We start from the raw sequence: 57,671 nt of genomic DNA on the forward strand, positions 1-57,671 counted from the left end.
TGGGAGTACACCTCATCTCATTGGTTTCGTTTGGTCACTTAATCAATTCGAGATTTAGGGAGGTACTCCTTTTTCTGTACATTAGAAAGCTAGATCTAGCAAGGCTTTAGATTTATGAAATTGATTCGATTTATTAATTCATAAATATATTTAGGGGTAGTATTCCCAAACATCGGATCAATTTCATTCTCCCAATCTTTAATGTAGACATAGATAAAGTCATCTTGATTGAATGTCTCTTCAAATATTGATATTACTCTTTTGTTAACTTGTTTAATTCTTCGATTTGAACCATTTCTGAACGGTTCACCTAGTTCGAATCTAATATGTAATTCTCTATTAAAGTTTGAAAAATCATGTCCAACATAATTAATGATTTCTTTTATCATTTGATCACCTATTTTCTCTATTAGTTCTTGTGATCTTTCGTCTAACGTTCTTGCATTAACGAACCTGCGCACAGCAGGTTGTCACATGGATCTACTGCACTGCCAAACACATCACCAGTGACCGAGGAGCGCATGCGACGATGCGTTAATGCTGTGTTATGTGACGTAATCGCTTCCTGCTCATTGCTTTCAAACCATCGCTTTTTGAACCTACTTCTCGGTCAAAAGCCTGCGCGATCACTGGTTTTTAATCGGCTTCTCTGCTAAAAGCCTTCTCAACCATTTGGTTTAATCTGCTTCGCTGCTAAAAGCCTTCTCAACCATCCGGTTTTTAATCTACTACGCTGCCAAAAGCCTTCTCAACCATCCGGTTTTTAATCTACTTCTCTGTCAAAAGCCTTCTCAACCATTTGGTTTAATCTGCTTCGCTGCCAAAAGCCTTCTCAACCATTCGGTTTTAATCTACTTCTCTGTCAAGAGCCTACTTAACATTCGTTTTTCGATTATGTCACATAACGTTCTTGCATTAACGAACCTGCGCATAGCAGGTTGTCACATGAATAACCTTCTCTGCCAAATACATCGCCAGTGACCAAGGAGCGAATGCGACGCAGCGCTAATGCTGTGTTATAGGATGGAGCCGACTTCTTCGAACTACTTCCTCAATATTCTTTGATAACTTCTTTTATTGTCTTCTTTGTTTGACTATCCCATATAAAACTTAATTCAAATGTTCCCTGTCTAAAGAACAATGGAAATCTTCTTCTAAACCAATCTTGCACAGGTATTTCATCAATTTTCCCGATATCTACCCACTCTAATTCTCCTTCAGGGGGGTCATCCAATAATTCACCTTCAAATTCTGTAGCCAAATAATTAAATACCATATACCTTAATCCAGTATTCGGTTCACAAAATTCATCAAGACCTTTATATTCAATCTTTTTTATGATTAATCCAGTCTCTTCCTTTACTTCTCTTATTGCTCCTTCAACTATACTTTCAGGAAAATCCACCTTTCCTCCAGGTGCAATATACCCTGGAAATCCTAAATGATCTGGCCGATTAATTAACAGTACTTTCCCTTCAGCTTCTACCATCACCATGGTATATAATATATGTTCAATGAATTTGTTCATCTGAATATCACAACTTTCATTTTTATGTTAATTTTTCGGCTCTTTCCTATAACGTTCTCGTATTAGCGAACCTGCGCATAGCAGGTTGTCACATGAATTCACTTCTCTGTCGAAAGCATCACCAGTGACCAAGGAGCGAATGCGACGATGCGCTAATGCAAGTGTTAGGTGAAGCAGTTGCTTCTTGCCTTTGCCTACATAAAAACTACTGAATGTTGCCATGCCCTCTTATATGTTTTTATGTTTAATTTCCTTTTGAAAATCTCTTAATCTTCTTTTAATCTTGTTTTTAACCTATTCCGTTTTTAGTTGGATCTCCAACTGGTGCGTCTCTTGGTGAAAGTAAGAAGGGTAACCTTCAGGTTTTATTTTGGGTTTTAACTTGGATTTTAACTTGGGTTTTAACTAATCTATTCAATTGTCTTTAACAAATTTTTTTCAACTGTTTCACCTAACGTTCTTGCATTAACGAACCTGCGCACAGCAGGTTGTCACATGAATCTACTTCTCTGAAACATCACCAGTGACCGCGGAGCGAATGCGACGTAGCGCTAATGCTGTGTTATCTGAAGGTACAGGCATACTAGAAATACTTACAAATTATGCTTCTCATTTACTGCATTTATAAATTTTCTTCTTATTTCTTGTATTCTATTTTCAACTTCTTGTTTGGATAATTTATAAATCCTATTATCACCAAAATTAATGTTTGGGTTGTCTCTATTTACTAACATAGTATATTCCCATGATTCTTCTGGATTTATATAGCTATCTTATTGATTATTTCTCTTATTGGCATTCTTTGAATCTTTGAGACATCATATGGTCCTTCATATTCATCAGATTCATTCGGCTTTCTAACAAATTGTTTACATCGTTCTTCACATGCACCAAATTCTCTAAAATTCAATTGTGCTTCTCGTAACGAGACTTTATTTGCTCCACCAGCATAATCCGGATCATTATACTGAACACCATCATCTTCCCAGAAACATATTTCACAAATGTCATAAGTCCCTGGTGGTTGTTCCGTTAAAGATTTAAATCCGCAACAAGGACATGCATAACTCATTTTGACCTCCAAGATATTTTTTTCTGTACTTTCAGATAACGTTCCTGCATTAGCGAACCCGAAAGGCTTAAGTGGAGCGTATGCGGAACGGGTCGTAGACTTAGCCTTGCAGGGTTGGCACGTGAATCAGCTTCTCTGCCAACTTCTTCACCGTGACCGAGGAGCTTGTGACGATGCGTTAATGCTGTGTTAGGTGATGTATCAGCCATCTTCGGATATACTAAAATAAAGATCCTATATATCCCCCTAGTATTAAGGTAATACCTGTCCATAATAATCCTATCAACCAATTATCTTTAATCATTTCTGCAATACCTTGTGGGCTTATTCCATATATATCATAAAATTTAGAGTTGGTCTTCAAAGATCCACTAGCTGTTCTTTCCAATATTGTTTGTAAGCAATCGACTTTCCTTAACGTCGATTGGTGTAGCTTGACGTATTCCTTATCATCAAACGCTTTTGCTTCAGCAGCTCCAGCTAACATATCCTTATCTGTAATACTATTAAGTTCTATCAGTTTTTGAAATCTTGGGTGTCCTATATATCTCAATCCAAATATATCTACGAGATATCTTGATAGATCTACTTTCTTTTCGTCACTAATTTGTTCTGGCACACCTCCGAGTACAGAATACCTATGTTCAATTGCTTCAAACCCATAGTTTATGTCTCTCATATTCCAATGAATCCAATCAAAGGATTTATGATTCTTTACAAAATTATAGAAATCAGTCAACATCTCTTTCTCAAGTAGATTGTATTCCATCTCAATTTCTTCGAAAGGGACATTTTGCAATTCTGCTACCTTATGTATAGAGAATGATTTAGTCTGGCCAGTCGCCAAGTATCTGACAGCTATTGAGGTAATTCTTGGTGTTCTACCATTGGGGATATTATAAAAACTTTCACATGAATAATGGATTACAAGAGCATGTGATGCATTGTCTACCATTGAAATAATCTTTTCAAGGGCTTTTTTTCGTCTTTTTGCTTTATTAAGTGTAGCCATACACCTACTCCTTATATTAGTTTCTTTTTATTAGTACTCGCTGATATTTCACCTAACTCCCTAATTGCTGTTGTTCATAAAATCTCCTACAGGAGGTAGGATTAACGTACGGTTGCGGTAATTGGCAGCGTGGCGGTGGGATTTACGTCGTTATGACGTTGTAGATCTGCTCCGTGCTTCACGTCCCGCGATGCATTCGCTTTAGCTACATGCGCCGAATGGCTTGTCACTTTTACCTGCCTACCGCTTCAACATACTCCATCCTGCTCCGGCCCCGTTCCCGCTCCTACCTTACCTTCCCCCAGTAACATCACAGCTCCCACCAACTGCCGCATCACCATAGACCACAGACGCACGCTCATCTTACATATCGAGCGGGCTTTTAATCCTGCGAATCTCCTTTGTGCTTACATGCGTATAGCGCTGTGTTGTCTTTGCACTTTGATGGCCGAGGAGCTCTTGGATATACCGGATATCGATCCCGCTCTCTAGCAGATGTGTTGCAAATGAATGTCGCAGAGCGTGAATACTTGCATCTTTATGTACATCTGCAATAAGCAATGCTCTTTCGAATATTTTTTGTGCGGTTCGCTCACTCATATGCTTATGGTGATGTTGACCTGGGAACAGCCAGGTTTGGGGCATTTCTTCGGCGATATATTCCTCTAGCACCTGCCAAGCAGCATCGGACAACAAGGTTTGACGATCCTTCTTACCTTTACCCTGTTTGACAATGAGAAGTCCTCTTTCCTGATCTATATGCTCTATTTTTAGCCTTACAACTTCTCCTACTCTTAGTCCTGCAGTATAAGTCATATATAGCAGTGCACGATGCTTTAGATTTGGTAGTGCGTTTAATATACGCTTTACTTCCTCTAAGGAAAGCACGCTTGGAAGCTTTTGTTCTTTTTTCATTCGAATGTACGGCTGATCGTTCTTCTCTTTTAACACCTTTATGAAGTAAAATTTAGTGGCGCTTATGCACTGGTTTATGTAGGAGGAGGAACACTTTTTCTCAGCTAAATGCAAGGTGTAGCTTGAAATATACTTTCCGCTCCAACGATATTGCTTCTCTTTTACATACTGACTGTACAATTCCAGATGATTAACATACACGCGGATCGTTTTGCGACTGTACCCTCGCATCAGCAAAGCATCAACCATTCGCTTACGTTCCTCATCGTCCCATTCCGTCATAGCTGGCTTTGATTGCTCATCATCGCTCGGTTTAGAGCTCGGGCTCATCCTCTCGTTGATTGCATCCATCAGCTCAGTGAATCCCTGAAGCTCGCTTAGCTCCATTCGCAGTCCCTCATCAAGCTTCAGCTCGGACATATTCTGCTGCATATACGAAATTACACTTATCGTATACGGTACGATCCAGCATCTATGCTGAGGCATCCATTTACGTCCCGGAATAAGACGAACTTTTTCTAATCTCTCATTTGTAAATGGAAAGGTTAATGCGAGCCATTGATCATCAAACTTTCTTAACGTAAAAGACATGGAATGACCTCCTTATTATACCTTACTTTTCCAGTTATGTAATATAAAAAAGGGCTTACAGGAACAAGTCATTCTTGTTCTTGCAAGCCCGATGCTTTCGGTCTGAAACGATTAAATTAGTATATCTACTTTCCCTCTATCATACCTATGCTAGCGAATCTATTTTCATTTACCACATGCCTCATTTAGCAGATCTAGTATACTTCTTAGTCATGTACAACCTCTGTTCCAGCTATAAAATCATGAATGGAACGCTTATCCTCCCGAACGCCGACCATAACTGCGCTCACAATGACTGCAATGCCGCACGTTAAGCCGTACACCAGCCCAGCAATAATATTTCGCTTAATCATCGTCCATAGCGTAGGCGGCATAAAGTCGTCAATTTTTCGAATTCGAATACCACATATGCGCTTGCCAATCGTATAGCCGTTCCAAAATACAGGAACCAGCAACGAGTACAACGCTGACAATATATCAGTCCATACATCACGGTTAGTGTCACCACTAATAATCAGTGATAAAACATACAACGGTACTCCGATAATAATTCCATCCAGCAACGCAGCACCGAGTCTAATCCAGAAACCCGCTTCACGCTCCAATTGCAGCCTCTCCTTCTTCCGTCGATTATTTACGTGCCGCATTTACCTCGATTAACAGCATAATCAATTTATTCCAATTATAGTATATGTCCACCTGTATGAATAGCTACAAATTATTCATATGACCACTAGTATGAATAGATGCGAATAATTCAAACTTAGCTGCTAATCGTTCATTTCTTTTTTCCAGTTCATTAACGTTTGTTCATGACTATTGATCATTACATCAACCCATCGCCTCATCTCATACAACTGATTGTTGGCAGAGGGCTTGCTCTCAACAGCTTGGATACCTTGTTCAACAATTCGCTTTAAATTGGTGAATCCTTTAATTCTAATTTGGATAGCACGCTCCCATATCGATTCACAAACGACATAATAATCCGTCCGCTCACCGGCTACTGTTGTTCTCTCTAACAGCCCACTCGACGTCAGCAGTCTTACATTCGTCGAAACGCTCCCTCGGCTAATTTTCAAATGCGTTGCCATTTGCTCTGCGGATAAGGGCTGGTCAGAAACCAGCATTAACCCTAAAATTCTTCCACCAATTCTCGGTATCCCATAGTCCTCGTAATACATACCTAGCTTATCGATAAATGAGCTTTTATCCTTATCAAGCTCGAATGGTTGATCGTTCATTTGTAGATTGCTCCTCTCTAGCTATTTCTTAAAAATCGAATAAGTGCAACGTTAAATGCGGATGGATTATCCTGATTAGAGCAATGACTCGCCTGAGGGAGCTCAATGCAAGTACAATAAGGCTCACTAGCAGCCCACGCTGGGGCGATTTTTTTAATGTTTCCTGTCTCGTCACGGTCACCATAAACAAGCAGTATCGGCTTATTGATTAGATAGCCCTCTTCGTAATGCAAGCATGCAGCTGTTGCTAAAAATATTTTGGTGAAATCCCGTTTACCAATGCGTTGAAAGGACTCTCTTAAATACTGCTGCACATCAGCCTTTAGCGCACTTGCTTTTACACTCGCTTCAACTAACATCTTCCATGGGAACATACGGGTTAATAACGGAGTAATACTTAGGTAAAATGCCTCTAGCCTAGTCAATTTCATCGTATTACAGGTGCAGTCAATTAACACCAGTTTCTCTACCTTATCTGGGTAGTAAAAAGTAAATTCTTGTGCAGTATTTCCACCCATAGACTGGCCGATTAGTGTCGCTTTTTCGATTCGCTCGATATTCATTATCTCCGCTAAATCTTCCATAATCATGTTTATGCTGAAATTGTCCCCCATTGGGCGCGAAAGCCCATGTCCTCTTGCGTCCCACAGCAGGACGTTAAAATCTTGGCTTACCGTATCCATTTGCTCACGAAACATGGCATGATCCGCTCCTGCACCATGTAGAAATATTAGCCACGGGTAATCCCCACGATTTGAAACCCAGTAGTGAATAGTACAGCCCTCTCGTGTAAGTATCCTTTGCTCAAGCAACATCATCATCCCACACCTCCTTCGGAGTTTCATTTTAATAATTTCAGTATACACTAAAATAGGTGAAACTAACTACTTATCTCCTTTACTAGAAGGCGAATAATATGGATTTACTTATTTACTTTTCTGCTTTTCTGCTTTTTACTTTTCTCCTTTTTTGCTTTTTTGCTTATTCCTTTTTAAATAGGCTGTTTTCGTAAGCATTGTTGTTTATATGATTACAATTCACAAGGAAATCGGTATATAATGTATATAGATTTAGTTTACTGTTGTCTTGGAGGAGGTAGTTATGAGTTTACTTAATATCTCTTTTGTAATACTGATAGTCATAGGATTACTACTGTTTGTTTATGGGCTACAGAAAAATTCCCAATTATCTATGTTTTTCGGTGGAGTGGCTTTTTTGTCTCCTATATTTTACTTTATTGGATGGACTTCTTTTTTGCCTCTTATTGCCCCAATTGCACTGGTAATTTCATACTTTGGCAAGAAAAAGATAAATCTCACTTAAATAGACCCGAAAGGGTCTATTTTTATATACTTCTAAGTATTTTGACAGTTGCATAATTTGATTTCTGTGTTGCTGGAATAATATTTGCTCTACTCGTTTATCAAATGCTCAGCGTCGATTTCTTCGGCTTTAACACGCCCTGTTCCTGCTTTATTGCCATTTCTATCTTGTGCTACTACAACAGCAATTTTAAGGTTAGAGATGCCTTTTGTTGTCTTTTTTACCAGCCTTTTTGGCTCTTCTATGTGTGATTCCACGACGATCTTTTAAGGACTCACGAAAGAAGTCTCGTCACTTTCTACGATTACTTACTTTAGAGCATATCAAAAACACCGCCGTCACTGAAATTCTCAGTAACGGCGGTGTTATCGTGCTCCTATGTATAGATCTGAGTTAGATTTGCAGACTGCTTAGTTCTGCTATTGATCGACGGTCCATCTGCTTTCTGCTTAGTTCTGCTATAAATCCACGATCAATCTGCTTTTGCTTAGTTCTACTATAGATCGACGGTCCATCTGCTTTCTGCTTCGTTCTGCTATAGATCTACGGTCAATCTGCTTTTGCTTAGTTCTGCTATAGACCCACGGTCAATCTGCTTACCACTTGTAACTCTTCTCTCGTTACTGCTTTAATCTGCTTCCCTACTTAATACTTAAAATTCACTTCACAAGTAACTTATCCTGCGTCATTTACATGTGCGAATGGTAAGCTTATCATCGCTCAGCGTAAATTGAATATGCTCCCATACAAGCTCTATGAAGCGCTCTGGCTCATAAATATCCCACGTATTCATATTCAGTGCATCATCAAAGCTTAGCACATAGTCAGCTGGAAATCTCGATACCTCACTAGCTGTTCCTTTGCAGAACCAATATGCGATAAGCTTCTCCCACGCCTTGCGATCCTCATTGTATGGACTATCAGCTTCGCTTGCGGAAATCGTCGAGCCATCCTCTGCACGCTGATGGCTAGCTACTGCTTTACCTACAGCCCCTTCCGCTAAATGCAGCCGCTCAGCTAATGCCGCCAGCTCCTTCACTTCCGCTTCAACTACTAGGTCTACCGAGCCTTGAGCCCAGACCAACGCATAGCCAAGCTCATTCATATAAATATCACTTTTCCCAACAGCAGGACGTTTTTTTATGCCAAGCTCCTCTGCTAGAGTGACGATTGCTCATCTGTAAGCTGTCCCAAGGAGTAGACACCGATCTCATCCGGCATCTCGCCATACTCTCTAATATAGCCAACGCTCCGAACCTGCCCCTGCTTTGCTTTGCGGTCACGCATGAGGACAAGCATAAGCTTCATCGTCATCATTTTTCTTTCCAGCTGCTCCATTGGCTCCATATCCGTGCCATCCACTCCTCTTTTGTTTGTCATAAATGATCATATTGTAGCACGGATGATCTATTGTCGTAACCAGTGGATTCATTCGCTACTTCATTCGCAACATATTAATACATTGCATATTAATACCCTTGCACGTATTTGGGAGGGGGAGCTTTACAATGCCCAACTTGTTTGAGGAGCTTCATAATGTTCGCTTGCTTGAATAGCTCATAATGTTCAGCTTATTTGATTAGCTCATAATGCCCCATCTGTTCGATTACCTTCATAATTTCCAACTTGCTTGATCAGCTTCATAATGTTCAGCTTATTTGATTAGCTCATAATGCCCCATCTTTTCGATTACCTTCATAATTTCCAGCCTGCTTGATTCGCTCATAATGCCCCGCTTATTTGATCAACTTCATAATGCCCGCTCGTTTAATCAGCTATATAATGCCCAGTCTGCTTAAGAAGCTTCTGCTGCTGCTCTGCACGCTGTACCCTATCCGCATAATCCTCTGCAATCTGGTAGCTCAGGCCCCTCATTTGTAGCATCGTGCGCAGCTCCTCCACATTATGCACCATCCCCTCGCCAACACTGACGATTGCGCCATATTGCTCATAGTGATGCGTATCACTTCCTGCAACAACTGGCAGCTCCAGCAACTGAGCGAGCTGCTGGACACGCTGCTCCATATCCAGCCCGTATTTATAGAGATCACGTCCATTAAGATCAAATGCATCGAGCTCGCGCAGCAGCTCATGAGCAATATGGGAAAGTGGGTTTTCCTCACGGAACGGATGCGCACCAATACACACACAATGAAGCGAGTGCGCTTGCTTCAACAGCTGAGCCAGCCCTATAAACCGACTACGGTCGCGGTGCGGCTCTAAATGCTCACTTAACCTGCGAATCGCCATTAATTCTCCAATGACAACAATATGTCCGCCCTCTGCCACATCAACTTCAATCCCCGGCAATATAATGAGTCCCTTATACGTAAAATGTCCATTCTCGTATGTCGCAAGCTGCTCCAGTTGATCGTAAATATCCTCAAATTGCAGCGTGTTAAAATGCTCCGTTAATGCGATAACATCCAAATGCTGCGATGCATGTGTGAGCATATCCTTCAAATAATCCCGCGACAGCTCGCTTTGCTTGCTCCATTTACAATGTGTATGTAGATCAATTCTCATCCTTCCGCCTCCCCTATTCGCACACATGGTGTGTACTGTTCTTCGTACTGTTCTTCGTACTGTTCTTCGTAATGATCTTCGTAGCGTTATGCCGTATTACCTTCTATTATATTGAAAAAATTTTTTCATTTGAACTATTTTGAAAATAATTAACGCAAACTCAATATCCCGATAACAAATCGCTAACAATTCCCCTCTATTCTTAAAGCATCAAGTGAACACAGTCACCTTAGCGAACTTCAAATTTAAGGAGGAATCGTTATGCGTTTATCAGCTACAAATCAACGATGGGAGCTCACCTCTCAGCAAAAGCTAATGATTTTTATTTTATCTATGTCGTTGTATGGCATCTCCAACATGATTACTGAGCTATTACCCGAAATTAGAATTGGACCAGTTGAGCTAAAGGTAGAGTACTTTATTTTTATCCCGCTGCTGTTTGCTATCCTTTTCAATCCATTGTATGCCGCACTCGGCGCGTCAGTTGGTGAGCTTGTTTTCGGAGAGCTGCTGCTTGGGCAATTTGGCGGCATAAGTGAGCTAGAGAAGTTCATTCAGTTCTCACTGGCGATTTTTGTGGCTGGCATGCTCGTAACTAATCCGCGCAGTAAGCGACAGCTAGCATTTGCAGCGTATGTGGCCATTGGTATTGACCAATTGCTCGGCACGATTGTTGACATTGCGAAGGTCTACATTGGAATTGAGGATCTTGAAGCCGTGCCAGGTTTGCCTGAAAGCATACTAGCCATCGAGGGCTTCTCATTCCTCAACGCTATGATCGTCTCTGGTACATTGTTTTCCTTACTGCCTACTCTATATCTCGTGCCGCGTTTATATGGAAAAGTCGAGCCCCTGCTCGGTATGAAGCCACGAGATGGCCGAGCGAAGAGCTCTATCACTGAATTTGTAACTCCGCGCTTTATCATTATTGCGATTATGCTTGCTGCTATTGCCGCTGCTGCAGAGTTTTTGGCGGAGTCTGATATTGAGCTTTTCTCCTGGGAATGGGAAGCAGACTGGGGCAGTAGTGCGCTATGGATTAGCCTAGGGGTAGCACTCGTTTTGCTAGTAACAGTCTCCTTGATCATTCGCTCGCGCAAAAAGCAACAGCCTAAAGGAGAGCATTTATGATGACTATGGCTCAAGCACAAGCAGGTGCACAGGCTATACACGCAAAAACATACGCAACCGATATGGAGGTAAATGCCAGAGTTGATAAGCAGGCCGATGCTATTGCCAGTATGGCTGACAGTCAGCAAGCCAACGTGCTAGCTACTACAGACACGGTTGTACAGGTAAGCGCACATTCAGGTACTCATCATGCCGCTGACGAGCAGGCCATTATCGAAGTGCGCAATGTATCCTTTTGCTACCCAGGAGCTGAGGTCAATACTTTACAGGATGTGAGCCTCCGCATAACCCGCGGTGATTTTGTTGCGGTGATCGGCAGTAATGGCAGCGGTAAATCAACGCTATGCAAATGTCTCAACGGGCTCATTCCGACCTATTACAGTGGAGATTTTGAGGGCAAGGTGCTTGTAAATGGCATCGACACATCAAGCACAACGATTGCTCAGCTGTCTAAGCATGTCGCTTATGTGTTTCAGGATTTTGAGAATCAGCTCGTGCGTCCTACGGTGTTCGATGAGCTATGCTTTGCCCCGCTCAACTTTGGCTATGAGAACTATAAAGAGCGTGCGCAGCAGGCACTGCGCATGCTAGATATCGAGGAGCTATCCAAGCAGTGGATCTGGCAGCTAAGCGGTGGGCAGAAGCATATGGTCGCACTTGCGGCAGCTCTTGCCCTTGATCCAGAGGTGATTATCGTCGACGAGCCGGTCGCTCAGCTAGATCCCGCGCATGCGAGGCTGATCTATGAGAAGCTCGCTATGTTAAATGACACCTATCATAAAACAATTATCGTTATCGAGCATCATACCGAATATATCGCAGACTTCTGCAAGAACGTTATTTTGCTTGATCAAGGTGGCCGTGTGCGATGGAGTAAGCCAGTAGATGCTGCGTTGTCCGCAATAGAGGAGCTGCAGGAGCTTCATATTCAGCCACCACAGGTAACACAAGCGATGGCTGCACTCCAGCTTCGCGATCCAGCAACTCAGCTGTACCCCGTGACAATCGAACATGCAGCTCAGCTATTGCAGCCGCTGCCCGGCCAGCAACTAATTCAACCAGAGCATAACGCTTCAAGCCCGCCGGAGCCATTAAATATAGACAATAGCTCCGACTCAAGCGATCGTAAAGCACTTGTCATTATCGACCATGCAACAAGCGGCTATCAGAGCATGAACAAGCAGCATACTGCAACGCTTCGTGACATCAATCTCACGATATACGAAGGAGATCGTATCGCGCTTGTCGGCAACAATGGCGCTGGTAAGTCGACGCTGCTACGCCTTATCGCGGGTATACGCAAGCCGTGGTCAGGCAGCGTAAACGTGTGCGGCAACGATACCCGAAGCACAACACCCGAGCAGCTGTCCGATGCGGTATCTTTCATATTTCAAAATCCAGAGGAAATGTTTATTGCAGATCATATTCGCGAGGATATTGAGTTTTTCTTGAAGGCTCGAAAGCAAGAGCGGATCGAACCCTTCATCAATCACATCATAGATACCTTCAATCTGTCAGAGCTTCAGCAGCGTGATGGGCGCTTGCTCAGCGGAGGGCAGCAGCGAAGAGCTACACTGGCCATCGGGCTTGCGATGAAGCCAACCGTGATGCTGCTTGATGAACCGACAGCGAGCCTTGACATCGTTAGTCGCCGCGAAATGACAAAGCTATTCGACGAGCTGCATGAACAGGTGCAGGCTATCGTTGTTGCTACGCATGATATGCAGCTCGTTGCAGACTGGGCAACGCGAGTAATCGTCATGCATAACGGCGAAATATTGCTTGATGGTCGCAGCGAGGAAGTGTTTCAGCAGCCTCATTTACTAGAGCTGGCTGCACTTATTCCACCGCAAATCGTCCAGCTTGGTCATAGATTACAATGGCAGCAGCCAGCACTGAGCGTAGAGCAATTCGTCAAGCGCATGAAGCAGCTTACACTTCTTACATCAGCCGGCCCTTCGCCCACACGATAGCTATTACGTTTAGAACGGGAGGTACGTTATGGAGATTACTAATCCAGTACATAAGCCAGGCTTCTGGGAAAAAATTAGCGTGGAGCGCATTAAGGTTGAGCTGCTTCGTACCGCCTACGGGCAGTCGATGACCTTTTTATCGCGCTTCGATCCGCGTATACTTATGGCATGGTACGCTTTTTTCGCCATCACGCCATGGTTTATTCATAATAAGGTTATTTTACTCGGCTTTCTTATTGCCATCGCCATACTCACCTATACCTCAAAGCCTAGCCTGCTTGTGCTGCTTGTGCTTGCGATTGGCTTGATTTCTGATGCAGCCTATATGCTCGTTGTTTCGTTAATGTTTGGAGGAGGCCTCGCCGCGGCGTGGGCATTAAGTACACTAACGCTTAAGCTGCTCGTCATCACCCTTGCCAGCATTGCTGTATTCACAAGCATGGACCCTGAGCGATTGAGTGACGGGCTGCTAAGCTTAGGCATGCCAGCACAATTCAGCTTTGGGGTTGCTTACGGCTTCCGTATGCTGCCGATTTTAATCGAGGAGTACAACAACATTCTTTATTCCTATCGGCTTCGCGGAAAATCTCCTCAGAAAAAAAGCCTGCGCATGCTAATTTATAGCTTCAAGCTATCCGTTATCGCCTTCTATCCCCTAATCCTTAATACAGCGAAACGGACTCGAACAACGGTGGAAGCGCTCGAAATTAAAGGCTTCACCTATGCAATGCACGATCCGAAGGTAAAAAAGCTAAAGCTGTCATATTTGAAAATTACCTTAAAGGATCTAGCTTTTCTTGCCGTATCAGCGTTCTATATTACCGTCGTTTTTTATCTCGGCAGCATGCTAGAGCTTTAGTTTAATCTTTGATTGAATGATTCTTTCTACTATTTTGCTCAGAGAAAGGAGCAGTGCATCCTATGAATATTGATTTGCATTGCCATATTAAGCTGTCTAAGAAGCAGAATTTTTCATTAAACTATTTTCAGCAAAGCATTGCCGAGGCGACAGAGGCAGGACTAGATGCCATTGCGATGACGGAGCATTTCAATACGAACCATTACTATGACATTTATGAGCAGTTGAACGAGCACTATCCTTATACGAAGCAGCATTATTACGATATAAATGGCTTCAAGGTTTTCCCTGGTATGGAGGTTGACGTTACAGGCGGCGGACATATATTGGTCGTTGGTGAGCGAGACAGCATACTTATGCTTCGCCATATGCTTTCGCCTCATGAAGAGAAGCATAAGTTCGTAGAATTCGAGCAGCTGCTAGATTGGTGCGATGAGCTTAGTCTTATTCGGTTCGGTGCGCATCCATTCCGCACCAGTAATCCGCTAATTAGCCACTCAAGCGAGCTGCTGCAGCGACTGCATGCCTTTGATATGAATGGCAAGGATCTGTATACGTATGGGGAGGCAATGATCGAGCGAGTGGAGCAGCTTGCTGAGCACATCGGCATTCCCATTATTGCAGGAAGTGATACCCATCACCCGCTGCAGTTTGGCGCGATCTATAATCAATTCCCTGATCCGATCAATTGCCCACGCGAGCTGCTAAAAGCCATTCAACAGAGGCAGCATGCGATTCACATTGCAGCGGATCTAACACATCGCGTAAAGTCGGCTAGCTTAGTGAAGAAGCTGCTCAAGGAGCGTGGGCCTGTCGAGGCTGCCTTCCTCTAGTTGCCGACGCACCGCTGAACATTGCTGCCATGAGCAATAGCGTGTCGGGTGATGTCCATGCGTGACTGCGAGGCACCGGCATATGCAGCAGCGAAGCACTGCCACGCGCAGCTACATACTACTATTGCCAAGCGCGCTATGCACAGCTACAATGAGTTCAACGTCTAACAGGAAGTGATGAATTATGTCTTCAGTGCAATTTCAATTTAATATTCCGATTGAACAGATGTCCAAGAGCCAGCAAAAAATTGCTGACTTCATCGTTAAGCATGCTGAACGCATTCCGTTTTATACCGAGGAAAATATCGCTTTAGGGGCAGGTGTAAGCATCTCAACGGTATCCCGCTTCTGGCAAGCAATCGGCTACGATAACTTAAAGGCCTTCAAGAAGCAGCTTCAGGATGCACAGCTTTCACTTACACCCCCAGCAGTCAAGATACAGCAAGTGCTTGATCAGGCTGATTCCAATATTACCAATCTCGCCTTTCAAATGTTTGACGCTGCTGCTGCCCATCTCTCTGAAACGAAGGGAAGGCTGCTTGCCGATCAATATAATCTAGCAGTGAGCACGTTGACCAGTGCACGGCATATCTATGTGCATGCTCCAGGATCTGCGGCTTGCCTAGGACAGCTGCTGCAATTCCGTCTTAATCGTATTGGCATATTCGTGCAGCTTTTAGCTGAGAGCGGCCATTCCTTGCATGAGAAGCTCGTGCATGCAGGAGGTGAGGATGTCGTGCTCTGCTTTGGCTTTGTCCGCACATCACCAGAGCTTTCCGTCATTCTCGAACAGTCGCAGCAGGCTGGCTATCGTACCATCCTCATTACCGATCTGCTCGTTGCTGAGATGATCGACCAAAGCGACATTGTGCTTCATGTCGATCGTGGAGAGCGAGAAGCTTTTCATTCACTCGTTGCACCGATGGTGCTGGTGGATAGTCTCTCAATCTCGATTACAGGAGAGCACGGCGAAGAGGCGATGCATAAGCTGCAGCAGCTACATCAGCTGCGTAAGCAGTACAGCTCGATACTCCCAAAATAAAATATCCACATTATCCATCGATGCTATGAAGTTCAGCCTAGTACGTTATATTGTTACGCCTAGGCTAGACTCTATATCTATTACTATATCTACAACCAATGCTATATCTACATATGTACCTACAAAAGCTCCTATCCAACCACGACAGTGAATGATGTGGCTTAGGAGCTTATCTCTCTTAATATTCCCCCCTATATCTCCCTAAGGTTATCACTCAGCACGGCTGAACAATGATAATCAGGTATTTAACCCCTTTAACTTTTTATCTTTGTGCACACCTATCCACAGAATCGGTATACGTTTTATTACGAAGCAATCATCGCCATCCACAGCTTCCAACAAATATCTCCTCGATCCGCAATACACTCTAACAATTTTACATATTATTTTTTCAAGATTCGACGAGTTTCCCCATAATTATATGGAGTTATCCACTAGATGTGGATATGTTGTGCACAAATTAACACAATTTATTGATATTTGTATACATATCTTGTGATATCCACATGTGCATAATCAATATGTCACAATGTATCTTTTCTTCGTTCCAGCTGCCATGCTTCGTCTGCCAACTTGGCGATTTTTAGCTTACCAATTCACTTACTGTCAGTCAAACTAGACTACTCTATTTTTATCTGTGACAACACAATATTGTATGATTATTATGATTTTGGCTTCATCTAATCAGAATCGCTGTAACAGCGACAACAATAACACGACGGCTATAACAAGCAACAAAAAAGCACTCCAGCTGAGACAAGCAACATAGCTGGAGTGCGGTAGATTAATCTATAGAAGTTATAGCAGTAGATCAAGCAATGTGTGACATGAAACGATAAGTGTAAATAATCCGAATGATTTATTAGCCACGCCATTTAGCTAAGGCTAGCAAAAGTCATCATCATAGCAAGTTCGAACATGTACACCACCTGCTACAGTCCGAGCTTCTGTCCTTTCTCAAGACGAACGATCTGCTTCTCGCCTTCATCAGCCAGTTCACGGAATTGGCTGATCGTATCACGCATTTTTGGCAGCGCATCCTGCTTGTAGGTGCTAATAGACTCAAGTGCAGACAATACATCCGAGAACGCACTTTTCAGCGTATCCACTGAAATACTCGCCTCTAGCGACTGCTTATGAATCGCTGCTCCTTGCTCCTTCAGCATTCTCGATGTACCGCTGATCAGATTATTCGTCGTTTCATTGAGCAGCTCAATCTTTTTCAGTACAATCTGCTGATTGTATAGCGCACTAGCAACAGTAACCGCGATTTTCAGTGCTGATACGGTAACATTACGTGCACGATCGACACCACGTATAAGCTCCTTATTGTTGCGAATGACGACCTCCATCGCCATAATGCCCTGCTGGTTCACGACCAGCATCTGCTGAAGATCCATCACACGCTGGCGCAGTGGAAACAGCACTTCCTCGGTAATAAAGCGAACCTTATCCTCCGATTCCCCACGCTCTTTTGCAAGCTCAATTTGACTTTCAATTTCCGTGTCCATCAACACGCCAAGTTGAATTTCCTTTTGCAGCTTTTTCGTTAGCTCGCGCAAGGTTTGCTGCTCAAGCTCAAGCGTCGTATTGTCATTACGCAGCACAACCTTACCTTTATCTAGCGATCCAATAATATCAGAGATCACAACATCGGCCTTTTGATATTTAGCAAAATAGTTGCGCATCGGATTGAATAGCTTTCCAAGAAAGCCGGTTTTAGCGAAATCAACCGCGCTCGGATCGAGATCCTTGAGCTGCATATGCAGCTCAGTTAACCCCTTCGCAACCTGACCGCCCTCATCCCCTGACTTGGCTAGACGGCCTACCGATACCTGCAGCATATTATTTTTCTCAGATGACGCACGCATCGTTGATAAACCAAACTTATCGATCGATTGTAGAATCTCGCTTCGCTCATCATACGATTCTACATCAAGTCCGATAATGGTGCTGACATTATTTTTAGCGAGCTCTTTAAGCTGTGTAACCTCTTCCGGCTCTGGCTTAATTTCCTCTTCAATCACCGCTTTAATTACCTCTGGCTCTGCAACTTCCATACTGAATGACATGCAATCTCCTCCTTCATTTCAATAGCTATATGATCTGAAACGTCTGCATCGTCATGCTGCACAAGCTTCCATTACTTCTTTTACAAGCAAGCTAGCAAGCTACATTTGTACGTTAAGCAGGTTACTAATTTTGTACACGACATCATCCGTATCTGCATTAATGCTCGCTGCTTCGTTAATACTCGATATTTCATGAAGCGCATCAATATTCGCGTTATAGCCTATCGTATAGATCGGTATTTTGTACGCCTCGACTAGCCTCTTAATTTCCTTTAATGAGTGACCCTCATTCGTCTCGCCATCACTTAATACGAAAATGAGCGGCTTCACATTCGCATCTAGAGCCATTTCATCCTGCAGCATTTTAATCGCAACAGCGATGCCGTCAAATGTTGCTGTTCCCCCACCTGCCTGCAGGCTTTCCACCGCACCTACAAACATGGATTGCTGATTCGTATCATATGCAGCTAGCGGAAGATTGATCTCCACATTGCTAGAATACGAGACAAGACCAATGCTATTGTCACGTCCGAGATATTTTTGTCCGCTGAGCAGAGACTCCTTCAATCGATGAAGCGGCTCGCCATCCATGCTTCCCGATACGTCAGCGACAAAGACTGCTGCAACGGGCTTATTCGCATTTTTCTTTTCCTTCCACAGACGCTGAGCTGACGTTAGGACTGCGCCGTCTACTGTACCAAGCTCGGCTTGATAGTCATTCAACCCATTAAATCCTTTCTTACTTGCCGCCTCTTGATATTTGTCCTGCACGACAAAGTCTCCAAATGCCTCAATGATGTCTAGCTTTTCCCGAGACAGATCGCCTAGCGCATATAACGGACTGTCATGTCTCACTCCAAAAGGAGTAAATTCATAGCCTGCCTTAAAATCTGTTGCATTGACAAAGGTTTGATATTCAAGAACGAAAGCATCCAGCATGCCCGTTTTCGCAGCTTCACGCATTTGAAGCGTCGTTGAAGCGATGAATGGAACATTCGCCTGGAATCGTTCGAAGCCGCTTACTGCAGCTGAACTTAGCATGTCGCTGGAATCAAAATTTTGTAGAGCCGTAACAAGGAAATTAAGACCTGTCGAGCTTGCAAATGGGTCGGTATACCCCATCGACAGCACATTATCCGCGATTGCATCCGTAATCGTCTTTACATTGATGTCGCCATACTTCTCAACGAGCTCATCATGCTTCGTTTTCGTCGTTACAACACCTGTAACATTACCAACTAGACGATCATTGACCAGCGTCGTCTTCACGCCTGATGCTTTAACCATCTCACCCCACAGCTCATTAGATGGAGTAAAGGCGTCCGGTACATATTTTCCCGAGCGAATATAGTCGGTGGCAGTACCTGATGCGATATTGCGAATTTTTACAGAAACCTGCTTGCCGTTTACTTCTATGCCGCTTTTGTTGAACTCCTCCGCTACCTCATTCAGCCAGCCATCGACGCCTGTTCCTGATTTTTCAGTCGATGAGAAGATCTCAACAAAGGTTGACGTTGAAGGCTCTACGGAGATCGAAAACTTCTCGATATCTGGAAGTGTATCAATTAAGGAAACAGGGTCTAGGTCGACCTGCCCTTTAATCGGAGCGGCGTTCGTTACGCTGATGTTTTTAATCATTTTCTCCAGGCTTTTATTTGCCTCATCAATGGTTACTTCTTTTTCCGTCTTCCCCATGTTCGTCGTTAGGCTTACTCCGATATAAACGATAATAAATACCGCGACTACAATACTAATTAACGTAATAAACTTTTTCTTCACCCTATCTCTCCCCTTTACTGCTTGTAGTATTTCGTTTGCTTGATGAGCTGGTCGATCTCCTGCATGCACGGCATATCGTCAAGCTCGCGATAATCTGTAGTACCAAGTCGTGTCGTTTCTAGCATAAGCTGATCTAGCTTAATCAAAATTTCTTCATTCGAGCTAATGTAGCCGAGCACATAATCTGTATATTCCTTGCGCAGCTGCTGCTTTTGCTGCGTAACGCGCGGAGATAGCATCCGCTGCATACGCTGATCCCCAGCAGACAGACCCGACAGCTCGCTGCCTCTCAGCTTGCTAATTAAACCTTTTATATTGTTATTGAACAGCTGCTCTACGGCGGATATGACACCTAAAAATCGACTATAGCTTAGTTCACTAGGCTGAAACCGTTGGCTTAATAGATCAAGCAGCGCCAGCTTTTTTTGCTTCATACGGTGAAGCTGATCGAGCGCATGCTGGACCTCCATGCTAAACAGCTTATGCTGTCGATATTGCACCAACGCTTGCTGCGCGTCCTGCTCAACAGCCTCTGTCTCCCGCAGCAAAATTTTATTATCTGGCTGCTTGAATACAAATCGATAGCTTGCATAAATAACGAGGATACCGCTTAAAATAAGCAATGTAAGTGCTGCCGATTTTTCTAATGGCGAATCACTCGTTAGATCGACACCAAGAAAACCTGGCGATAGGACAATGATATTCACGACTATAACTGCTATAAGTAAGCCTATTAGCTTAAGCTGCCTCATCACGCTAACCTCCCCCCGAATTGCTGCAACTCTAAATAGTTTACCATATAAATAATGGCAATTTATTATAAATTTGCTATCGTTACTCGTTTATTCATTAGATACGAACTTTTACCAGTCACGTTTCATCATATGAGCAAATTCATGTTTGTATTATTAAAAGGACAGCAATAATGGACAGCATTTACAGGAGCTCCCTCGTTCGATATGATGAGCCTAGTAGAACATCTAGCAAATTATCCAACCTATAGTTCATAGATTATGAATAGAGAAGAGGAAGGCGAATGAGCGTAACCATTAAACAGATCATCGATACCTTACCAAGCTCTCCGGTTGAGCTTGAAAGCACTGTAGATCAGCTGCTATATGGGAATGAAAATGACGAGGTAAGCGAAATTGCTGTTACATTTATGGCTAATCAAGAGGTGCTGGAGCAGGCCGTCCAGCTCGGAATTAGGTTCATTATTTCACATGAGGGGTTATACTACAGTCATCATCAAGCCTACCCGCTGCCGGCGGATAGCGACATTTTGTATGAGCGAGAGCAGTTTATTAAGAAGCATGGTCTAGCGATCTATCGCTATCACGATCATTGCCATCGCCACCAGCCCGATCTGATTACACGTGGCTTAGTGAATAAGCTGGACTGGCAGAAGCATATTTCACTGGAGACTGCAGTTGCAACGATCGTTCAGCTGCCCCCTACCCCGCTGCAAGCGATAATTACTGCCGTTAAGGATAAGCTTCAGCTGCCATACATACGCTTCAGAGGAGAGCAGAGCAAGCCGTGCAGGAACATCGGTGTGCTCGTAGGCTATCGCGGAAACGGAGCATCGCTCATACCATTAATTGCGAAGCATCAGCTTGATGCTGTTATTATCGGTGAGGGCATGGAATGGGAGGCGCCGGAATATATTCGAGATGCAGCCGCTCTGGGCAGTCCTTGTGGGATCATCGTGTTAGGGCATGCAGAAAGCGAGCTGCCTGGGATAGATTTAATTGGAGAAATGCTGCAGCAGGCACTGCCACAGCTACAAGTACACCATCTGAAGGCGCAGCCAATCTACACCATTGGATAGCACGCATAACTACACTGGATGAAGACATAATAAGGACGTACTCCAATTCATCAATCATATTGCTTTATTAAAGGAGCGTTGTCCCATGCGTAGATCCAATAACAAGTTGCCGTCTAAATCAGTAGATGCAGATTTTCACACATCAAAACTAAACCGCGTCGTTGATACGGAGAATGAATTTGCAGCAGAGTTTGGAGAAAGTCTATACGGTAGCCAAGCTCGCGAGGCTTTTGAGCAAGAGCAGCTCAGAAAGAAACATGCAAAAAATAAGCAACAATAACACAAAACATCGCCATGCTTTTGATCGCATGGCGATGTTTTGTAATCATATTAGACGAAGATGAGTTCTGCTTACATGACCTACTGGGTGCATTTATCCTTACTTTACCGCTACGCTTTTTAAGCCCTTAAGATAACGATTCGATACAAAGCATTTCTGACCATTAATCATAATAATCTCACGCTTCGCAATATCCACCTCGGCGATATTGTCCTTATTGACGACAAAGGAGTTGTGGCAGCGGTAAAACCGTGAATCCATGCTTAATACATCCTTTAGCTTATAGTAAAACTCTACCTGACGATTTACGGTATGCAGAATGAGCTTATGCGGCTGCAGTGCCGTCTCAAAAAACAATATATCATTATAATCAACACTAATCATTTTTTCGCCAGACTTCACTTGAAACAGCTTGCGGTTTTTGTATGTATTCTTTACATATCGCTGATAAGCGGTATCCACACATTCAATGACACGATTCTGTATATCCGTATATTGATCCTTCGAGATATAATCCATCGCCTCTACCTTGTAGGTAAACGTCAAATACGTTAGCTCCGAGTGTGTCGTTACAAATACGATAGAGCCTTGATTATCGTATTCGCGGATCTCTGCTGCGATTAATATCCCGTTCTTATCTTCTTTAAGATCCACATCCAAAAAGTATAAGCCAACCACATTGTTTGCTTTTACATAGTCTAAAATTTCCTTTGAATGTGCTGTTGAAATCGTAATTTCTGCGTCTAAGTTTTCTATTAGGATGTAATCTGAGATGTACTTTGTTAGCTGACGACGCTGTTCATCGTTATCTTCACAAATAAAAATCTCAAGCATGTTACTAAATCCTCCTAATCCGCTATATCCAAAACCTGAGTAAATTTTCCATGCAAAATTTGAGTATCCATCGTGACATTGTTGCAGCTTGCAACCATTTCACGCAGGTTGTTAAGTCCTAAGCCGCGATTTTCACCTTTCGTTGAAAAACCCTTCTCGTAGATTTTATGAAGCTCTGGCGTTGACGGTCGGCTACTGTTCGACACAACGATAATATTGGAGCCCCCACGCTTTATTAGAGCGACATGCACAAAGGGCTTCTCGCAATGAATAGCCTCTTCAATCGCATTGTCTAATATAATACCGACACAACGGCATAAATTGACAGGGTCCATATTAATCTGTTCTACTGGCTCAACAACCTCAACGTTCGCATCGATATTTAGCTCCTGAGCTTTTATAATTTTTGAGGAAATAATCCCCTTCAACTCTTGAATCTTCAAATTATGAAGTGAACCAAGCTTGTAAGCGTTGGACTTCATATTCATACTGATCGGCATAATGTTGTTATTAAAATACTGCTCCAGCTCTTCAATGTTCTTCGCTCTTATATATTCAGACATCGATAGCAGTATATTGATATAGTCATGGCGAAACTTCTGCATATTCGTATACATTTGTTCCAAGTTTTCCGTATACTCGGTCAGCCGTTCATATTGAATTTGCTGATTGCGCATATTCGTTTCCTTCACAATCATTCTTGTGAGCAGGAAGCATACACCGATTAATATGCTAAAGTAAAAAATAAACAGCACACTGTTTGCTCGAATGTTCTCATCTGAAAAACCTGATTGTTTACCTATTAAAATATTAATATAGAAAATAACGAGGGTAACGATACTTAATATAGCAAACAGCATACTGTAGCTGCGCATGAAGCTATCCTGCTTTAAGAAGTTTGCCAAAAAGTATGAAACGATGAAGCTTAATAGAAGTGTAACTATACAGATAATGATGTTAATCATTGATATATATGAATCGGATTGTAAATAGTCAATGGATGGTTGTTTTATCATCAAAAATACGGCTCTGACAATATAATCACTAATTACTAGGTTTATTACTGCGACTACGGGAACGACGATACTTGGAAACAATTTCTTTCGAAAGAAGCCAAGCGATACGACCCAGATTAAGAGCATAATAAACACACCAATGATGCCCTGCCACAAAAATAATGGATAACCTAAAATGATCGAGCCGATAAGTAATGAAATTAGTAGTTTTTTACTCATTTCATATTGGAACAATATGTATATCGATATGATTAGTGTTATGGTTTGCAAACTAATATTAATGAAAACAGACATAAGAGAACCTCTAATCTTTTCTATTATTTGCAATGTTGAGTATATTTTCTATCTTTACTATATTATAACACACTCTATAATAAACGTTGATTGTTAATAGAGTATTAATCTTCATAAACAAATAGACTTTTCCTCGTCAGATGTGCTCTAACAAGGAAAAGTCTATTATATACATTTGAATAAAACTATTCGAGTAAGATTATTTGGATTGCTTCAGTAGCTCCGTAGGGATTTTTGGCTCGTGGGACCAGAATAGACAAGCGCTTTCCAATGCTTGCTCGCCGCTTTTCTTAGCGACATCCCCCATGAATTTTGAAGCCATTCCTCTCATACCGTTAAGCAGACCTTGATTCTGTTTCATATTGTTCATAATTTTTAACACTCCTTTTTAATAATTTATATGTGAGTGGTAGGATCATGACAATTTGAATCGCCACGCCCAACATAAGAAGACTCCTAATGAATGGATCTGGGTACAGGAAGGCAACTCCTGTGACCACAGCGCACGCCACTATCGACTTCATTCGAAGTGAGCGTCTTCTCTCGGCTCCGATAATCGGCGACTTGTCCGTATCAGCCGGTGCATACAAATAAAGTAGAGTGATAAACAATAGTCCACATCCGATAACCATCAATCTAGTAAACGGAAGGTACTGAGATAGAATAGGTGTGCCGATAAATAAGATTATACTCACGATACTGCATACCGTGCTAGAGTTAGCATGCAACCCATAGGCATATCTTCTTACTACCGCATAAGCGACATGAAGAATTAACGTCTGAAGAAAAAGTCCTAGCAAGATGGCTAAACCGTAAACAATGAGTCCTTTCGACACGTTGGTTAAGATTGTCTCAATGCCTAGCTTCATCTTCAAGTAGTCGATGTGATCACCTTGGCGCTCCTTGTTCAACCAGAGAGCCATGCGACTCGCAAGCGATTCTATGATCCCTATACGCTGTACGCTTTCTTCCTGCATGTGCTTCACCTCTCTATGTCTTTATTATACATACCAGGACGAGCTATGCATCAAATTGTCTTAATATTGCGTTTATTCATCATAACTGTATCATTTTCCCTATTTTTTATGACATTCATGTCAAAAAATGCGATGATTCGTTATGACGCACAGTTTGTCAGTAGCTGCTGACGCAGTGTGTTCATTACATTGTACAGATGAATATAGTATTGCTTGATTTGTTCTCTGCAGTAATGCTCGGGACTATATTCGAACCTTACAGTTGTCCCAGCTTGTCCACATCTAATCCGTATAAATAGCTCGTATGGGCCATATTGATCGGCAGGTACTTCTACCAATCGCTGACAGAGCACCTCCTCATAGCTGTACACGATTGAGTAGTCATTGCGCTTACTAATGGTCGTAAATTCGCCTTCCTTACGTTTTTGATGCTGCAATTGCAAGGTCATTAAGCGACTTCTCATCACACCAAGGCCCTGAACTACCTCACCATTCATATAATAGAAGCAGCCAACTTCATCGAAATTCCTTAGCGTAGAGCGCCAATTATCGATCATCCCGTATAGCTCACCTTCTGAGTCATAGCCGAGCATTTGCTCGACAATAAGCTGGTAAACGACCGACGCCTCCACATTGTACCGTTTCTTGATCTGCTCGATCACCATCATTTGATCACTTGACAGCTCATACGAAGCTGTAATAATCCTCATGCCAGGCTCCTGAATAAGAGGGAACTGGACCGGATCTTGACGCTTTTGCCTGAAATTAGAGGAAATGATCTCCATATTGCGTACTAAACGATAGGAAGACAAATTCCCTGAAGGAAGCTGATACCCACTTCTTAATGCTCTAAAAAGCGTATCCTCAAAGCACTTCACTCCATAATGGTCCACACATATGCTATGAAACTCTAGATACATATAACGCTTGTCATCATACTCCAAAAACTTAATGCGCCAAGGATAGCCCTCTAACAACGGCACACTCGTTTCCTCCGTTATAATATACATCTCCGGCTGCATGCCGATATCCACGATAGGGATATCCCAATCATTTAAAGAGGGGAGCTGCACGATGTATTGCTCATAGCGCTGCAGCTTGCGCTCATACTTGAACTGGACCTGCAGCATAGCATGACTGCTTATTGTGCGATACAACGCCATGCTAAGCTGACTATAGCTCATAGTCGCTGGCAGCTCATACAAATAAGGCTTGCGATAAATAGATCGTCCGCTGCTTCGAAGAATGCTCGTTTGCATCCTCGTTAATTCTGTCGCAAAATCTTCAGGGTCATTTGATTGATATCGACTGTAAAACAGCAAATGAATTCTCCTTCCTGTTTCTTCCTCTCAGCAATACCTCCCTGATGCATTCCTATAATCTCTCAGTTCTCGTTCTACATAGTAGCAGTAATATTAAGCCTGCACATAGCAACAAACTAACCATATAACCGAGCAGCTGCTCTATATGTCTGCCTGGATCATCGAAAATGATTGATATCACCTCTGTCAGCCAGTAGGTTGGTACAATGCTCGCCATCGAATTGAAGATAAACGGCAGCTCGATACTAGCTCCAATCAACCCACATATAAGAAACAGCGCGCAACCGATTATCGTTAATATTAACCCTTTACCATTGTCTGAACGAGCTCGATTCTTGGCAATCAGTCCAACCCCAGCCGTAATAATAATTAACAAACAGTAAGCACTGAACAATATTAAATAGTCCATGAAGGCTAGTTCTAATTTTGACGGTAGTAGTCGTTCTACTGCCAGCACCATTGCCAGAAGCTGTAACATACTGATAACTAAAAAGACCAGTACCTTCTGACCATAAAAGCTAAGCTTGCTTAACGTACTAAGGAATATTCGCTGTGCAGTCTTATGCTGCTTATCACTGTAAAACATCATCGTGCTTATAAGCGCTAATATCGTGAGAATACCGATCATACCGCTCATCATGCTAGAGAATTGTTCAACCTGATTAGGCTCATACAGTTTCGCTAGTAAAAGTGCTAGCAGCACAGGCAGCATCACCATGCCAGCAAGAACCAATTTACGCTTGACCAAACGTCTCGCATACAACTCAAACACATACATGTGCCAACTTTCCCTTTCTTAACGGATTTTTCAGAGTATGTCTCGATATTCATTCATCACTTTATTATCTATCATCGATTCAATCGTTCCTTCAGCAGATAATATACCATCCTTCAAAATGCCAATATGCGTACACAGCTGCTTGATTTCTTCCATGTTCTGCGAAAGATATACAATTGTCATCCCCAAATCATGCAGCTGCCTCACTATTTCTATTATAAATGAAACCGCTTTCTTATCAATATGTTCCGTTAACGAATCCATAATGACAACGTCAGGCATATGCACAATGCCACAAGCAATATTTAATCGTTGAAGCTGCTCATCTGACAGCTTGGCCGAGACTAGCCTGCGTTCCTCCCATAGACCCACCAGCTGCAAGGCTTGTTCTACTTGCTGCTTTAGCCGCTCGCCCCGGTACTGATATAGCTTGCCGAATAACATCACGTTCTCATATACCGATACATCATATATTAATGCCTTTTGCTGCGGCACATATCCTACTCTTCGATTCGTGCTAGAGTTGAGACGCTCGTTGAACCACGTTATCGTGCCCTGCTCAGGTTTTTCTAACCCAAGCATCACCTTGGCTAACGTCGTCTTTCCCGAACAAGCAGCTCCGTATAAACCATAAATGCTCTGATCCTCAATCATCAATTCTACTTTTTTTAATATAAGCTGCTTGTGATCATAGCCGAAGTTGATGGACTCCCCTCTAAAAACTGTACGTACCACTCGTATTCCTCCTAATTTGCTACAACCTATCCGAAAGCTAGTGTAGCACGATGTACGTCTCAGTAACTCAACCTATCCTAAATGAGCGCTACAATGTAATAACTGTAAAATAAATATGTCACTCATGATCATAATACTGCCATATCCCCTCATGCAGAGCTTATGACGAATACGTCCTCTCTCAAGAAAAAACGGTCTTTTACTCGGAGTAAAAGACCGTTTTTTGTAAATGCTGCATCGAAGCTATGATATGCTGAAGCTCATTTTCCCCCATATCGCCAAGTCGCTTCCCAAGCTCTTGCTTCATATGCTCGAATGCCTCGGCCATATACTTTTCCCCTAGCTCTGACAATCGAATATATTGCTTTCTGCGATCCGTAGGGTCGTCGAATCTTTCGCACAGCCCTTTTTCCGTCAGCTTTCGCAGCTCACGGCTTGTATTGGGCATGGAAATGCCTTTACACTCGCTAATTTGACTCGGTGTTAACGGCTGGTCGATCGCAATAAACTCCATGATCTCATATTGCAAGGCAGTTAAGCCATGCAGAGGCATTGTTTTCGTCATGTCATAATGCACTTGATGTACGGCCGCTATAAAAGAAACGGTTTGCTGAAATAGCTTGTCTCTCTCATCCATGCTCTCACCTCATAATATTATCAAAAGATAATTATCTATTGACAACTAATAATCGTCATGCTAATTTATTATCAAATGATAACAAAGAAGGTGGAAAATGAAAACCCTCATTATCTTCACCCATCCCAATCATCAAAGCTTAAGCTATGCATTTCTGCAGCAGACGCTGCAAGGGCTAAAGGATAATCGTGTCGAGCATGAGCTTCAGGTGCTCGATCTGTACGCTGAATCATTTGATCCAAGGCTCGTGTTTAATGAGCACCAGCGAAGAAGGGATATGCATAAAGATCCTAGACTAGAGAAGTATCGCCAGCAGCTGCTATGGGCCGAAAAAATTATACTCATCTATCCGATCTGGTGGGGTCGTCCTCCTGCCATGCTGCTTGGCTACATTGATCAAATGTTCGCCTCGAATTTTGCCTATAAGGACGATGGGAAGCTGCTGCCAGAAGGTCTACTGAAAGGAAAATCCGTCGTCTGCATATCGTCGATGAAGGGACCGACGCTATACCCTCTGTTTTGGCTAAATAATGCCCACAAGGTGCTAATGAAAAAAGCGCTGTTTCAATATGTTGGGATCAGAAGGGTGAAATTCTTCGAATTCGGTGGAATGGAGAAGAAGAACGGCAAGCAAGAAAAGCAGCTGAGAAGAGTGTATCAATACTTCAAGACACTCGAAGCTTAATATGCTTATACAACTCGTGTCTTATCGTATTGTTTATCAACACTAAAAACCAACCCTTACGCTGAAGGGTTGGTTTTTAAGACTGGGAAACCTATATTAAGCTTTGCGCTGTTGCTTTTTGCTTCCAAAACATAGATATAAACAAGCCCACAATGAGTAGAATGACAGCCATATAATACGGATAATCTACATCAATATCGAATAGCATGCCGCCAACGATTGGCCCCATGACGTTCGCCAAAGAGGTAAACATCGAGTTCATGCCTGCTACAAACCCCTGCTCGTCACCCGCCACATTTGATAAGTAATTCGTAATGGCTGGACGAATCAGATCAAAGCCTACAAAGACGATAAAGGTTAATAGCATAATTGTAAGATAGGAATTCGCCTGTGTCACAAGAAATACGGTTACAGCGGAGAAGATTAGACAATAGCGCACTAACCCGATCTCCCCCAGCTTAACAGTCAACCGATTGAACAAAGCAACTTGAACAATGGCACCAATAATCGCTCCACCCGTAATCGATATCGCAATGTCCTTCGGTGTAAAATTAAACTTGTGATCGACAAACAAGCTGAAAAACGATTCAAACGCGGCCAGGCCGAATGAGGATACAAAGATCATAATAAATGCAATTAAAAACATCGGGATAAACATTTTTTTCAAGCCCGACTTTTTATTCGCCGCAGAATCATGCTGCACCATACGTTGTCGAGCTGGCTCAGATAAAAATAGAACAGAAAGAATCGCGGCAACAAACCCGAGTACAGCTGCCGTATAAAAAGGTACCCTTGTTCCTAGCTCAGCTAAAAACCCACCAATTCCTGGCCCAATGATAAAGCCAGTGCTAATGGCAGCAGACATATAGCCAAATGCCTTTGGTCGACTCTCTTGTGTTGTAATATCGGTAATAAATGCGGTAACCGCCGGCATAATAAAGGCTGCACTCACCCCACCGAGTATCCGCGACAGGAACAAGATCTCTACTGTTTTCCCCATACCAAACAGTAACTCAGATATGCCAAAGATGATTAAGCCAATCACAACGATAATCTTTCTGCCATATCGGTCCACTGCTCTTCCAGTAAATGGTGATACGATTAACTGTGTTAGAGCAAAGGCCGCCGTCAAGTTGCCAACGACTTTACCGCTAATATTAAGCTCATTCATAATCGTTGGAAGGATCGGAATAACGAGCCCAATGCCTAAAAAGGCAATAAATAAATTGCCAAGCAAGATCGCTAAGGTTGAATTTTCTTTTAATTTATTCATATAGAACGCTCCGTTCGCCAAGGAAATATTAATATCATGTTTTGGACGTCCTATATACAATAATGCCTACAGTTACTATAGAGTCAACTGCTATTTTTCATTCATTTTCACCTTAAGCTGAACGATATATTCCGGCTTTTGATGAGAGGAATACGTCGTTGGCAGATAAAACTCATACACGTCTGATTGCACGCTGCATTGCTGCTGTTCAATATAATGCAGCAGCTGATTGTAATGCTCCATATAATTATCCATCGAAAACATAAAGGATATACACAGATAGCGCCCCTCGCTCATTGTAACGACAGACATGTCTTTATCCAGATTATGAAGGTAACGGTCAGTCAGTAAAGGTGTAAACAAGTATTGATATTGAATCTCTTCTAACGAGCCAAACGCCTTTAGCGGATAGATGCATCCAAACTTCGTTGCCACGCCACCCGCTTCATCTATCGTTTTAATTAACGGTGTGAAGTAATCATTGGATACAAAGGCAGGAGAAGAATTTTGCAGCTTAATGCTTAACAAGCGAATCGCATCTTCCTCACTTTCATATACCTCGTCCATGACGGGAATAGAAAGCTGATTTGAAATTTGGTTTTTCGTCTTTAATAGCGTGTTCTGAACTTCCTGCAGCCTTTTAATTTTAGAGTCTATGACCGTCTCCTGATCAGCTAAAAATGTGACCAGCTCATCGAGCGTATAGTCCAGCACTTGCTTAATCGTTGCAAGTGGAATCTCAAGATATCGCAACGCTTTGATCAGATCGAGACTATGCAGCTGCGTATCATCATAGTACCGATAATTCGAGCTAGGATCGATATGTATCGGTTTAAACAAGCCTATCTGGTCGTAATACCGAAGGGTTTGAATAGGTAAATTCGAAAGCTTAGACATCTCACCTATCGTGTAGTAATTGTTGCTCATAACATACTTCCCTCTATTTCAAATTAACCTTCTATAACTAAAGCGCTGCTTCTTCGCAAGTAATCATTCTACTTCTCATTGCGATTATTTACGTCCGTAATCGGCCTTAATTTCTCCCCAGCGCTCCGTTTGCCACTTCATAATTTTTGTGGAATATGTATTGGATTTAAGCCAATCCGTTGCGCGATCAACTAAGTCCCACATCTCTTGTGTAGAAGCATTGCGTGCAAGGTTTGTGTTGGGCGACTTTTGCTTTACCCACTTCATCGCAGTCATCGAATCACTATATATATTGCGTGTATCACCTGTTTTTGCGATAAATGCAAGTGCATGGACGATGGCCAGATACTCGCCTAGATTATTCGTACCATTGGGGATCGGCCCAACCGAGAACAGCACCTCACCCGTTTTCGTATCGACGCCTTTATATTCAATCGGCCCTGGGTTGCCGGACGTTCCTACATCGACAGATATCGTATGATAGTCGATCTCCTCCTGTACGGATGCAGCTGAAGCAGAGCTAACCGTTTTCTTCGATTTAGATGCCGCATAGCCACTTGCACTTGAAGCGGCTTTGCCTTTATTATTGCCCCAATGTGATTGCCAGCCCTGCGCGTAGGCTTTCTCTGCCTCAGCTTTAGACTCATACGCTTTAAACTTGGCGCCTTCAAAGCCATTCACCTGCTGCTGACAATCACTCCAGCTTGTATATATCCCTGGTTTCTTTCCAACCCATACAACGTAATATTTTTGCTTTGCCATTATGCACCCCATAGATTGATTCATTTGACCATTGGCTTGATACTTGTCCATGGTCATTCGGCGATTCGGTTGCCTTATTCAAAAGTAACGTATTTCGGGGGATAAATCCAGCGCTCCGTAGTTGGTGAGGCGGTATTCAGTGTTGTCCTCTGATTGCAGCGCTACGTAGATGGTGAGGTTTATGCAGCGCTCCTTAAATAGTGAGGCTGCAATTGCTGTTGTCCTCTGATTGCAGCGCTCCGTAGACGGTGAGGTTATTGCAGCGCTACGTAAATAGTGAGGCTACAATTGCTGTTGTCCTCTGATTTCTAGAAGGATATTAAATGTAGAAATCAGAGGACAAAGGCAACCGCTATCGCTTTTCCGCTCTCACTATTTACTCCGCTGGAGCATGGGCTCGCCAGCTACTCCGCTGGGGCGGTTGTGGTCGTGCTTCGCGGCTTTCTCTCCAGCTGCTCCGCTGGGGGGTGTGAGAAGCGCTTCGCGGGTTGCCTCGCTAGCAACTCCGCTGGAGCAAGGACTCGCCAGCTACTTCGCTAGGGGTGGTTGTGGGTAGCGCTTCGCGGACTGCATCACCAGCTACTCCGCTTGGGGGTGATTGTGGGTAGCGCTTCGCGGGCTGCCTCGCAGCTACTCCGCTAAAAGTTCAACTCCACACAAAAACAGGGCACTCTCGGTCTTGTGTGACCTGAGTGCCCTTTGTGGCATATGATTTATATATTATTTCACGATGAGTACTGGACATTTGCTTAGCTGGGTAACCTTGTGGCTCACTCCGCCTAGCATCACTTCTTTAATATTGCCTAAGCCGCGGCTGCCGATGACGATGAGGTCTTGCTGCTGTTCGCAGGCGACTTCAACAATTTTCCTTGATATGCTGCTGCCCTGTACGAATAAGCTGGAAGCCTCGATGCCTTGTACCTTTAGCTTCTCCTGCGCTTCTCTCAGCAGCTCATGCCCTGCCTTGCTAACTTCTGCTAATATTTTTTGGAGATCGGTAATTACAACGTTCGGTGGGATGACCAGCTCTTTTCCGACATTGATCAGGGTAAGCTTCGCTTCATACTGCTTAGCAAGCTGCGCAGCAGTGACCAGCACCTTTTCACTCATTTTAGAGCCGTCGATAGCAACAAGAATACGATTAAACATATACATTCCCCCTCAATTGTAGCTTACTCAAGTCTAGTAAGAGGTAGCTATACCTATATTATAAATGAAAGCGCTTCATATGTGCCAGATAAATTATGTAAAAATTCTGACAACTATCAATGGATGAAAGCCTAGCTAAATCTATAGTATACTTACTTGAGAATGAATTAAGAGTAGGCGGTGCATGATCATTGACTCAAATTGAACCAAAAAAACGTGCTGCACGTAATCGTACAATTACGTTAACGGAGGACGAGCTTCAATTTTATAAAAAGCAGCTAATTACGTTGTCCGAGCCAGCCTCGGCCGAAACGATTATGAATAAAACGATTCATCAGGACTTATTTGAAGCGATTGACCGACTTCCTGATCAATTTGTTGACCTTATGTTTATTGATCCACCTTATAATCTTACGAAAAGCTTCAATGGTAAAACCTTCACTAAAATGTCCAGTGATGAGTACACCGAGTGGCTAGATTCCTGGTTTTCTAAGCTTGTCCGCGTGCTAAAGCCAGATGCCTCAGTATATATTTGCGGAGATTGGCGCTCCAGCCATTCGATTTTTGAGGTAGCATCGAGATACTTGAATGTCTTGAATCGTATCACTTGGGAGCGTGAGAAAGGTCGCGGCTCCCTATCCAACTGGAAGAACGCATCCGAGGATATATGGTTCTGTACCAACTCCACGAATTACAAATTTTACGTCGATCGTGTGAAGATGAAGCGAAAAGTCATTGCTCCATATCGTAATGAGGAAGGCAAGCCGAAAGATTGGGACGAGCAATCTGGAGGAAAATTCCGTTTAACACATCCGTCTAACCTATGGACAGATCTGACCGTTCCTTTCTGGTCAATGCCAGAAAATACAGATCATCCGACTCAAAAGCCAGAGAAGCTTCTCGCAAAAATCATTCTGGCGAGCTCAGATGAGCAGGATGTTGTGTTCGATCCGTTCTCCGGTGCAGGTACAACCTCTGTAACAGCGAAGAAGCTGAATCGACGCTACGTCGGTGTAGAGCTAGATGAGGTCTATGCTTGCTTAACTGAGAAGCGCCTTGCGCTTGCTGAGCAGGACGCATCGATTCAAGGCTACTCTGAAGGTGTATTCTGGGAAAGAAATTCGCTGCAGGAGCAGTCCAAGGCGAAGAGCACACGTCCAGCCGCTGATGAGAACATGACGCTAGATCTAGGCTTAGATCTGGATTAACGAGGTGTATCTAAGGAGCAAAAGAGGCGTAACATTTATCTTTTTTTATTAAACAGTTAAAGTTATTAAAATTAAAGTTACAGCCTATATTTTTAGCTCCCATCTCCTCCATATGCATATAATCAAACAGCTGTCCCATGCCGCATCGACGCGACGTGAGACAGCTGTTTTTAATTTAACAAGCAAGAAACAAGAATAAGTCCATTTACAATTTATTACGAGGATCTTGCATAACTAGCATAATCTTGCATAACTAGCATAAATGACATTACCTACCCCGCTCGCTGCTAATCTACTAATGTAGCTAGTGAGAGTACTCGATCAGCTTAATCATTCGAACCCGCTACTCCGAGTACTTCTCACGAGCAATAAGCTCATCGATAAAGCTAAGTGCCCGCTCCGGATTGAATCGTGGTGCACGATCTTTTGCTGCTAGTGCTTGAAACACGCGAGCGTGAAGCTGGCTGCTGCCTCTGGAGCTACGGCCTGACCAGTGATGCTGAATAAGCGTATGATCAAGGATATCCTCATCGAAGCAGTTTACCATATAGGTATCAATTTGCTGCAGCTCCGCATTGATATGGATCATATACACTGCGCACACGGTATGTCCGTCAGATAGTGCCTCCAGCTGCTTATCGACATTGTACAGCTTCGGATTGGCAGTTGCCGAGCCTGTGCTTGTCTTAATATCAATGAGCAGTCGCCCGCCATCGTCAAGCATTACCGTTTCATCTGCAAGACCGTGCTGATTCAGCCCTTCCTTCGTAAGCAGCTGTTCGATGCGATTGCCTCGCAAATTGACGTTGGTCGATTCTTCCTTAGCAATATTCAAAATTTCATCGCTGTACTTGAACACGAGCTGATCAAGCTCTGCCTTTACGCGCTCGAGCTCGTCATTCTTCGTGTAGGAATAGAGCAAGCTTTGATGAATACGCTCTGTCATCGCCTCATCAATGACGAATGCAGACTTTTGCGAGCTGATCTGCGACGTTTCCTCTACTAATCGACTGATATTATCAGCTGTTTCAATGCTTTCATGGAACGCAAACAACTCATCAAAATACTGTGGCTCATTAGGTATTACTCGATCTGCTGCCACCTTGATCTCTCGCATAATATCGTGCCCGAGAAACGAGCCGCGAATATTTGTCTCCGTCAATGCCTTGGAGCTATGCGATATTTTCTTCAAGAATGTCGTATTAACAAGCATAAATTCGTAGGAAGTAGGCTTCAGCAGACATAATATAATCGGTATGTGATCAAACTTTAGTACATTTTTTAACGCCAGCACTGTATTAGCAAAGCTATCCTTAGAGCTGTAGGAAAAGCGAACTGCATACTCTTCAGAATCCGCTATAAACAGCTTGCCCTTTTTCGTCATTTGAAATAGAGAGGTCAGATCCTCTACTGCCTTGCTCTTCTCAATCGGTGTATTTACATTATAATAGGCTTGAACTGCCCTTTGCAGCGCTTCTGCAATCATGTCCATCCCCCTGTTGCAATCTAGTAAGATCATCCTATTATACCGTAATGCATGACTGCTGTCAGAGGTAGGTTAATGGAAGCTAATCCCTAATTATGCTTGCGATAGCCCTGCAAAGCTAGTCTAGCTTTATATGCAAGCCACACGACTATAGCAACGAGCATCATGTCGAATACAACGTTAAACATAAACAGATGCTTGCTTAGATCAGCGAGCCCGTCCCCGACAATCGGAATGAGATAGGCAGCACAGCCCACCAATCCTAACAGCATAAACAGCTCTGCACGAATGCGATCTCTATGATGACGTGCACGCAGCCACTCGTACAGCGCTGCACCGTAGTAGAGTACATACACGAGCACGATAAAGTATAGCTTGCTTGGGATAACACTTCGCTTAAATTCACTCCAGCCACTATACTTAAAGGTCACTGCTCCTGGCGGCTTCCCCTCTGCTTTTTCATAATTCCCCAAGTAGTATGGACGAATATTCATACTATGCTCTGCTGCATAGGCCATCATCTCTATGAAACGACCAGGCTGCTTCAGATAGAACAGCATAATATCTACATGTGAGATGCGGCTATAAAAATCCTCCTCAAGCCTCGGATCATTCTGCTTAATCTCTGTATCTCCTTGAAAATAGTTTGTTCCAGCTAACACTGATAAATAGCTCGGTAATCCAAGCTTCTTCAGGTCATTCTCGACATCGTCCGAATGATGCAGCACGCCAAAAAATACCGTTTGATATAAATTAATTTGCTTAAAGTCCTTCGGCGCCAATATGTACATCGCTGCCGAGATAACCACTAATGCAGCACCTAGCGATAATGCAAGTCGCTTCCAGCTAAGACTATAATCACGGACAAATGCTAATCGAATAAAAATGATGGCGAACAATATGCCAACCGGAGCATTCTGTGTTTTCGAGCAGACTAAGAAAATGCATGCGATAAAAAACATGACGAGCAATGTCTTCGTCGGCTTCTCATCATATGTAAGCTTTAAGCCTAAAGCCATCGTCAGCAATAAAAAAATCAGCGAAACCGGCTCACCATAAAGCGAATTAAAATACGCTACATAGCCAACATCGTGAAAAACAAAAAGCAGCAGTGCTGTTAGTACAATGGATACAAGCCATCCTTTTACACGATACACATGAATAAGGATTACATTAGCTGTCACGTGAAGAATGGCATAAATTGCCCCAAGTACACGAATATCAAATACAGCGGAGTTGAACAGCTGAGCAAAAAATCTAGCGATAGCCACAATAATTAGCTGCGTTGACGGATAAAAGCCTCTAAAAAACGCATCATAAGCATAAAGTGCATGGGCATAACGAAAAAATCGATCCTCATATGCTTCCGACATATCATAGTAGTTAAGACCAATTGAACCCATTATTCTTAAAAAATCTCCGTTATCCGCTACCCCAATAAAGCCACCTGTAAACAGCAGAACGACCATTAGGATGGACGCTGCGATAGCATAAATCCATTCCATTCGTATGTATCTTTTCACGATCATTTTCCTCTCCAAACTTATCCTACTTAAAAATCCAATATCAAAAAAACCAGTATAGGTAACAGACCACCATTTATCATAACATAAACTTTATAACCTACCAAAATCATCCATGTTTACTTCACATCTACGAATCCCATTTCCAAAATACAAATCCCATTATGATGAAATGCATACGTGCATAGCGAATGGTCGACGGGTCATACTAAGCTTCGGAGGTGACGATAATGTCAGATGTACTGCCTATTGATAAGCAGACGTTAGCCCAAGCATGGCAAAATACGCTGCCGACATTTCTTAATCAGGCGGATGAGTGCAATGTTCAACCGGATGCTAAGTTTGATGATACATTGCTCATCCATATTGCCAATAGTGGCCGCAGTCATTATTCCGCTGATTTTCGCTTAAGCTATGTTGATGAGCGTGAGGTTAAGGTCGAGCTGCTTGATGTGGAGAAAGGAAACACTGCTGCAGACGAGACAACGACCCATGCACAAAATCTTGTAGAGGGCTATGTTCGCAATATTCATGAATGTGCGCAAAGCTTGAAAGGACTGACGAATCAATGACAAAAGCGAAGCCAGGTATAGATAAAAACCTGCAAAACGTCGTCAAGGAATTGGAAACAACGACAGACCTAACCGCTCATACGAACCAACAGCTGAATCAAAAGCATATGGATCAGCGTCATGAGGACATGCTTCATTTCCGCAAAAAAGCATATGAGAACGAGAACCAAGAATAAATACAGCAATATAGGAAAACGAAACGTTCAAGATACAATTTGTGCACATTTAGAGCACATTTAGAGTGGAGCACTTTTAGGACACAATTAAGTTACTTTAGGTAACAAATTTAACGATATTGGAGGAGTTAACGATGGCAAAAGGAACGGACCGCAATCATTCGAATAAAGATCATCGCGCTAATACTAATCATCAACCTAACGAGCCGCTTTCAGGCTCTAAAAAGGTCAAAAACGCAAACCATTCTCGCAACAACCACGGTGAAGGCTCATAATATTGGGATGCATAGCTTGATGCGTGTTAGCATGTCATATCTTCTGGAGCGCAGCTTTGCAGCAGGCTCGTAAGTTGCAGCATTTTGTGTGATTCTTCACACAAAATGCTTAATTATTACTCAATTACAGTTGTTTTGGATGAAATTTCATACAAAACTCCACCATTTCACCCATCTGCACCTCATTTTGTATGATTTATCATATAAGGTGTCACCATCGGCGCATTGATATGTTATTTCGGGTGATACTTCACACTAAAGTGCTGCAAAACAAAAAAGCTACAAAAAAAGCTGCCCATTAAGTCAGTTCAACTAACTTAATGGGCAGCAGCTCCTTTAACGCTTCCACAAGACGTTCTTCAACGTTCGCTCGCCGCTACTGACGGAATCACTTGGCCAATTGCTACGTGATGAGCACTCTGTATCCCCCGTGCGTGAACGTTGCCATGATACAGCAACGCAGTCACTACTACTCATTATTACAGCATCGCCATCATTGCACCGCCGAGATCGCCCCTACAGCATCGCCATCATTGCACCGCCGAGCATGCCTGCTACAGCTTCGCCATCACTGCACCACCGAGCATCACCCGCTACAGCTTCGCCATCACTGCACTGCCGAGAATTCCCGTTACAACATTGCCATCACTGCACCGCCGAGCATGCCTGCTACAACGACAACCCAAGGCGGCAACTTCCAAAAGACGAGCATAACGAACAATAGTGCCGCAACAACAAAGTCGGTCGTTGTCGCAATCGTTGTTGTCCATATCGGATCGTACAGCGCGGCTAGCAATATACCTACGACTGCAGCATTCATGCCATGAAGAGCGCCCTGCATCTTAACACTGCGGCGCAGCTGATTCCAGAACGGCAGTGCTCCGATTACCAAAAGAAATGCCGGCAGGAATATCGCGATAGTGGCGACGATCGCACCAGCTATGCCATTCATCATCGCTCCTAAATAAGCCGCAAACGTAAACAGTGGTCCAGGTACAGCCTGTGCTGCACCGTAGCCTGCCAGAAAATCCCCTTCACTGATAAGTCCTGATGGTACAACCTCCTGCTCTAGCAGCGGAAGCACGACATGCCCCCCACCGAATACAAGAGAGCCCGCTCGATAAAAGCTATCGAAGATTACAAGCCAATCCCAATTGGCATAATGCGTAGCCACTGGTAACAGAATAAGCAGCACGAAAAATAACAATAAGCAGCTAGCAGCAAAGACCTTTCGAATCGGAATCTCAAGCTGCTTCTCATTAGCTGTCACTGCATGGCGATATAGCAATAAGCCGACACTGCCAGCTACGATAATGACTAGCACTTGGGTTACTGCCGACTGCCAGAGTAATACCGTCGAAGCAGCAAGTATCGCTATGGTCGCTTTGGACCTGCTGTTAGCCAGCTTTTGTCCCATACCTAATACTGCTTGCGCAACGATAGCAACAGCAACGAGCTTCAACCCATGAATCCAGCCGAGCTCCCCTAGCCCACTGCTTTGCAGAATTAAGGCAAAGACGACAAGCGCTATAACGGAAGGCAGTGTAAAACCTAGCCACGCCATCATTCCGCCTAGCAGCCCAGAGCGTATAACGCCGATACCGATTCCAACCTGACTGCTTGCTGGTCCTGGCAAAAACTGACATAACGCAACGAGGTCAGCATAGCTGCGTTCATCCATCCATTTTCTTCGCTCAATATATTCGTTATGGAAATACCCTAAATGCGCGACCGGTCCTCCGAATGAGGTTAAGCCAAGCTTGAACGAAACTGCCAACACCTCTAGCAGCGCTGCGGCTTTATTTTTCGGCTTAGAGCTCTGTTCGATCCTTGCTTCATTGCCTTCCATGAAAGTTCCTCCATCATCCATCTATTGATTTTCTACTAAAACAACGTATCTTCACTCGACTGCTTTATAAGCTCCTTTCATCATAGGAAATAGGCAAGCTTCAATCAATACATGGATTGTAAATTTTTCAGGATTTGTAAACGTCATGCTTAACACTTCGCTCGTATTGCATCGCATGTTTGTGTGCTATAATACAGTGAAAATACACTATGGATATAAGGAAAGACGAGGAAAGCATCATGCAAGAGATTACAGGGTATAAATCGATTGCCCTAGACATCGCTCAACGAATTGTAAGTGGAGAATTTAAAGTGAATAGTAAGCTTTCTGGTCGTTCTTTGCTTGCGAGTCAGTATCATGTCTCTCCAGAAACGATTCGTAAAGCCATCGGACTTCTAAAAGATGAACAGATCGTGCTCGTTTCACAGGGCAAAGAAATTTTAGTTCTCTCCGATCAACACGCGTATAACTACATTACTAAACACAACTACCTTAAATCTGCATATTCGCTAAAACAGGATTTGCAGGAGCTGCTCAAGCTTAAAAAGGACCTTGACCAACGCTTTGAATCAACATTAAAAGAGATTATTCAAGCATCAGACAGACTACAAAGTCTTAAGCCCTATCATCCCGTCGAGATCAAGGTTGCTGAACAGTCACATGTTGTCGGAAGAACGATTGGTGATTTACAATTTTGGCAGCATACAGGTGCTACAATTATTGCTCTTCGTAGAGGCACAGAAGTATCCATTTCGCCAGGACCACATGTCATTATATGGGCGGATGATGTGCTCGTAGTTGTCGGTGACGGTCAAGTTGAAGAGCGAACAAAAACCTACCTTAACCTGAGCCAACCAACTAATTGAATATAAATGATAGAGTAAAAAAACGGTTAGTTTCTTAGCGAAGAAATTAACCGTTTTTTTGTAATTTTTGTATAATATATCTCAACTATAACTAACAACTTGTACTAAACATATAGGTTGTTAGTTACAAAAATGTGTGTTATAGTACTAACTAGCTTAAAACCGAAGCTCATTATGCGTATATTGTTCGTTTGCACTTTTTTACATTAATTTCCAATCATATACTAGCATAGCGATCTTCTGGTTTAAGCCATGCCTTACTACTTCATCTTGCTACTTTCAAGAATGAGCATCAACGAATAGAAGGAGGTCAGCTATGATTAAATTCAAAGCGATAAACAAAACGTACAATGATGGACATCAAGTTCTGAAAAATCTGAATCTTACAATTAATCAAGGCGAAATTACTGTATTAATTGGACCCAGTGGCTGTGGTAAAACAACGACGATGAAGCTTATCAATCGACTTATCACACCATCTTCCGGTGAGATTTTGTTACAAGACGAAAACATTGCAAATTTAGATCCAATTAAGCTGAGGAGAAAGATCGGCTATGTTATTCAAAACATCGGACTCTTTCCTCATATGACGATTGCACAAAACGTTGCCGTCGTTCCTCGATTATTAAAATGGGATAAGAAAGAAATCAATGCTAAGGTCGACGAGCTGCTCAATCTTGTAGGCTTAGATCCGAATATTTATCGAGATCGTTACCCTTCCGAGTTAAGTGGAGGTCAGCAACAAAGGGTTGGTGTAATCCGAGCACTCGCTGCCAATCCCGTACTGATTCTAATGGATGAGCCGTTTAGTGCACTCGATCCCATTAGTCGAGAGCAGCTGCAGGATGAATTAGTTCGCTTGCAGCAGGAAATAAAAACAACGATCGTTTTCGTTACCCATGACATGGATGAAGCGATAAAGATTGCTGATACCATCGTCATAATGAAGGATGGAGAAATTGTTCAAGCAGGAGCACCCGAGCAAATATTGCGCCACCCTGCCAATGACTTCGTTAAGCATTTTATCGGATCAAAGCGTATGCAATCCGTTCAAGCCATGCAGGAACCTACAGTTGACGACGTAATGGCCGATCAGCCTGCCGTTATTTATCCTTCACGTGGTCTTGCCTATGCAGTGAAGCTAATGGAATCACGCAAGGTCGATTCACTTTTTGTTATTGATAAAAATAATAAGCTGTTAGGCAGCGTCTCTATCTATCAAATTCTCGATCAATACAAGGATGAGACAAAGCTTGTTGCAGATGTTATGAAGCCAGCCCCGCATGTTGTGCTTTCTGGAACCTCGCTGTCCGCCGCATTAAATCTTATGAATGAACATCAGCTTTCGAATATGCCGATCGTGAAGCAAGAACATCAATTTGTAGGTCTGATCACAAGAGGTTCCGTCATCAGCCATATGACAGAGCTCTATACATCAGAGCATATCGGAGGCGAGATCCATGCCGTTCACTAATACGATAAGCAGCTTTCTCCAATTTCTACAGGAGCGCTACCCCGATATTTTAGTCGCAACGCGCGAGCATTTAACGATCTCCGTCATTTCCATCCTGTTAAGTACGCTCATAGCAGTACCTGTAGGGATGTATTTGGCTAATAACAAAATTAAATGGCTGCATAGTGCTGTATTCTCTATAGCCAATCTCTTTCAGACCATTCCAAGCCTGGCGCTGCTAGCGATATTACTGCCTTTATTCGGCATAGGCATGAAGCCCGCTATATTCGCACTTTTCCTATATGCGATATTGCCTATACTGCGTAACACTTACGCAGGCTTTCAATCGGTAGATCAATCTATCGTCGAAGCAGCTAAAGGGATGGGCTATAGTGCATCACAGCGATTATTTTCTATACAGTTGCCGCTTGCATTTCCGTACATTATGTCCGGACTGCGTATGACGATTGTATATATTATTAGCTGGACGACGCTTGCCGCACTTGTCGGTGCTGGTGGCTTAGGACAGCTTATTGTATCCGGCATTGGCGTGAACAAACAGGAGCTTGTGCTTGCAGGTGCGCTCGCAGCTATTCTGTTAACCGTGCTTACGGATCAAATTCTTGGCTTTATTGAGAAACGAGTATTTCGAAAAGTAAAAGCAAACTAAAGCTTTACACGATGCAATCATCTATATTACAAAACTAAAACAAGAGGTGTTTATTAATATGAAGAGGAAAAGTCTTAAACTTATAACCGCTATTACCTTGCTCGCAACCGTGGTGCTTTCCGGCTGCAGCAATGGAGGCTCACAAAAAATTACGATCGGTACGCAGACGTATTCAGAGCCTAAAATTATTGCGGAAATGTACAAGGCACTTATTGAGGAAAATACAGACATTACGGTTGATATTGTAGCGGATCTAGCTGCAAGTCCAATCGTTATTCAATCCATGGATAAAAACGATATTCAAATGGCAACGCTCTACTCTGGAGAAATCTTCAATAACTATTTTGAAATCGAAGATACGAAGGATCGTCAGGAGGTATTGCAGCAAGCACAGCAAGGCTTTGACGAAAATTTTAGCTTTAAATGGTTCGATGGATTTGGCTTTGAAAACACCTACGCCTTTACAGTGCGCAAGGAGCTAGCAGATGAATATCAATTAACGAAGGTTTCTGATCTGAAAAACTATGCAGATACGATGAAGCTTGGTGTGGATACGACGTGGCTAGAAAGAGATAACGATGGCTACCGCCCATTCCAGGAGCATTATGGCATAACCTTTAATGACGTATTTCCAATGGAAATTTCACTCGTCTATCAAGCAGTAGCAGATGAGCAGGTCGATGTCGTTCTTGCGTATACGACAGACCCAGGCATCAAGGAGTTCAATCTGCAAACGTTAGAGGATGACCTACAGTTCTTCCCTCCATTCGATGCGTCACCTGTACTTCGCAAGGATACGTTAGAGAAGCACCCTGAGCTAGAGGAAATTGTGATGACACTCGTTGGCAAAATCGATGCGGCAACGATGACTTCATTGAACTATGAGGTTGATGTTAACAAACGCAGTCCGAAGGAAGTGGCTGTTGAGTTTTTGAAAGAAAATAATCTATTAAAGAGTGAAGCTTAAGGATGTGATCGAGTTATGATTCTACAAGCAAATGGAATAGGTTCATTCATGCAATACTTGAGTGACAATGCATCCAACCTGCTTCAACTCACACTTGAGCATATTGTCATGGTCATATGTGGCCTGGCTCTTGCATTATTAGTCGGAATTCCTTTAGGCGTCCTATGCACTCGCTCCGAGAAGCTGGCCTCTGTTATATTGGCAGCAGCAAATGTCATTCAGGTTATACCAAGCTTAGCATTGCTTGCGATTCTGATGATGTTTCTTGGGCTAGGCTTTAAGACGATTGTTGTTGGCTTATTCTTCTATTCCTTACTGCCAATCATTCGAAATACGTATGTTGGCTTAAAGGAGATTGATCCGAATATCAATCAAGCCGGTAAAGGCCTAGGTATGAATAACTGGCAGCTGCTTATTAAAGTTCAGCTTCCGCTCGCCCTGCCATTTTTAATGGCTGGCTTCCGCGTCGCTGCGGTTATCGCCATCGGGGTTGCTACCCTAGCACCATTAATTGGTGGTGACGGCTTAGGAAGAGAGATTTATGCCGGACTCAATATGCGTAACAGTCTTAAAATTTATGCCGGTGCCATTCCCGCGGCTCTGCTTGCCATAGTAACGGACATCGTACTCGGCAGATTGCAGGAAAAGTGGAAGGCTAAGCATAAAAAACCAACGATGAAGCAAGATGCTGCTGGGCAAGATCAGGCAACAATGTCCGCATAAGCATTTACGCTCTTATTGGATCATCTGAAAAGCATCAGCGACTTAAATTCTAGCTTTTAACTAACTGGGAGGCAGCCTCGATAGAGGCTGCCTCCCTTTATTATGAAAAGCTACTCCACAACAAGCTGCTTATACTCGGCTGCATATATAATAAATTTCACCCTTACAAGCGAAAATTCCCCCTATTCAATACGAGTAAAGCTACAGCACAATAGAACTACAGACGAGAAACACAAATGTATACAAAGTTACCAGTTACATACATTTTGTGTCATTGTCTTCGTTTTCAACCATTCACTACATCGTAGAGTTCTCTTTAGAAATGCATTGTCAAATCGAAGGGAGAGATGTTTGTAATGAATTTGGTTAACCGTAGTAAAAAATGGTCTACTCGTATGATGCTCATGTCCGTATTACTTCTAATTGTAAGCGCTTTTGGCCCAACGTCATTTGCGGCCACTGCAACCTCGCAGCAAGATAATAGCTACAAAATTGTTGGTTACTTTCCTTCCTGGGGAGCCTATGGACGCAATTTCAACGTTGCGGATATTGACGCCTCCAAGCTGACACACATTAACTATGCTTTTGCTGATATTTGCTGGAACGGTACACATGGAAATCCTGACCCAACTGGCCCTAACCCTCAAACCTGGCCATGCCAAAATGAAGCTGGTCAAACCATCAACGTACCAAACGGTACAATTGTGTTAGGTGATCCGTGGATTGACGCACAAAAATCATTTCCAGGAGACACATGGGATCAGCCCATTCGCGGCAATCTGAACGAGCTAATTAAGCTAAAGCAACAGCATCCACATTTGAAAACGATTATTTCGGTAGGCGGCTGGTCGTGGTCGAACCGCTTCTCAGACGTAGCGGCATCCGATGCGACGCGTAAGGCCTTTGCCCAATCAGCGGTTGACTTTATCCGTAAATACCAGATGGACGGCGTTGATCTCGATTGGGAGTACCCGGTAAGCGGTGGCTTGCCTGGCAATAGCTACCGTCCAGAGGACAAGCAAAACCATACGCTTCTACTACAGGAAGTACGTAATTATTTGGATGCTGCGGAAATCGAGGATGATAAAACGTACACGCTAACGATCGCTTCCTCTGCTTCGCCGAGTTACGCTGAAAACAATGAGCTGGATGAGATTGCTGAGATCGTCGATTGGATTAACATTATGACTTATGATTTCAACGGTGGCTGGAGTAATCAAAGCGCGCATAACGCTCCACTGTACCTTGATAGTGCAGCCATCGCAGCTAATGTAGAAAATGCAGCCACGTTTAACGCGGACAGTGGGGTACAAGGTCATCTTAATGCAGGCGTTCCAGCTGAAAAGATTGTACTTGGACTTCCGTTCTATGGTCGCGGCTGGGCAGGCTGTGCACCAGGGGCCAATGGTGATGGACAATACCAGCCATGTACGGGCACACCTGCGGGAACTTGGGAAAGCGGCGTATTTGATTACGGCGATCTCGTTGCCAATTACGTCAACAAAAACGGCTTTGTCCGTTACTGGAATGACGAGGCGAAAGTACCTTATCTATACAATGCCTCTTCAAAAACGTTTATTAGCTATGACGATTCAGAATCCTTTACGCATAAAGTTAATTACATTAAATCAAGAGGCCTCGGCGGCGGCATGTTCTGGGAGCTGTCATCCGACTGCCACGTTAGTCCGCAATATAGCTGCAGCGGCACGAAGCTGCTGGACGTGTTGGCTGAGCAATTGAATAACGGCGAAGGTCCAGACCCTGGTGGTCCTGGCACAGGAGATCCTGACACCACCCCTCCTACTGCTCCGACGGGTCTAACCGTTACAGGGAAAACGGCAACCTCGATATCACTAAGCTGGACAGCATCAACGGATAACAACGGAGTAACCGGCTATCAGGTATTCAGAGATGGCACGCTTGTGTCAAGCCTAGCGGGTACTAGCACCACGATCAATAATTTAACGAGCAATACTACTTATGTATTTACAGTAAAAGCGCGCGATGCGGCCGGCAATCTCTCGGACGCAAGCGCTCCTCTAAGCGTTACGACAGACGAAGCAGCTACACCAGCTTGTCCGGTAGCCGAGTGGAATGCTAGTCAAATTTATACCAGTGGCAACCAAGTGGTCTACAATGGAATCATCTATGAGGCGCAATGGTGGACGCAAGGTGAGCGCCCAGATCTATCCGGCGAGTGGGATGTGTGGAGAGTGATCGGTTCTTGCTGACGCGACGACTTATGGCAGGATGAAGTAACTAGAGCTGATAAAAGCTGAAAGTGTGACAAGAAATGAACTCAAAACGGGATAGGCAATGTGCCTATCCCGTTACTTTGTCTGCTCTCGAATGGATTTTCTAAATTATGCAGAGTCGTATGTACTCTCTTAGACTTAAATAGACGACTGCCTCCTGTATGTATCCATCCACTTAAATGCTTCAAGTAATAAACTCATTTATTAAACCAGCCATCAGCTGTTTTATTAATCACACTGAATATATAGGCTGCTAACTATTCAAGCAGCTAAATATATATGCGGCTAAATATATATGCGGCTAAACTTCCGAGCCTAATCTCCTCTATCTGAGCCAGCTAGAAGCAATTCTTTACGCTTGTTAGCTTGTTAGCCTGTTGCTCATTGACTTGCTGCTAACTCCGATACCACGTTGCTGTTATACTTCAGGTTCAGCTATTCAGACAGCCGCTCCGCCCAACAACCTCAAGCCAGCGCTCAGCAAGCAAGTAATGTCCGGCAACCGTTGGATGAATACCATCCCATAGCCAAGCCTCCGCTTCCTTCCGCTTTACCGCCTCGTCAAACACGTCCTGCAGCGGTACGTGTATCGCATCAAATTGCTCAGCAAGCTGACGAACCTTCCCTTGATAGTCCATAATTAATTCGTGCCACATGGCAAACTGCTGCTCAGTAGCTTTTGTCTTAAGTATGAATGGCTCACATAGCACGAGCTGCGTATTCGGCAGCACTTCCTTCGTCTCCTCCAGCAGATGACGATACACGCGCTCAAAGCGATCCGTCACACCGCCCGCATCGTTGTGAACAATGCGCCAAGCATCATTGACCCCAACCAGTATACTTAGAATATTCGGCTTAATGCTAATCGCGTCCTCATTCCAGCGTGCATACAGATCCGATACTCGATCTCCACTCACTCCGCGATTCACAAAATGTGGATTGCTTTCCGCATGCTCACTGCCCAGCTTGCCCGCAATTATATAAGCGTAGCCGTGTCCGAGAATATGATTCAAGTCATTGCCTCGATCCCGATTGCCATCCGTAATCGAGTCCCCTTGAAATAAAATAACCGTATTAGGCTTCATTGCCATTCATTCCTCCCTGGAAAGCGTTTCGTCCTAGCCTCTCATCTCATTGTAGTACGAATGGGCTGGAAGGAAAAGCTAGCATACCGTCTAGTTTTATTGATTAATCGCCTGCTCATGTGCTTCGGAGAACTGCTCTGGCGTTGCAGCCTTGCCGAATAGCGCCTGGATCTGATTCAAGTGCACCTCTGCTGTATCTGCTTCTAGCTGTACATCGGCATATAACGTAATGCTGCTTGCATTGTTCATCTCGTTAAATAGCTCGACATATAGAGCTGGCAGCTCCACACTGCCGGTATCGACCTTCGTTGCCGGAATAACACCTGCATCAGTTACGGCTATTTCGCCCCATTTCTCAACAAAGTAAGCGACAAAGTCCTTCGCTGCATCCTTCACTGGAGAATTCTCAGCTACGAACAGCCCTACTCCAGGACCGCCTACCCAGCTATCCGCGTCACCAGCACCACCTTCAACGACAGGGAATTTGAAGAAGCCTACTTTAGCCTTAAACTCCTGTGGCACGTCTTCGTTAGCAGTAAAGTTCGCAAGCTCCCATGTCCCCATCAAATACATCGCTGCGGTTTCATTATAAAAATCAGCTTTCCCCTCGTCGTTGGAAAGTCCGTTAAAGCCTTTATTGAACGCCTTCAGGTCTACAAGCTGTTGAACCTCACTTGCCGCTTGCAGCAAGCTATCCTGCATATACGTGTCCTTGCCCGCTAATGCACTGGAGAACACCTCTTGCCCTGCAATACGATCTGCAAGATACATATACCATAGCGAACCTGTCCAGCGATCCTTATTACCGAGTGCAATCGGTGCGATACCATTAGCTGTAAGCGTCGCAATGACTTGCTTAAACTCGGCATAGGTTGTCGGCACTTCAAGGTTGTGGTTAGCAAAAATCTCTTTATTGTAATAAATCGGAGCAATATTAAACTCTAATGGCACACCGTATGTTTTGCCGTCTACTTGGAAGGCATCGGTCGTTCCTGACACGAATTGCTCGCCTAGACCATTGCCAAGCAGGTCGTCAAGCGATGCGAACAGTCCCCCCTCTACATACGGCTGTAAAAAGCCTGCTGCCCAGGTTACGCCTACATCAGGCAAGGAGTTCGAGGTCGATAATATTTTTAGCTTGTTTTTGTATTGCTCATTATCAAGCACTTCGACCTTTATCTTTACGTTCGGATTGTCAGCTTCATATTGACCAATAATGTCATTGACCACATTGTTCTGTGCTGTGGAAACACCGTCTGGCCATAAATGCATAAAGCTTAGCGTGACCTTATCACCTGAGGCGTTTTCACCTTGACGATTGCTTGCTGCATGGCTGCCTTCTTTTTTCCCGCTACTGGTACCACAACCAGCAAACACAACAGTTAGGCATAGGACAAGCAGAAGCATCAGCTTTTGTGTTTTCATCTTGATCTCCCCTTTAACTGAAATCGTGTACACTATATACTGCATCAATACCGCGCAATAAACTTCTACCTTCTGCAAGTTTGTACTGGTTGAATAAATCCATTATGATCCCATTCGAGTTTAACGATCTAGTTCATTCTCTTCTGCTCTATTCTCTCTTCTCTTCGTAATAATGCACGCTGAACAGCTTCAATAATGACGGTTTTCTCAATCGGCTTCAGCAAGTAATCCACGGCATCGAATTGAATCGCTTTTTGCGCATATGAGAAGTCCGAGTAGCCCGATATGAAGATGCACATCGGCTTCCTGCTCATCTCATTCAGCCGTTCTACCAGCTCCAGACCTGACAATCCAGGCATCCGAATATCGGAAATTAGTACATCGATCTCATATGTCTCGAGCAGCTCTAATGCTTGAAGTCCATTCTCTGCTAGCCTTATCTCATAATCCTCGGTTAGCCAGCCTTCCATTACTCGTTTAATCCCTTCTCGCGTACGCGGCTCATCATCAGCAATGAGTAGCTGTAACATCAATTCATCCCCCTAGATTGAACTGGTATGTGGAAGCTCACTTCTGTCCCCTGCTGTGAGCTTTTAATCGACAAGCCTTCGGTTTTCTCTCCAAATGACAGCTTAAGTCGTTGATGCGTATTTTTCAGTCCAACACCAAGATGCTTGTCTTGCGTAGCTCCCACCTGCAGCGAGCCTTGGGTTAGCTCATGCGTGACGCGATGCAGCTGCTCGCTGGAGAAGCCAGGTCCATTGTCCTTTACCGTAATCACAAGCTGCTGAGCGGAGTTGCTGCTAACCTGGATGCTCAGCTTGCCGCGCTGCAGACTTCGCTCAATGCCATGCTCAATCGCATTTTCAATAATGGGCTGTATCATCAGCTTAGGAATCGGAATGGTTTTGTACTCATCTGCACAATCAATTTCCCATTCGAAACGATCCATAAGCCGCATCTTCATAATGAGCAGGTAGCGCTCCGCATGCTCCAGCTCGGCTCCAATCGTCACCCATTGATCGCTGTCCTGCTTCGTAATGACATAACGAAATACACCACTCATTGCCACGATTACCTCAGCAAGCTCAGATTGACCATTCTCCTCCAGCTCCCAGTAAAAAGCCTCTAGTGTATTGAACAAAAAATGCGGATTGATCTGGGCCTGTAATGCTTTAAGCTCCGTTTGACTTTGCAATATTTCTTTTTCATAGACGACTTGGATGAGTGCCTGCAAGGAATCCACCATTTGATTGTATGTATTATTAAGCTCATTAATTTCAATAGAGTTGCTAGTTTCATCAATATGCTTAAGCCCTCCACCGCCGAGTCTTGCTCCGCGCATCGCCCGTATTAGCTTTAGAATAGGTCGGCTAATTCGATCGGCAATGAAAAAGCTTAATATTAAAAACAATATGCTGCTGACGATGAGTGAGATGATGATCGTGGAACGAAGCAGTGCCAGTCCTTCGGTTGCTTTCGTCACAGGTGTCATAATGCTAAGCTCCCAGTCCGCCATCGCGATACTACGCTTAACGTTAAAGTAGCTGCGTTCGTTAATCTCAACGACATCCATATCCCCCGTCGCTTCAGGCAAGGTAACAGCTGCGCTTGCATTGGTGAAAATAACGTTGCCCAGCTGGTCAGTCAGCCACAAAAAGTCTTGATTCTCACTCTGCTCCATATCTGCAACAGAGGATAAATCGAACAACGAGGGGTCGACATGAACGACGAGATAGCCAACATGCTGGAACGACTGATTCATCAAGCGAATATTGCGTATGGTCACAATACTGTTACCGAATCGCTCACTGTAATTCGTCCATACAAGCTTCCCCTGTGCCAAATTCGATAGCGTAATCAATGACTGGGAATACCGTTCATTCAGCCGCTCATTGCTAATCGGCAAGTAGCTCTCATGGTCTAGCGTATAGATCTCTATCGCCCTGATTCCGACCTGATAGGCCTCCAGCTTGCGCACCTCCTGCTGCAGCAGCTGCAACTGGTCGAAGCTTGCTTCTATGCCACTGTAGTCGTCCTGCATCATTGTCTGGACAAGCGCATTCGTCGCTACCTGCGAGGAGAATGTATCAATTTGCTGCATAAGCAGCTCAACATTGGCAATCGACTGCACCGCCGTATTGTTCATATGCTTCTCCGCATTTGTCTGCAGCAGCTCACTTACTTGGACATTGATATAAATTCCTACCGTTAATAGAATCACTAGCATCATACTTGTATATACAACAAACATTTGCTTACGGAACGTATTAAGCTTTGCCCACTGCCACATCGCTATTCCTCATCTCATAAATGATCTACTAATCTAGTTGTTCTAGGAAAACTTCCTACCACTATATAAAATTTAGTAAAAAAAGATATAAATTACAACCATTCATCACACTTTAGGCAAAATAAAACACCATTCCTTGCTGCTTGTATGATACGTCGATACAAGCTAGTCAAAAAATGGTGCTTCCTCTTCCTATGTAATTTGCACTGTAACCACGGAAAACAAACAATTGTCCGCGCATTAAGATAACGCCTACCTCTTATGCTTCCTCTTCCATACGACAAACTGTTAATAAGGGCAACCACGTAATCACGTTGTTTTTGGTATAAGTGGAGAAATTGTCTTGGCTTTCCCTGACATCAACCTGCAGCTGGAGCTGCTGAACAGCATGTAATGGCTGGCAACCATAGCTGAAGGATGACATAATACTCGAGCCAATTGGATTAGAACCAGCTGCATAGGAGGTGCTTCCTTCATCATCTACAACCATACACCGAACCTGTCCCAAAAGCCCCCATTCAAGCTCAGCTTGATCAAGATCGATAGAGATTACTCCCACATGAAGCAGCATATCATCCTTTAATGCACCTGCAAGCTGCTGCTTCAGTCGATACAATATCGCGTCTGAAGCATAATATTCCTCGGCATACGCTCGAAACATCTTGAGTATGGCTGACATAACAATTGCGGCAGGAAGCTTATTGCCTGATAGACTGCCTCCAAGCATAACGATACGTCTAGCCTGCTCATCATATATATGGAAGAATGTAGTTCCACCTTGTAGCTCATGGCTCTGCCCTTTAATAGTCCAACCGTCAAAGCTCAGCTGCTTATCAGGAAATAACTGCTGATCCTGTAAATGATTAAAGGTTACGGTCTGTTGTCCAGCTTCATAAGGGGATACGATAGGACACGGCGAGAGTGTATCTGCGTTCTTTATATCTAATCGATACAAATTCACTCTCATCCGATTAAGATCTCCCATAAGATAAGAGGATGCCACGTAAACCGCAGCAATCGCCATCGTTATAATAATAGAAGAACTAGCGATAAGTACGGGCCAGTTCGGCGCAACCCCTTGTTCGATCCCTTCGTAGTTATGCCAGAACACACTGATTAGCATGAACAGCAAAATGCCGATAACGATAAACTTGATTCGATTGACCACATTGTATATACGAGGCTGCAGCATTTGAACGAAATGAAGCCGCTTTACCTCTTGCAGCAGAATCCATTTCAGCATGATGGCGTGAATGATTGCAAAAGCTACAAAGGTAGACAGATCCAAGAAAAGCCCTTTCCAAAACTGCATCAGCTCTTTCTCTGGCCAAGGCGGCAATCCCGCAGTGTACAAACGATACGTTTGTGCGATAGTAAGCCCTGCTAACGCGTAGACCCAAAATACTTCACTAGGCAATGACGTGAAGTGCAGCCACACGTCATTAGCCTCCATTTCAGCTGTATCCTTTTTAGCTAATTTAGCTGCTCGTGTTAAACGGATATGCGTATATAATATGAGAAAAGTAAGCAGCAGCACGTAACCAATACCTACTCCGAACAACGTACGTTGAAATTGTTCAGTTGACCCATAGCTCACAAATTCATTAGAAAACAGCATGCCTGCTACAACGATAAAACCAATACCTCCATACATTGCGTAGCACTTTACGGCTAGACTCTGGTGCATCGAATGTTCCTTCATCCTTTTATCCCCACCTGTAAGCCAATCTATTATTATTCCATTTCAAATCTTATTGCATCATGAATAGGATCAAGCTCCAACCAACTTAGGTCATACATTTCACTGTTAGACCAATCCTGCTGCCGAATATATACATAACCATTATTTAAGCACTTACTATAAAGTTTAGCTCCAGCTCATACTGAAGCCGATATCGTCTCTGTAAGTATGGGTATCGAATTGAGTACGTTCATGATGAAGGGCTGTCGTAACAGCTTGCTCAGATGTGTAGTACAGAGGAATTGATGCTCTTATCGCATCATGATAATTGAGGATTTTCTACCTATATCCCATTATATCACGGACATTTTAGAAAGTAGATACTCCGCTTTATACATATATGCACCCTCTCTATTCCGTTTCGTAAATGATAATATTTATGTTTTATTGCCAAAACCTTCCGAGATGTGCTTAAGCAGCCTTGCCTTTAAGTATTGTTTGTATTAATATATATAATACTTAAGTGTAAAAGGAGCGTAGATTGTCATGCTCATTTCCTTGCAGCTGGATAGCGCAGTCCCACTTTATGAGCAGCTTCGCAATGAAATTGTGCTTGGTATTGCTAAGGGTAAGCTTCCAATTGGTGAGAGGCTGCCCACCGTTCGTCAGCTTGCTGAGGATCTAGGCATTAACACGATGACCGTGAATAAGGCATATGCCTTATTAAAGCAAGAGGGCTATATTGTCATCGATCGACGTCATGGAGCTAAGGTTAGCGGTCAACTCGCTCATCCTATTCATGCAGAATACGAAGCAGCGCTTGAGAAAAATCTCGAGCTGATGATCGCTGAGGCTGTCGTACATGGCATGACGCATGAGCAATTTCAGAAGCTATGCGAAAATACATTTTCACAGATGAATATCCAATCTTAGACAAGAGGTGATTCTATGCTGATGAGCATTATTTTTACTATCCCAACCATCATCCTATTCCTCGTTATCGTCTTAACTTACCGTTCAGTCGCTACCTATAAAAATGGTATGCTGTTCGCCGTTACATTACCGCCCGAAGCAATGGAGCATCCAGAGCTGCAGCAAGTCCAGTCACAATATAAGCAGCAATATAAGCGTGTCTGGCTCTCGATGCTGATTGCTTATCTCCCCTTCTTTGCGATGTACAATTGGACTGCTTTTCAAATCATTTACTTTCTACTATGGACATGTACTTTTGTTATCGTCGTTGTCTTTCCTTTTCGTAGAGCATTCCGAGCGACGCTCGAGCTTAAGAGACAGCAGGACTGGTTTGTCGGGAAAAAGCATACGATTCAAGCTGACCTGCGTGCAGCACAGCTGAAAAATAAACGAACGGCACCGTTTGGCCTCTTTATACTGCCGCTGGCACTAGGTGCGCTGTTAACCTGGTGGATAGGAACACAGGATACTCAGCTGTACAGCCTAGGGTTCGGAGCGATTGGCATTACCTTGCTGTTCCTTGTCATTATGCAGCTTATACGCCGCAGCAAATCTACCGTTTACAGTGAAAACTCTGATATTAATATCGCCTTGAATCAATCCAAGCGCAGATCATTATCCTATTTGTTTTTCTTCCTTGCACTAATAGAAAACCTGCACTTTTATCTCATTGCGATGCTTCTTCTAAATGAGCAGGAGGCGATGTCTCAGCTATGGCTGGCTGTCACCATCTCATTCTCGATTCTTCCGATACTGCTTATTGCAGGTGTATACCGCAGCATCCAAACGGTGCAGCGTGATATGCTGGAGCTGGATGGTCAAACCGTATATAGTGACGACGATGAGTATTGGGCTAATGGCTTTACGTACCATAACCCGTACGATAAGAGCTTAATGGTTCCGAAGCGAGTCGGTATAGGGGAAACCATCAATACCGGTACAACTGCTGGAAAGATCATTATGGGTGGCGTAGTGGTGTTGCTTGTTGCAGTGATCGGTGGTGTTTCTTTCTTGCTGATTCGTTCTGAGCTGACGTCACCATCCCTTACCATTACTGCCGAGCATGACATTGCGATTGATTATCCGATGTATTCCTTTACGTTTGATATGGAGGAGATTGAGGAAGTCGAGCTCGTTACTTCTATTCCTTCTGGAGCGAAGGCTAATGGCGAGGCTACGAATAAATATGCCCGTGGTCACTTCCGCTTAAGTGAGCTCGGTAAAACGAGACTGTATGTGTTCAAAAATAATCCTCCTTATATCCGGCTGAAGCTAAGTGATCAGTATGTATTCTACAATGACATCGATCCTGAGGTGACGAAGCAGCTGTTCGAGCAGATCGAGCAAGCCATCGAGGCGGCTAGATAAACTTGGCGTGAACTAGGGAAGCATTATTTTCATACATTGCACCAAAATGCCAGCAGCCTTCGAGCGATACGCTCGAAGGCTGCTGGCTTTGACAACACTACATGTTTTTTAGTTTAATTGGTTATCTTTCTTTTAATGCTCTATCTAATTCACTATATAAATAATTTTTTTAGAGATAGTCCTCTAATAAGTCTATTTAAGATAGAAATATATCATAGATCTTAAATTAACTTTAAAAAATGAAGTAAATTGTAAAGTTATTCCGTTAAAACCAGAAATCTATCTAGATATAATAATGGTTAGGAAATGTTTAGCATTCTTAAAAATGGAAGCGCTTAATATTTCCATATTTTATCTAGGGGGAATGAATCAGATGAAAGGTAAACTTACTAGATGGGTCTCTGTGCTAATGATAGCGGCACTGCTGATTCCATCAGGATGGCTTGTGCCATCAGTTGCAAAAGCTGAGTCACAGGATATTCCTGTCATTCTGTATCATCGTATTGTCCAGACACCATCGAATGAATGGACAGACACTAGTATCGATAAGTTTAAAAGCACGATGCAATACCTCCATGATCATGGCTATACAACATTGACTTCACAGCAGTATGTGGAGATTTTAAGCGGAGAGGCTACAACGATACCAGAGAAGCCTATTCTGCTAACCTTTGATGATGCAACACCAGACTTTGTAACAAATGCGCTTCCTATACTGGAAGAGCTGGATATGAATGCTGTACTATTCGTCGTTACAGATTGGATTGACGGTGACTACAGCATGTCCAGTGAGCAGCTTCAGAAGCTCGCTGATGATCATCCAAACGTTAGTATTGAAAACCATACTGCGAATCACGAAAGTGACGGGTATTGGAAAAACGTAAACCAAGCAGATGCATCTGCGGCCATTGCCAAAGCAAATGCTGATCTTAAAGCAGTAACTGGCAAGGATCCATTGCTATTTGCTTTCCCTTACGGCGACTATAACCCAGCAGTTCAAGCGGCAGCTGAGGAAAACGGCATTCACTATGCGTTCAAGGTAGGCTACCCGAACAGCGGTAACTATGCAATGGGACGTCATTATGTGATGATGAACACTACGCTGTCTGAACTTGCAGGTTGGATAGGCGGACCGGCTCCTTCACCTGAAGCTCCTGTGGAACAGGACCCTGTTGTCGTGTACCACGAAACCTTTGAGAATGGTCAAGGCGCTGCTACGCAGTCAGGTGACGCTAAGCTATCTGTTGTAAACAAGGCTTTTGACGGCAACAGCGATGACGCTGCGTTGTACGTTGATAACAGAACAAATGACTGGGATGCGGCTGATTTCCCATTCGATAAGCTTGGATTAAAGAATGGAGAAACATACCAAGTAACTGTATCCGTCTATGTAGATGAGGGCGTTGAAGTACCAGAGGGCGCTC

At 43.5% G+C, this 57,671-nt stretch carries 56 protein-coding genes and 1 pseudogene (1 of these 57 running past the window's edge); 22 read left to right on the plus strand and 35 right to left on the minus strand.

Annotated elements, in window-relative coordinates:
* Positions 1 to 95: 95 nt before the first annotated feature.
* The 8 genes from M3180_RS23060 to M3180_RS16025 all read right to left on the minus strand — a co-directional run bounded on the left by M3180_RS23060 (position 96) and on the right by M3180_RS16025 (position 7,183).
* Complete coding sequence (locus M3180_RS23060; RefSeq protein WP_432806950.1) at positions 96 to 389, minus strand: DUF3885 domain-containing protein; 294 nt, start codon at positions 387 to 389, stop codon at positions 96 to 98.
* 662 nt (positions 390 to 1,051) lie between these two features.
* Positions 1,052 to 1,528, minus strand: coding sequence for an NUDIX domain-containing protein (locus M3180_RS15995; RefSeq protein WP_251669335.1), 477 nt, complete (start codon positions 1,526 to 1,528; stop codon positions 1,052 to 1,054).
* Positions 1,529 to 2,288: 760 nt separating this feature from the next.
* A complete protein-coding gene (locus tag M3180_RS16000; RefSeq protein ID WP_251669337.1) occupies positions 2,289 to 2,600 on the minus strand; it encodes a CPCC family cysteine-rich protein in 312 nt (103 codons plus the stop codon).
* A gap of 220 nt (positions 2,601 to 2,820) precedes the next feature.
* Entirely contained in the window at positions 2,821 to 3,612 is a 792-nt protein-coding gene (locus M3180_RS16005; protein ID WP_251669339.1) for a hypothetical protein, read from the minus strand.
* Between the two features lie 363 nt (positions 3,613 to 3,975).
* The gene (locus tag M3180_RS16010; protein ID WP_251669341.1) at positions 3,976 to 5,118 is read right to left on the minus strand and encodes a tyrosine-type recombinase/integrase; all 1,143 of its coding nucleotides are present in this window, start codon (positions 5,116 to 5,118) and stop codon (positions 3,976 to 3,978) included.
* A gap of 206 nt (positions 5,119 to 5,324) precedes the next feature.
* Positions 5,325 to 5,729 (minus strand): RDD family protein, encoded by a 405-nt coding sequence (locus M3180_RS16015; protein WP_251669607.1) that lies wholly within the window; start codon positions 5,727 to 5,729, stop codon positions 5,325 to 5,327.
* Between the two features lie 159 nt (positions 5,730 to 5,888).
* A complete protein-coding gene (locus M3180_RS16020) occupies positions 5,889 to 6,362 on the minus strand; it encodes a GbsR/MarR family transcriptional regulator (RefSeq protein ID WP_251669342.1) in 474 nt (157 codons plus the stop codon).
* A gap of 17 nt (positions 6,363 to 6,379) precedes the next feature.
* On the minus strand, positions 6,380 to 7,183 hold the full coding sequence (locus M3180_RS16025) for an alpha/beta fold hydrolase (protein ID WP_251669344.1): 804 nt from the start codon (positions 7,181 to 7,183) through the stop codon (positions 6,380 to 6,382).
* A gap of 280 nt (positions 7,184 to 7,463) precedes the next feature.
* On the opposite strand from M3180_RS16025, the gene M3180_RS16030 reads away from it, so the two are divergent.
* Positions 7,464 to 7,685 carry a hypothetical protein gene (locus tag M3180_RS16030; protein ID WP_251669346.1) on the plus strand — a complete coding sequence of 74 codons (222 nt, stop codon included), beginning with the start codon at positions 7,464 to 7,466 and terminating at the stop codon, positions 7,683 to 7,685.
* 110 nt (positions 7,686 to 7,795) lie between these two features.
* Here the strand turns inward: M3180_RS16030 and M3180_RS16035 are convergent.
* The 4 genes and pseudogenes from M3180_RS16035 to M3180_RS16050 all read right to left on the minus strand — a co-directional run.
* Positions 7,796 to 7,990, minus strand: a pseudogene (locus tag M3180_RS16035) (IS1595 family transposase); the annotation flags it as partial.
* A 380-nt stretch (positions 7,991 to 8,370) separates the two neighbouring features.
* Complete coding sequence (locus M3180_RS16040) at positions 8,371 to 8,790, minus strand: hypothetical protein (protein ID WP_251669348.1); 420 nt, start codon at positions 8,788 to 8,790, stop codon at positions 8,371 to 8,373.
* A 53-nt stretch (positions 8,791 to 8,843) separates the two neighbouring features.
* Positions 8,844 to 9,065, minus strand: a complete 222-nt coding sequence (locus tag M3180_RS16045; protein WP_251669350.1) for a hypothetical protein — start codon at positions 9,063 to 9,065, stop codon at positions 8,844 to 8,846.
* A 387-nt stretch (positions 9,066 to 9,452) separates the two neighbouring features.
* On the minus strand, positions 9,453 to 10,211 hold the full coding sequence (locus M3180_RS16050; RefSeq protein ID WP_251669351.1) for a PHP domain-containing protein: 759 nt from the start codon (positions 10,209 to 10,211) through the stop codon (positions 9,453 to 9,455).
* Between the two features lie 261 nt (positions 10,212 to 10,472).
* Between M3180_RS16050 and M3180_RS16055 the strand changes: the two genes are divergently transcribed.
* The 5 genes from M3180_RS16055 (at position 10,473) to M3180_RS16075 (ending at position 16,049) form a co-directional block, all read left to right on the plus strand.
* Positions 10,473 to 11,342, plus strand: a complete 870-nt coding sequence (locus M3180_RS16055; protein ID WP_251669353.1) for a DUF8171 family membrane protein — start codon at positions 10,473 to 10,475, stop codon at positions 11,340 to 11,342.
* Positions 11,339 to 13,315, plus strand: coding sequence for an ABC transporter ATP-binding protein (locus M3180_RS16060; protein ID WP_251669355.1), 1,977 nt, complete (start codon positions 11,339 to 11,341; stop codon positions 13,313 to 13,315). The genes M3180_RS16055 and M3180_RS16060 overlap by 4 nt, the downstream gene beginning before the upstream one ends.
* Before the next feature lie 28 nt (positions 13,316 to 13,343).
* Positions 13,344 to 14,174 carry an energy-coupling factor transporter transmembrane component T family protein gene (locus M3180_RS16065; protein WP_251669357.1) on the plus strand — a complete coding sequence of 277 codons (831 nt, stop codon included), beginning with the start codon at positions 13,344 to 13,346 and terminating at the stop codon, positions 14,172 to 14,174.
* Positions 14,175 to 14,236: 62 nt separating this feature from the next.
* The gene (locus M3180_RS16070; RefSeq protein ID WP_251669359.1) at positions 14,237 to 15,007 is read left to right on the plus strand and encodes a PHP-associated domain-containing protein; all 771 of its coding nucleotides are present in this window, start codon (positions 14,237 to 14,239) and stop codon (positions 15,005 to 15,007) included.
* A 184-nt stretch (positions 15,008 to 15,191) separates the two neighbouring features.
* Positions 15,192 to 16,049 carry a MurR/RpiR family transcriptional regulator gene (locus M3180_RS16075; protein WP_251669360.1) on the plus strand — a complete coding sequence of 286 codons (858 nt, stop codon included), beginning with the start codon at positions 15,192 to 15,194 and terminating at the stop codon, positions 16,047 to 16,049.
* Positions 16,050 to 16,981: 932 nt separating this feature from the next.
* Here M3180_RS16075 and M3180_RS16080 read toward each other — a convergent pair.
* From M3180_RS16080 to M3180_RS16090, 3 genes are all read right to left on the minus strand, one after another.
* Positions 16,982 to 18,121 carry a toxic anion resistance protein gene (locus M3180_RS16080; RefSeq protein ID WP_251669361.1) on the minus strand — a complete coding sequence of 380 codons (1,140 nt, stop codon included), beginning with the start codon at positions 18,119 to 18,121 and terminating at the stop codon, positions 16,982 to 16,984.
* A gap of 99 nt (positions 18,122 to 18,220) precedes the next feature.
* Positions 18,221 to 19,900, minus strand: coding sequence for a vWA domain-containing protein (locus M3180_RS16085; protein ID WP_251669362.1), 1,680 nt, complete (start codon positions 19,898 to 19,900; stop codon positions 18,221 to 18,223).
* Between the two features lie 14 nt (positions 19,901 to 19,914).
* Positions 19,915 to 20,652 (minus strand): hypothetical protein, encoded by a 738-nt coding sequence (locus M3180_RS16090; protein ID WP_251669363.1) that lies wholly within the window; start codon positions 20,650 to 20,652, stop codon positions 19,915 to 19,917.
* 284 nt (positions 20,653 to 20,936) lie between these two features.
* Between M3180_RS16090 and M3180_RS16095 the strand changes: the two genes are divergently transcribed.
* On the plus strand, positions 20,937 to 21,731 hold the full coding sequence (locus tag M3180_RS16095) for a Nif3-like dinuclear metal center hexameric protein (RefSeq protein WP_251669364.1): 795 nt from the start codon (positions 20,937 to 20,939) through the stop codon (positions 21,729 to 21,731).
* An 85-nt stretch (positions 21,732 to 21,816) separates the two neighbouring features.
* Positions 21,817 to 22,011, plus strand: coding sequence for a hypothetical protein (locus tag M3180_RS16100; protein ID WP_251669365.1), 195 nt, complete (start codon positions 21,817 to 21,819; stop codon positions 22,009 to 22,011).
* A gap of 99 nt (positions 22,012 to 22,110) precedes the next feature.
* On the opposite strand, the gene M3180_RS16105 is transcribed toward M3180_RS16100, so the two are convergent.
* From M3180_RS16105 to M3180_RS16140, 8 genes are all read right to left on the minus strand, one after another.
* The gene (locus tag M3180_RS16105; protein WP_251669367.1) at positions 22,111 to 22,845 is read right to left on the minus strand and encodes a LytR/AlgR family response regulator transcription factor; all 735 of its coding nucleotides are present in this window, start codon (positions 22,843 to 22,845) and stop codon (positions 22,111 to 22,113) included.
* A gap of 14 nt (positions 22,846 to 22,859) precedes the next feature.
* A complete protein-coding gene (locus M3180_RS16110) occupies positions 22,860 to 24,155 on the minus strand; it encodes a sensor histidine kinase (RefSeq protein ID WP_251669369.1) in 1,296 nt (431 codons plus the stop codon).
* Between the two features lie 199 nt (positions 24,156 to 24,354).
* Complete coding sequence (locus M3180_RS16115) at positions 24,355 to 24,525, minus strand: cyclic lactone autoinducer peptide (RefSeq protein ID WP_251669371.1); 171 nt, start codon at positions 24,523 to 24,525, stop codon at positions 24,355 to 24,357.
* On the minus strand, positions 24,491 to 25,132 hold the full coding sequence (locus tag M3180_RS16120) for an accessory gene regulator B family protein (protein WP_349774491.1): 642 nt from the start codon (positions 25,130 to 25,132) through the stop codon (positions 24,491 to 24,493). The genes M3180_RS16115 and M3180_RS16120 overlap by 35 nt, the downstream gene beginning before the upstream one ends.
* Before the next feature lie 140 nt (positions 25,133 to 25,272).
* On the minus strand, positions 25,273 to 26,454 hold the full coding sequence (locus tag M3180_RS16125; RefSeq protein ID WP_251669373.1) for a hypothetical protein: 1,182 nt from the start codon (positions 26,452 to 26,454) through the stop codon (positions 25,273 to 25,275).
* Between the two features lie 52 nt (positions 26,455 to 26,506).
* Positions 26,507 to 27,232: an ABC transporter permease gene (locus M3180_RS16130; RefSeq protein ID WP_251669375.1), complete on the minus strand. Its 726-nt coding sequence runs from the start codon at positions 27,230 to 27,232 to the stop codon at positions 26,507 to 26,509.
* Positions 27,233 to 27,262: 30 nt separating this feature from the next.
* Positions 27,263 to 27,967 (minus strand): ATP-binding cassette domain-containing protein, encoded by a 705-nt coding sequence (locus M3180_RS16135; protein ID WP_251669377.1) that lies wholly within the window; start codon positions 27,965 to 27,967, stop codon positions 27,263 to 27,265.
* 199 nt (positions 27,968 to 28,166) lie between these two features.
* Positions 28,167 to 28,604: a MarR family winged helix-turn-helix transcriptional regulator gene (locus M3180_RS16140; RefSeq protein ID WP_251669379.1), complete on the minus strand. Its 438-nt coding sequence runs from the start codon at positions 28,602 to 28,604 to the stop codon at positions 28,167 to 28,169.
* A gap of 97 nt (positions 28,605 to 28,701) precedes the next feature.
* Here M3180_RS16140 and M3180_RS16145 point away from each other — a divergent pair, with 97 nt between their 5' ends.
* Entirely contained in the window at positions 28,702 to 29,289 is a 588-nt protein-coding gene (locus tag M3180_RS16145) for an NAD(P)H-dependent oxidoreductase (protein ID WP_251669381.1), read from the plus strand.
* Between the two features lie 91 nt (positions 29,290 to 29,380).
* Here M3180_RS16145 and norA read toward each other — a convergent pair whose 3' ends face one another.
* The 4 genes from norA to M3180_RS16165 all read right to left on the minus strand — a co-directional run bounded on the left by norA (position 29,381) and on the right by M3180_RS16165 (position 33,400).
* Positions 29,381 to 30,562 carry a multidrug efflux MFS transporter NorA gene (gene norA / locus M3180_RS16150; RefSeq protein WP_251669382.1) on the minus strand — a complete coding sequence of 394 codons (1,182 nt, stop codon included), beginning with the start codon at positions 30,560 to 30,562 and terminating at the stop codon, positions 29,381 to 29,383.
* A gap of 90 nt (positions 30,563 to 30,652) precedes the next feature.
* Complete coding sequence (locus tag M3180_RS16155) at positions 30,653 to 31,489, minus strand: MerR family transcriptional regulator (protein ID WP_251669384.1); 837 nt, start codon at positions 31,487 to 31,489, stop codon at positions 30,653 to 30,655.
* 84 nt (positions 31,490 to 31,573) lie between these two features.
* Positions 31,574 to 32,251, minus strand: coding sequence for a ribonuclease H (gene rnhA / locus M3180_RS16160; RefSeq protein WP_251669387.1), 678 nt, complete (start codon positions 32,249 to 32,251; stop codon positions 31,574 to 31,576).
* Between the two features lie 720 nt (positions 32,252 to 32,971).
* Positions 32,972 to 33,400 carry a universal stress protein gene (locus M3180_RS16165; RefSeq protein ID WP_251669389.1) on the minus strand — a complete coding sequence of 143 codons (429 nt, stop codon included), beginning with the start codon at positions 33,398 to 33,400 and terminating at the stop codon, positions 32,972 to 32,974.
* A gap of 191 nt (positions 33,401 to 33,591) precedes the next feature.
* Between M3180_RS16165 and M3180_RS16170 the strand changes: the two genes are divergently transcribed.
* Positions 33,592 to 34,608 carry a DNA-methyltransferase gene (locus M3180_RS16170; protein WP_251669391.1) on the plus strand — a complete coding sequence of 339 codons (1,017 nt, stop codon included), beginning with the start codon at positions 33,592 to 33,594 and terminating at the stop codon, positions 34,606 to 34,608.
* A 343-nt stretch (positions 34,609 to 34,951) separates the two neighbouring features.
* Here the strand turns inward: M3180_RS16170 and M3180_RS16175 are convergent, their stop codons facing one another.
* Together M3180_RS16175 and wsfD are read right to left on the minus strand one after the other, a co-directional pair.
* Positions 34,952 to 36,094 (minus strand): hypothetical protein, encoded by a 1,143-nt coding sequence (locus tag M3180_RS16175; RefSeq protein WP_251669393.1) that lies wholly within the window; start codon positions 36,092 to 36,094, stop codon positions 34,952 to 34,954.
* A gap of 89 nt (positions 36,095 to 36,183) precedes the next feature.
* Positions 36,184 to 37,617 (minus strand): glycan biosynthesis hexose transferase WsfD, encoded by a 1,434-nt coding sequence (wsfD, locus tag M3180_RS16180; RefSeq protein ID WP_251669396.1) that lies wholly within the window; start codon positions 37,615 to 37,617, stop codon positions 36,184 to 36,186.
* Positions 37,618 to 37,847: 230 nt separating this feature from the next.
* Between wsfD and M3180_RS16185 the strand changes: the two genes are divergently transcribed.
* The 3 genes from M3180_RS16185 to M3180_RS16195 all read left to right on the plus strand — a co-directional run bounded on the left by M3180_RS16185 (position 37,848) and on the right by M3180_RS16195 (position 38,640).
* Positions 37,848 to 38,189, plus strand: a complete 342-nt coding sequence (locus M3180_RS16185) for a hypothetical protein (RefSeq protein WP_251669398.1) — start codon at positions 37,848 to 37,850, stop codon at positions 38,187 to 38,189.
* On the plus strand, positions 38,186 to 38,365 hold the full coding sequence (locus M3180_RS16190; RefSeq protein WP_251669400.1) for a hypothetical protein: 180 nt from the start codon (positions 38,186 to 38,188) through the stop codon (positions 38,363 to 38,365). The genes M3180_RS16185 and M3180_RS16190 overlap by 4 nt, the downstream gene beginning before the upstream one ends.
* Positions 38,366 to 38,499: 134 nt before the next feature.
* Entirely contained in the window at positions 38,500 to 38,640 is a 141-nt protein-coding gene (locus M3180_RS16195) for a small acid-soluble spore protein P (RefSeq protein WP_251669401.1), read from the plus strand.
* A gap of 631 nt (positions 38,641 to 39,271) precedes the next feature.
* Here the strand turns inward: M3180_RS16195 and M3180_RS16200 are convergent.
* Positions 39,272 to 40,489 carry a chromate transporter gene (locus M3180_RS16200; RefSeq protein ID WP_251669402.1) on the minus strand — a complete coding sequence of 406 codons (1,218 nt, stop codon included), beginning with the start codon at positions 40,487 to 40,489 and terminating at the stop codon, positions 39,272 to 39,274.
* A gap of 239 nt (positions 40,490 to 40,728) precedes the next feature.
* Between M3180_RS16200 and M3180_RS16205 the strand changes: the two genes are divergently transcribed.
* The 6 genes from M3180_RS16205 (at position 40,729) to M3180_RS16230 (ending at position 47,399) form a co-directional block, all read left to right on the plus strand.
* Positions 40,729 to 41,355 carry a TrkA C-terminal domain-containing protein gene (locus M3180_RS16205; RefSeq protein WP_251669405.1) on the plus strand — a complete coding sequence of 209 codons (627 nt, stop codon included), beginning with the start codon at positions 40,729 to 40,731 and terminating at the stop codon, positions 41,353 to 41,355.
* Positions 41,356 to 41,671: 316 nt separating this feature from the next.
* Positions 41,672 to 42,829, plus strand: a complete 1,158-nt coding sequence (locus M3180_RS16210) for an ABC transporter ATP-binding protein (protein ID WP_251669407.1) — start codon at positions 41,672 to 41,674, stop codon at positions 42,827 to 42,829.
* Positions 42,816 to 43,478 carry an ABC transporter permease gene (locus M3180_RS16215; protein ID WP_251669409.1) on the plus strand — a complete coding sequence of 221 codons (663 nt, stop codon included), beginning with the start codon at positions 42,816 to 42,818 and terminating at the stop codon, positions 43,476 to 43,478. Before M3180_RS16210 ends, M3180_RS16215 begins: the two co-directional genes overlap by 14 nt.
* Positions 43,479 to 43,536: 58 nt before the next feature.
* Positions 43,537 to 44,445 carry a glycine betaine ABC transporter substrate-binding protein gene (locus tag M3180_RS16220; RefSeq protein WP_251669411.1) on the plus strand — a complete coding sequence of 303 codons (909 nt, stop codon included), beginning with the start codon at positions 43,537 to 43,539 and terminating at the stop codon, positions 44,443 to 44,445.
* Positions 44,446 to 44,460: 15 nt separating this feature from the next.
* On the plus strand, positions 44,461 to 45,168 hold the full coding sequence (locus M3180_RS16225) for an ABC transporter permease (protein ID WP_251669414.1): 708 nt from the start codon (positions 44,461 to 44,463) through the stop codon (positions 45,166 to 45,168).
* 356 nt (positions 45,169 to 45,524) lie between these two features.
* Positions 45,525 to 47,399: a glycosyl hydrolase family 18 protein gene (locus M3180_RS16230; protein WP_251669416.1), complete on the plus strand. Its 1,875-nt coding sequence runs from the start codon at positions 45,525 to 45,527 to the stop codon at positions 47,397 to 47,399.
* Between the two features lie 455 nt (positions 47,400 to 47,854).
* On the opposite strand, the gene M3180_RS16235 is transcribed toward M3180_RS16230, so the two are convergent.
* From M3180_RS16235 to M3180_RS16255, 5 genes are all read right to left on the minus strand, one after another.
* Complete coding sequence (locus tag M3180_RS16235) at positions 47,855 to 48,514, minus strand: SGNH/GDSL hydrolase family protein (RefSeq protein WP_251669418.1); 660 nt, start codon at positions 48,512 to 48,514, stop codon at positions 47,855 to 47,857.
* A 90-nt stretch (positions 48,515 to 48,604) separates the two neighbouring features.
* Positions 48,605 to 49,933, minus strand: a complete 1,329-nt coding sequence (locus tag M3180_RS16240) for an extracellular solute-binding protein (RefSeq protein WP_251669420.1) — start codon at positions 49,931 to 49,933, stop codon at positions 48,605 to 48,607.
* 128 nt (positions 49,934 to 50,061) lie between these two features.
* Complete coding sequence (locus M3180_RS16245; protein ID WP_251669422.1) at positions 50,062 to 50,463, minus strand: response regulator; 402 nt, start codon at positions 50,461 to 50,463, stop codon at positions 50,062 to 50,064.
* Complete coding sequence (locus tag M3180_RS16250; RefSeq protein WP_251669424.1) at positions 50,463 to 52,226, minus strand: sensor histidine kinase; 1,764 nt, start codon at positions 52,224 to 52,226, stop codon at positions 50,463 to 50,465. Before M3180_RS16250 ends, M3180_RS16245 begins: the two co-directional genes overlap by 1 nt.
* Positions 52,227 to 52,485: 259 nt before the next feature.
* Positions 52,486 to 53,928 (minus strand): SpoIIE family protein phosphatase, encoded by a 1,443-nt coding sequence (locus tag M3180_RS16255; protein ID WP_251669426.1) that lies wholly within the window; start codon positions 53,926 to 53,928, stop codon positions 52,486 to 52,488.
* Positions 53,929 to 54,453: 525 nt separating this feature from the next.
* Here M3180_RS16255 and M3180_RS16260 point away from each other — a divergent pair.
* The 3 genes from M3180_RS16260 to M3180_RS16270 all read left to right on the plus strand — a co-directional run.
* Positions 54,454 to 54,840 carry a GntR family transcriptional regulator gene (locus M3180_RS16260; RefSeq protein WP_251669429.1) on the plus strand — a complete coding sequence of 129 codons (387 nt, stop codon included), beginning with the start codon at positions 54,454 to 54,456 and terminating at the stop codon, positions 54,838 to 54,840.
* A 15-nt stretch (positions 54,841 to 54,855) separates the two neighbouring features.
* Positions 54,856 to 56,247 carry a DUF5808 domain-containing protein gene (locus M3180_RS16265; protein WP_251669430.1) on the plus strand — a complete coding sequence of 464 codons (1,392 nt, stop codon included), beginning with the start codon at positions 54,856 to 54,858 and terminating at the stop codon, positions 56,245 to 56,247.
* A gap of 373 nt (positions 56,248 to 56,620) precedes the next feature.
* Positions 56,621 to 57,671: the start of an endo-1,4-beta-xylanase gene (locus M3180_RS16270; protein ID WP_251669432.1), read on the plus strand. Its footprint extends 4,031 nt past the window's final position; 1,051 of the gene's 5,082 nt are visible here — the first part of the coding sequence; it begins with the start codon at positions 56,621 to 56,623; its stop codon lies off the right edge, out of view.

The sequence above is a fragment of the Paenibacillus camelliae genome (assembly GCF_023715345.1).
Classification (GTDB): domain Bacteria; phylum Bacillota; class Bacilli; order Paenibacillales; family Paenibacillaceae; genus Pristimantibacillus; species Pristimantibacillus camelliae.

Excerpts from the sequence above, each read along its gene's own strand:
- M3180_RS16130 (WP_251669375.1), bottom strand. The coding sequence starts at position 27,232 with ATGTATGTGTTTGAGTTGTATGCGAGACGTTTGGTCAAGCGTAAATTG.
- M3180_RS16190 (WP_251669400.1), top strand. The coding sequence starts at position 38,186 with ATGACAAAAGCGAAGCCAGGTATAGATAAAAACCTGCAAAACGTCGTC.
- M3180_RS16155 (WP_251669384.1), bottom strand. The coding sequence starts at position 31,489 with ATGAGCAACAATTACTACACGATAGGTGAGATGTCTAAGCTTTCGAAT.
- M3180_RS16185 (WP_251669398.1), top strand. The coding sequence starts at position 37,848 with ATGTCAGATGTACTGCCTATTGATAAGCAGACGTTAGCCCAAGCATGG.
- M3180_RS16255 (WP_251669426.1), bottom strand. The coding sequence starts at position 53,928 with ATGAAGGAACATTCGATGCACCAGAGTCTAGCCGTAAAGTGCTACGCA.
- M3180_RS16240 (WP_251669420.1), bottom strand. The coding sequence starts at position 49,933 with ATGAAAACACAAAAGCTGATGCTTCTGCTTGTCCTATGCCTAACTGTT.
- M3180_RS23060 (WP_432806950.1), bottom strand. The coding sequence starts at position 389 with ATGATAAAAGAAATCATTAATTATGTTGGACATGATTTTTCAAACTTT.
- M3180_RS16070 (WP_251669359.1), top strand. The coding sequence starts at position 14,237 with ATGAATATTGATTTGCATTGCCATATTAAGCTGTCTAAGAAGCAGAAT.
- M3180_RS16080 (WP_251669361.1), bottom strand. The coding sequence starts at position 18,121 with ATGTCATTCAGTATGGAAGTTGCAGAGCCAGAGGTAATTAAAGCGGTG.
- M3180_RS16115 (WP_251669371.1), bottom strand. The coding sequence starts at position 24,525 with ATGAACAATATGAAACAGAATCAAGGTCTGCTTAACGGTATGAGAGGA.
- M3180_RS16090 (WP_251669363.1), bottom strand. The coding sequence starts at position 20,652 with ATGAGGCAGCTTAAGCTAATAGGCTTACTTATAGCAGTTATAGTCGTG.
- M3180_RS16045 (WP_251669350.1), bottom strand. The coding sequence starts at position 9,065 with ATGACAAACAAAAGAGGAGTGGATGGCACGGATATGGAGCCAATGGAG.
- M3180_RS16120 (WP_349774491.1), bottom strand. The coding sequence starts at position 25,132 with ATGCAGGAAGAAAGCGTACAGCGTATAGGGATCATAGAATCGCTTGCG.
- M3180_RS16020 (WP_251669342.1), bottom strand. The coding sequence starts at position 6,362 with ATGAACGATCAACCATTCGAGCTTGATAAGGATAAAAGCTCATTTATC.
- M3180_RS16030 (WP_251669346.1), top strand. The coding sequence starts at position 7,464 with ATGAGTTTACTTAATATCTCTTTTGTAATACTGATAGTCATAGGATTA.
- M3180_RS16110 (WP_251669369.1), bottom strand. The coding sequence starts at position 24,155 with ATGTCTGTTTTCATTAATATTAGTTTGCAAACCATAACACTAATCATA.
- M3180_RS16040 (WP_251669348.1), bottom strand. The coding sequence starts at position 8,790 with ATGAATGAGCTTGGCTATGCGTTGGTCTGGGCTCAAGGCTCGGTAGAC.
- M3180_RS16205 (WP_251669405.1), top strand. The coding sequence starts at position 40,729 with ATGCAAGAGATTACAGGGTATAAATCGATTGCCCTAGACATCGCTCAA.
- M3180_RS16010 (WP_251669341.1), bottom strand. The coding sequence starts at position 5,118 with ATGTCTTTTACGTTAAGAAAGTTTGATGATCAATGGCTCGCATTAACC.
- M3180_RS16145 (WP_251669381.1), top strand. The coding sequence starts at position 28,702 with ATGAAAACCCTCATTATCTTCACCCATCCCAATCATCAAAGCTTAAGC.
- M3180_RS16100 (WP_251669365.1), top strand. The coding sequence starts at position 21,817 with ATGCGTAGATCCAATAACAAGTTGCCGTCTAAATCAGTAGATGCAGAT.
- M3180_RS16000 (WP_251669337.1), bottom strand. The coding sequence starts at position 2,600 with ATGAGTTATGCATGTCCTTGTTGCGGATTTAAATCTTTAACGGAACAA.
- M3180_RS16220 (WP_251669411.1), top strand. The coding sequence starts at position 43,537 with ATGAAGAGGAAAAGTCTTAAACTTATAACCGCTATTACCTTGCTCGCA.
- M3180_RS16195 (WP_251669401.1), top strand. The coding sequence starts at position 38,500 with ATGGCAAAAGGAACGGACCGCAATCATTCGAATAAAGATCATCGCGCT.
- M3180_RS16075 (WP_251669360.1), top strand. The coding sequence starts at position 15,192 with ATGTCTTCAGTGCAATTTCAATTTAATATTCCGATTGAACAGATGTCC.
- M3180_RS16005 (WP_251669339.1), bottom strand. The coding sequence starts at position 3,612 with ATGGCTACACTTAATAAAGCAAAAAGACGAAAAAAAGCCCTTGAAAAG.
- M3180_RS16060 (WP_251669355.1), top strand. The coding sequence starts at position 11,339 with ATGATGACTATGGCTCAAGCACAAGCAGGTGCACAGGCTATACACGCA.
- M3180_RS16175 (WP_251669393.1), bottom strand. The coding sequence starts at position 36,094 with ATGATTGCAGAAGCGCTGCAAAGGGCAGTTCAAGCCTATTATAATGTA.
- M3180_RS16200 (WP_251669402.1), bottom strand. The coding sequence starts at position 40,489 with ATGGAAGGCAATGAAGCAAGGATCGAACAGAGCTCTAAGCCGAAAAAT.
- M3180_RS16250 (WP_251669424.1), bottom strand. The coding sequence starts at position 52,226 with ATGTGGCAGTGGGCAAAGCTTAATACGTTCCGTAAGCAAATGTTTGTT.
- M3180_RS16260 (WP_251669429.1), top strand. The coding sequence starts at position 54,454 with ATGCTCATTTCCTTGCAGCTGGATAGCGCAGTCCCACTTTATGAGCAG.
- M3180_RS16215 (WP_251669409.1), top strand. The coding sequence starts at position 42,816 with ATGCCGTTCACTAATACGATAAGCAGCTTTCTCCAATTTCTACAGGAG.
- M3180_RS16055 (WP_251669353.1), top strand. The coding sequence starts at position 10,473 with ATGCGTTTATCAGCTACAAATCAACGATGGGAGCTCACCTCTCAGCAA.
- M3180_RS16065 (WP_251669357.1), top strand. The coding sequence starts at position 13,344 with ATGGAGATTACTAATCCAGTACATAAGCCAGGCTTCTGGGAAAAAATT.
- rnhA (WP_251669387.1), bottom strand. The coding sequence starts at position 32,251 with ATGGCAAAGCAAAAATATTACGTTGTATGGGTTGGAAAGAAACCAGGG.
- norA (WP_251669382.1), bottom strand. The coding sequence starts at position 30,562 with ATGAATAAATTAAAAGAAAATTCAACCTTAGCGATCTTGCTTGGCAAT.
- M3180_RS16105 (WP_251669367.1), bottom strand. The coding sequence starts at position 22,845 with ATGCTTGAGATTTTTATTTGTGAAGATAACGATGAACAGCGTCGTCAG.
- M3180_RS16230 (WP_251669416.1), top strand. The coding sequence starts at position 45,525 with ATGAATTTGGTTAACCGTAGTAAAAAATGGTCTACTCGTATGATGCTC.
- M3180_RS16165 (WP_251669389.1), bottom strand. The coding sequence starts at position 33,400 with ATGTTTAATCGTATTCTTGTTGCTATCGACGGCTCTAAAATGAGTGAA.
- M3180_RS16095 (WP_251669364.1), top strand. The coding sequence starts at position 20,937 with ATGAGCGTAACCATTAAACAGATCATCGATACCTTACCAAGCTCTCCG.
- M3180_RS16245 (WP_251669422.1), bottom strand. The coding sequence starts at position 50,463 with ATGTTACAGCTACTCATTGCTGATGATGAGCCGCGTACGCGAGAAGGG.
- M3180_RS16050 (WP_251669351.1), bottom strand. The coding sequence starts at position 10,211 with ATGAGAATTGATCTACATACACATTGTAAATGGAGCAAGCAAAGCGAG.
- M3180_RS15995 (WP_251669335.1), bottom strand. The coding sequence starts at position 1,528 with ATGAACAAATTCATTGAACATATATTATATACCATGGTGATGGTAGAA.
- M3180_RS16025 (WP_251669344.1), bottom strand. The coding sequence starts at position 7,183 with ATGATGATGTTGCTTGAGCAAAGGATACTTACACGAGAGGGCTGTACT.
- M3180_RS16140 (WP_251669379.1), bottom strand. The coding sequence starts at position 28,604 with ATGGATGAGAGAGACAAGCTATTTCAGCAAACCGTTTCTTTTATAGCG.
- M3180_RS16265 (WP_251669430.1), top strand. The coding sequence starts at position 54,856 with ATGCTGATGAGCATTATTTTTACTATCCCAACCATCATCCTATTCCTC.
- M3180_RS16235 (WP_251669418.1), bottom strand. The coding sequence starts at position 48,514 with ATGGCAATGAAGCCTAATACGGTTATTTTATTTCAAGGGGACTCGATT.
- M3180_RS16210 (WP_251669407.1), top strand. The coding sequence starts at position 41,672 with ATGATTAAATTCAAAGCGATAAACAAAACGTACAATGATGGACATCAA.
- M3180_RS16225 (WP_251669414.1), top strand. The coding sequence starts at position 44,461 with ATGATTCTACAAGCAAATGGAATAGGTTCATTCATGCAATACTTGAGT.